The sequence below is a fragment of the Salinibacterium sp. G-O1 genome (genome assembly GCF_030063305.1).
GTDB lineage: Bacteria > Actinomycetota > Actinomycetes > Actinomycetales > Microbacteriaceae > Rhodoglobus.
Genome location: NZ_JASISV010000001.1, coordinates 57,672 through 114,410, shown reverse-complemented (window position 1 = coordinate 114,410; position 56,739 = coordinate 57,672). Strand labels below are relative to the sequence as shown.

The following is a 56,739-nucleotide window of genomic DNA, read 5'->3' as shown; positions in this document are numbered from 1 at the left end:
ATCGAGTCGCACGACTGGCAGGTCGACCTGTACCAGCAGATGAGCCACACAGCGCGAATTCTCCACAACCTCTGCACCGACGTCTGGTCGTACATCAGCACCGGGTACTTCCGTCAGATTCCGCAGGCGGGGGCGACAGGGTCATCCACCATGCCCCACAAGATCAACCCGATCCGGTTCGAGAACGCTGAGGCCAACCTCGAGATCTCGAGCGCACTTCTCGAGGCACTGGCCCAGACGCTGGTCACCTCGCGCCTGCAGCGAGACCTCACGGATTCGACCACCCAGCGCAACATCGGTGTGGCGTTCGGCCATTCTCTCGTCGCGTTCGAAAACATCGTGCGCGGCCTGAAGGAGATCGACCTGGACCGGGACAGGCTCGCCGCAGACCTCGATGGCAACTGGGAGATTCTGGGCGAGGCGATCCAGACCGTCATCCGCGTCGAGATCACCGCAGGCCGCAGTTCCATCACCGACCCGTACGCGATCCTCAAGGACCTGACGCGTGGAAAGCGCATCGGTCAGGCTGAACTCGTGGAGTTCATCGACGGGCTCGACATCGGGCAGGGCGCCAAGGATCAGCTTCGCCTGCTGACTCCGGCAACGTATGCGGGCCTCGCCTCACAACTGGTGGGGTACATCGAGCGCTGACGCTTCGCGGCGTCACTGCTCACCGGTGGCGCCGCTGTCAGTGACCGAGCGGTCGATTGCCCTGCTCGTCGTCCTGTTCGGCCAGGTCGATCTTCTCGTCGCCGGTGGGCTGCACGGCAAGCGCCAGCATCGCCAGCACCACCAGTGAGACGATGAACGCGACGCCCAGGAAGATCAGTGCAAGCACGATCTCGCGCGTCGACATGAAGACGACGAGACCCGCGAACAGTCCGAGCACCGCGGAGATGATCAGCAGTTCGAGCGGGCGGGTACGATCTTTGCGGGTTGGCGCGTTCATCGTGGCACAGCTTCCGTAACGGGGGTGTCGGCATCTTTCGGTGCCCACTTGAGTGAGAGTCCGGCGATCACGAGGTACACGCCGAGAATTGCCCAGTACGCGCCGAGAGCGCCGACGACGATAACGGATGCCGTGAGCTCACGTGCGACGTTGTCTGGACCGGTGAATGACTGCTGGAACTCCGGGGGCACGAGCAGCACCACGATCGCCAGGATGGCCGTGAGGGCGCCGACGAAGACCCAATCGCGGGCGGACCGATCACGACCGCGACCACGCAGGCCCAGGTAGAGCTCGAGGAACCCGGTGATCGCCGCAAACGCCGAGAGCAGGAACACGAAGAAAGGCAGGCCACCGGCGGGAAGCGACAGCGACACGATCCCCGCGAGAAGCGTCACGAGCCCCTGAGTGAGCGTGACGGTGCGGGTTACACCGCGTGCGCCGAGTCGAAGAGCCGATGCGGTGAGGATCGCACCAACGATGACGGCGAAAATCCCGAAGGTGAGGTAGCCGAGCGGCGCAGAATGATCTGCCGTGAACGTCACGACGACGGCAAGCGCCAGGGCGGGTATGGCTCGCGCCACAGGCACGTACCAGGGCGTTACAGCATCCACGCCGTCTAGTCTACGAGCCGGGCGGAAGGTCGACGAACCGCGAGAAGTGCCCGTGGAAGCCGACGGTGATCGTGCGCGTCGGCCCGTTTCGATGCTTGGCAATGATGAGGTCGGCCTCGCCTGCGCGAGCGTTGTCGGCCTCGTATGCGCTCTCACGATGAAGCAGGATCACCATGTCGGCATCCTGCTCGATCGAGCCCGACTCGCGAAGGTCGGAGAGCGCCGGCTTCTTGTCGGCTCGCTGCTCGGCGCCACGGTTCAGCTGGGAGATGGCGATGACGGGAACGCGAAGCTCCTTCGCGAGCAGCTTGAGGGCTCGCGAGAACTCGCTCACCTCCTGCTGGCGCGACTCGACCTTTTTTCCGCTGGTCATGAGCTGCAGGTAGTCGATGATGACCATTTTCAGGCCGACTTTCTGCTTGAGCCTGCGGCACTTCGCCCTGATCTCGACGAGGGTCATGTTGGGGCTGTCATCGATGTACAGCGGAGCGTCGTTGATTCGACCACGCGTCTGGGCGATGGTCGTCCAGTCGTTTGCGTGCACCGTACCTTTTCGCATGTGCTGAAGGGGAACCGATGCCTCGGCCGACAGCAGCCTCATCGCGATCTCGCTGCGACCCATTTCGAGCGAGAACACGATCGTCGCCAGATCGTGCTTGATCGCGGCCGCGCGGGCAATATCGAGGCCCAGCGTGGACTTACCGATTGCGGGCCGGGCAGCGATGATGATCAGCTGACCGGGGTGCAGGCCGTTGGTGAGCTCATCCAGCTCGGCGAATCCGGTCGGGACTCCGACCATCTGGCCGTCGCGCCCCCTGGCTGCCTCGATCTCGTCGATCGCGGTGGTGACGGCTTCGGTCAGCGGTATGTAGTCTTCGCTCTCGACCCCGCCGGTAACGCCGTAAATCTCGGCCTGGGCGTTGTTGACGAGATCGACGACCTCGCCTTCGCTGGCGTAGCCCATCTGAACGATGCGGGTGCCGGCTTCGACGAGCCTGCGGAGCACTGCCTTCTCGGCAACGATCGTCGAGTAGAAGCCCGCGTTGGCGGCCGTCGGCACGAGCGCGGTGAGCGTGTGGAGGTATTCCGCGCCGCCGGCCCTGCTGAGCTCCCCGGACTTGGTCAGCTCGTCGGTGACGGCGATGACATCGGTGGGCTCACCGTGGGAGTACAGCGACATGACCGCGTTGAAGATGGTCTCGTGCTTGGGGATGTAGAAGTCGACGCCGCGAACGGCCTCGATGACGTCGGCTACGGCGTCTTTGCTGAGCAGCATGCCGCCGATGGCGCTTTGCTCGGCGAGAAGATCATGCGGTGGAACCCGGTCGCCCCGGGACTCTGACCGAGTGTCACCTGAGGGTCGCTGATCACCCTTGCGCTGATCGCCCAGCCGCTGGTCACCAGCAAGCCCTAAATGCGCGATTGACATGCGATCCTCCGGTAAATGACGTCTCTGCCTCTGTTGTAGCCGCGTCCGCCGACACTGGCGTTTTCGCGGGCGCAGTCAGCCGAAAACAGCTGTACTGGGAGGGGCTGCCCCACCGTATTGACCGCGAGGATGCCCCCACAAACGGCCCTGTGGATGAGCCTGTGCACAAACCGCGAGAAACGCCGCAATGTGTGTGGGGAACCTGTGGAATAGCCTGTGGATGAATATTGATTTCCGTGCCAGAAAATGCGTCTGACCTGCTATTTAAATTCTCCACCGGTATGTGTAGAAACATGTCTAGACCCGAACTTGAGGGTTCGCTACATCCCCATACTCCTGTGTACAACCCTGTCGAAAGTAGACAGATGATTCTGCTTAAAGTAAAGACGGCGGCGGGATTTCTCCCGCCGCCGCCTACCCCCAGTGAGGGGGGTGGTTTTACTTAGCCGCGACAACCTGCAGCGTGATCGTGGCGATCAGATCGTCACGAAGACGAACTGAGGCCTCGTGCTCACCCGTTGCCTTGATGGGCGAGGTGATCTCGATCTTGCGCTTGTCAACGGTTCCCAGTCCGGCAGCAGCGACGGCGTCAGCGACATCCGACGTCTTGACCGAACCGAAGAGGCGTCCGCCCTCGCCTGCCTTGACAGTGAGCTTGACGGTGGTGGCCTGAAGGCGTGCCTTCAGGTCCTGTGCCTCTTCGAGGGTGGCGTGCTCGCGCGCAGCGCGACCGGCCTTGATGGATTCGATCTGCTTTTCGCCACCGCGAGTCCACGCCACGGCAAAGCCCTGGGGGATGAGGTAGTTACGGGCAAAACCGTTCTTGACGTCTACGACGTCGCCGGGGGCACCGAGACCGGTGACCTCATGCGTGAGGATCAACTTGGACATATCGGTGCTCCTTAACGGCCCGAGCCTGCGTACGGCAGCAGTGCCATCTCACGGGCGTTCTTGACGGCCGTGGCGATGAGGCGCTGCTCCTGTACGGAGACACCGGTGATGCGGCGGGCGCGGATCTTTCCACGCTCTGAGATGAATTTGCGAAGCGTCGCGACGTCTTTGTAGTCGATGACGCCCACGCGGATCGCTTTGGCGGGGGCGGCGTTCTTGCCGTCCTTGCCCTTGCGGATGGGCTTGCGGCGATCGCCGCTGCTCTTTCCAGCCATGAGTTTCTGTTTCCTTTAAGTGATGTGGTCGGCGCCTTAAAAAGGCGTCTCGTCCGAGTAGTTGCCTGGCGTGTTCCATACGTCGCCGCCCGAGGCGCTCGGGGCACTTGCTGCCCACGGCTCCTCCTGCGGCTGGCCTTGGCCAACCTGGTTACCGCCACCGCGCGGGGCGGAGTTGTTGCCACCCTCGCGTGATGATGCGGCGCGGGTGACCTGCGCGGTTGCATAACGAAGGCTGGGGCCGATTTCGTCGACCTCAAGCTCGAGGCTCGTGCGCTTCTCGCCTTCCTTCGTCTGGTAGTCACGCTGCTTCAGGCGACCGGTCGCGATGACACGGGTTCCCTTCGTCAGCGAACCAGCAACGTGCTCGGCAAACTCGCGCCATACGCTCGCGCGCAGGAAGAGAGTGTCGCCGTCTTTGAATTCGTTAGTCGCACGATCAAAGTTGCGCGGTGTTGAGGCGATGGTGAAGTTGGCGACCGCGAGCCCGTTCTGCGTGTAGCGCAGCTCGGGGTCACCCGTGAGATTTCCCACGACTGTGATGACGGTTTCGCCGGCCATGGCTTACTCCGAGTCCTTGGTCTCGGCCGGAGCCTCGACGTCGTCCTTGGCAGCGGCCGGCTTGGACGCTGCAGGAGCAGCAGCAGGCTTGGATGCGGAAGCCGGGGCGGCTGCTGCGGGAGCTGCAGCGGGAGCTGCAGCGGCAGGAGCGGCGGCGGCAGGAGCCTTGGCCGGAGCGGCTGCGGCCTTGCGGGCCGCCTTCGCGTCTGACAGGACCTTCGCTGCTGCGACCTGGGCAATGCCCTCCTCGGCGCGGAGCACCTTGGTTCGCATGACTGCTTCGCTGAGCTTGAGCTGGCGGTCGAGCTCAACAGTCGCCGACGAGTTAGCCGTCAGCTGCACGACGGCATAAATGCCCTCGGTCTTCTTGTTGATTTCGTAGGCCAGGCGACGACGTCCCCAGATGTCTACGTTGTCGATGGTTCCACCATCGGCGCGAATGACATTGAGGAATTTGTCTAGGCTGGGTGCCACGGTGCGCTCATCGATCTCTGGATCGAGGATCACCATGAGTTCGTACTGGTGCGTCACAAACCCACCTCCTTCGGACTTGAACGGTTGCAGACGATCTGCAACAGGAGGGTGTTGACGTTTGTCACAGCTCCGAATTCGGAACCAGACAACCTGCCCAGTGTAGTCATTTCTTGCAAGGAGCACCATCTTCATGGCCGTAAAGGTCGCAATAGCGGGCGTAGGCAACTGCGCTAATTCACTTATCCAGGGCGTTACTTTCTATGCGGATGCCGCAGAGGGCGACGTCATCCCCGGGCTGATGCACAACAGGTTCGGGCCGTATGCGGTGTCGGACATCGAGTTTGTCGCAGCTTTCGATGTCGACGCGCTCAAGGTCGGGGTCGATCTCGCTGACGCGATGTGGGCGAGCGAGAACGGCACATATCGCTTCGCCGAAGTCGCCCCCACCGGTGTGACTGTGCAGCGCGGGCCGACCCTCGACGGTCTCGGCTCCTACTATCGCGAGATGATCGACGAGTCGGATGCACCGGCCGTCGACGTCGCGCAGGCGCTCAGGGATAGCGGCGCCGATGTGCTCGTCTGCTACCTCCCTGTCGGGTCGGAGGAGGCCGCGAAGTTCTACGCGCAGGCCGCGATCGATGCGTCGGTGGGGTTCGTGAACGCGCTTCCCGTGTTCATCGCGAGCGACCCGGAGTGGGCCCAGAAGTTTACGGATGCTGGCGTACCGATCGTCGGAGACGACATCAAGAGCCAGCTGGGCGCCACGATCACGCACCGCGTGCTGGCCAGGCTGTTCGAGGAGCGCGGGCTCGTTCTCGACCGCACGTACCAGTTGAACGTGGGCGGGAACATGGACTTCAAGAACATGCTCGAGCGCACCCGGCTCGAGTCGAAGAAGATCTCTAAGACCCAGTCCGTGACCAGCAATGTGGAGGCCCAGCTCAATTCGCGGGACGTGCACATCGGCCCGAGCGACCACGTGCCGTGGCTCGAAGACCGCAAAATGGCCTTCGTGCGACTGGAGGGCCACGGCTTCGGCAACGCCCCGACCAGCCTCGAGTACAAGCTCGAGGTGTGGGATTCACCGAACTCGGCCGGCGTTGTCATCGACGCGGTTCGCGCGGTGAAGATTGCACTGGATGCCGGACTCGGCGGCCCCATCGAGGCGGTCTCGGCGTACCTGATGAAGTCGCCCCCCGTGCAACTGCCCGACCCGGTCGCGCGCAAGCAACTCGACGAGTGGATCGCCACGGTCTCCTAGGGGCGATCCCCTAGTGCCGGATTCCTAGCGGCTTGCCCACCAGGCCCGCAGGCGTTCGGTCGCAGCATCCTCGCCCAGCGGGCCCTCATCGAGCCGCAGTTCCAGCAGGAACCGGTACGCCTCGCCCACCTCGCGGCCGGGAGAGATCCCGAGGATGGCCATGATCTGCTCGCCGTCGAGGTCGGGGCGCACTGCAGCGATGCCCTCGGCCTCGGCGATGGCGGCGATCCGTTCCTCCAGATCGTCGTAGGCGAACGAGAGGCGATCGGCTTTGCGCACATTCCTGGTGGTCACGTCCGCGCGGGTGAGGATGTGCAGTCGCTCGAGCTGATCGCCGCCATCCCGCACGTACCGGCGCACCGCTGAGTCAGTCCACGCGGCATCCGTGTAGCCGAAAAATCGAAGGTGCAACTCGATCAGCCGTGATACCGCGGCGATGGTGTCGTTGTCGAAGTGCAGGGTCTTCAGGCGACGCCCGGCCAGCTTCGCCCCGACGACATCGTGATGGTGGAACGTCACGACGCCGCCGCCCTCGATGCGGCGGGTCGATGGCTTTCCGATGTCGTGCAGCAGGGCGGCGATCCTCAGCACCAGGTCCGGCTTGGAACCGGCGTCCGCGCGCGACTTCTCAAGCGAAATCGCCTGCTGCAACACGGTGAGACTGTGCTCGTACACGTCTTTATGGTGTGCGTGCTCGTCGACCTCAAGCCTCAGGGCGGGCACCTCAGGGAGCACCCGTTCGGCGATTCCCGTCTCGACGAGCAGCCGGATGCCCGGCACTGGGTCGTCCGTTTTCAACAGCTTCGACAGCTCGTCTGCCACCCGCTCCACGCTGATGTTGCCGATCCGGTCAGCCATGGCGGTCATCGCGGCCAATGTTTCGGGAGCGACGGTAAACCCCAGCTGCGACGTGAAGCGAGCGGCCCGCATCATCCGGAGCGGATCATCGCCGAACGACACTTCCGGTGCTCCCGGCGTGGTGATGCGGCGGGCAACAAGGTCTTCGACTCCGCCCCACGGGTCAACCAACACTCGCTCCGGCAGCCGCAGCGCCATGGCGTTGATGGTGAAGTCGCGCCGCACCAGGTCATCGTCGAGATTGTCACCGAATGCGACGATGGGTTTGCGGGATTCTCCGTCGTAGGAGTCGGCGCGATAGGTGGTGATCTCCACCGTCTGTCCGGCGATTCGGGCAGCAATGGTGCCGAACTCACGGCCGATGTCCCATTGGGCGCTGGAGATTGGGGTCACCAGCGCGAGTATTTCGTCCGGTGTCGCGTCTGTGGCGAAATCCAGATCGGTGACGGTGCGGCCCAGAAAGGCATCACGCACCGGGCCGCCGACCAGCGCTAGTTGCCGCCCTGCCTGCGAGAATGCGGCCGCGAGCGCGACGACGGGCTTTGAGTCGGCGAGTTCGCCGAGACTGATGATGGCCTTGGCGACGCTCTCCATGATCGAACCAGCATGACATAGGGCCGCCGCACCGAGGGCAGGTCCGGAACACTCAGGGTCTGGTGAATAGAATCATTCTCATGCTGGCCATGCCTTTTTGCGGGGCCAGCCCGTGTCTTTGAGAGTGCTCAGCGCTGCGCTGGCCGTCGGGATCGGGCTGGTCGGCGTCGTCGTCTCCGCTTCGCCAGCCGCTGCCGCAGACCCTGCCACACCGGTTCAGGTTGCCATCGCCGTGCCCATCACCGTGCCAGAGAGTGCCGGGGGGCTGATTTCTGGGGACGTACTGTCGCGATACACGGCACCGCTGGGAACCCTCAGCCTCCAGCTCGACGCCGTCGCTGGCAAGCCGGTCAGTCTGGGTATTGATCCGCGAATCATCGTGTCCATTCGGGTGTTGGGGAGCAACGCGCCGGAATCAGCGGTCGCGTGGCTGCAGCGGCTTTCGGCCGTTTCGAACGAGATTTTCCCTCTGACCTACGCGGATTCCGACATCACCCTGGCCACTCAGGCCGGCAACGGCACCGTCCTTGCGCCCGATGGATTCGACTTCGCCATCGACCCCACCCTCTTTTCCGCACCCAATTCAACGCCAACCCCCACCCCCACGCCAGCGGATTCGCCCACACCATCGGCAACACCGCCGGCAACTGCTGACCCCACCGTTCCCGTCGTTCCCGCGTTGCCTACCAGCGCAGACCTCGAGGCCTGGTCGTACTCCTTCAGCGGTGTGGCGTGGCCCCGCGACTCCACAGTCGTAGCGGCAGATCTGCCGCTGATCACCGGCAGTGGTTATGACACCACCGTTGTGTCGTCCGACAATCTCAACCGTGGCGCCGGCGCTGGCGCGGTCGCCGATGTGGATGGTGCTCGCATCCTGGTATCTGACGCCTCGGTCTCGGCCGCCCTGCGGTCGGCCGTACACACTTTCAGTTCGACCGACTGGCAGACCGATGTGGCGACGCTGAACGCCGCGGTCGCGTCGGCCGGCATCGTGCAGTCCGCCGCCACGGCGACGGTGTTCGCGACGCTCGACCGAACCTCGCTGAATAACGGCACCCGCCTCGCAGACACCATTTCGGCCGTTCAGGCGAATCCCGCGATCCAATTAGTGACGATGGCAGACCTTCAGGCATCCCCATCAGCGTCCGCCACCGTCATCGACAGGCCGCAGGACACCGAACGGGTGGTGTCGATGGGTCAGCTACTCGGCGCACAGGCCGCCGAAGAGCAGTTCGCCGAGATTGCCGACGATCCTCGCGCCATCACTTCTGAACGTCGCCTCGAACTTCTTGCCCTTCAGTCGAACGGATGGAGCAACAATCCGGCGGGCTGGCCCGCCGTGGTCTCGAAGAACCTGACCGAATCCGTCGAGCTGCTTCGATCCGTCCAGGTCGCCTCCACCGGAGATTTCAATTTTCTGGCCGCCGCGGCCCCGCTGCCGATCGCAATCTCCAACTCCCTCGACCAGGCCGTGACGGTGTACGTAACAGTCCGCCCTGATACCGGCCTGCTTGCCGTCGGCGATTCCAGGGTCGAGCTCGTGATCGAGCCGAATTCGCAGGCGAGCGCCATGATCCCCGCACAGGCGGTCTCCAATGGCGTCGTGGGTATCACCGTCACCCTGACCAGCAGCACCGGAGCGATCATCGGTGACGCCTCCCGGGCTCGAATCAACGTGCAGGCGGGGTGGGAGACCCCAGTGGTCGTCATCATCGCGGTGCTGGTCGTCGGCATCTTCGGCGGCGGACTCGTGCGCAACATTGTGCGCCTGCGACGTGCCGCAGCGGCGAGAGGTGCCGCCGAGTGACCGATCCAGGACGTGAGGGTTCCGACGCGGCATCCATCGCGGAAACCCCTGAGACGTCGCGACCCGCCTCGTCGATCGGGCGCTCCAGCGCTCTGCTCGCGTCAGGCACGCTCGTCTCCCGTGCCCTTGGGCTCGTTAGCATCATCGTTCTCGCTGCCGCCATTGGAATCAACAGTTCTGCCGGCGACACCTTCGCTCTCGCGAACCAGCTTCCGAACAACGTGTACTCGCTCATCGCCGGAGGACTGCTGAGCGCCGTCATCGTGCCGCAGATCGTCAAGTCGAGCCTGCACGACGACGGTGGTGCCGGATTCATCAACAAGCTGATCACCCTCGGCCTCGTCGTTGTCGCCGTCATTACCGTGATTGCCACCGTGAGCGCCCCGCTGCTCGTCCGGCTCTACGGCCAGGGTTTCAGCGAACCGAACGTTGCGTTGGCCACAGCATTGGCCTATTGGTGCCTTCCCCAGATCTTGTTCTACGCGCTCTACAGCCTCATCGGCGAGACGCTGAACGCCCGAGGAGTCTTCGGGCCGTTCACCTGGGCGCCGGTGCTCAACAATGTTGTCGCGATCAGCGGCATCGTCGCCTTCATCGCGCTCTTCGGTGGCGCAACAGATCACATCCGGCCCCAGGACTGGACGCTCCCGCAGATCGCCCTCCTGGCCGGCAGCGCCACGCTCGGAATCGCCTTCCAGGCGTTCTCGCTCTTCTTCTTCCTCGGCAAGGCGGGAGTTCGCTACCGGCCCGACTTCCGCTGGAAGGGAGTGGGGCTCGGCAATACGGGGCGGGCCGCATCCTGGGTGTTCGGTATCTTCCTGATCAGCCAAATTTCAGGCGTGGTCGAGGCCAGCGTCGCCTCGGGGGCCAGTAAAGGTGGCAACGCCTCCATCAACGCCATGAAGATCGGGTGGCTCATGTTCATGCTGCCGCACTCGATCGTGACGGTCTCCATCGTCACCGCCTATTTCACCAGGATGAGCGCTCACGTCCGCGATGGTCGACTCGGTGACCTGCGCGACGACATTTCGTCGGCAATCCGCTCCATCCTGCTCATCATGATCTTTGCTGCAGTCGGCCTTGCCGTTCTGTCACTCCCATTCAGTGCGGTATTCGGCACGAATTACGGTGAAATCAGTTCGCTGGCCGCGGTGTACCTCGGGTTCCTCACCGGTCTGGTGCCCTTCACCATCTTCTTTGTGCTGCTTCGCGTCTACTACGCCCTCGACAAGACCCGCTGGGCGTTCTTCATCCAGATCGCGCAGACGACGATCTACGTCACGCTCGCACTGCTCGTGGCAGCCTTTGCACCGAAAGAATGGACCGCGGTCGGCCTCACTCTCGCATTGGCCATAGCGGTGACCGTACAGGCGACGCTCTCCGCGATCGTCCTGCGTGGCCCTCTCGGTAGTCTCGACACCGCTCTGGTTGTGAAGCGGGCTCTGTGGTTCCTGGCCGCGGCCATCGTCGCGGGGGGTGTGGGGTGGGGCATCCTGCAACTGCTGGGTGGCGTCGGGCCCGGCGGTTACCCCGTCACCAACCGACTGCATGCCATCATTTCGATGGTGATTGTCGGCCTCGCGATGGCCCTCGTGTACTTCGGGTTGCTGTGGCTGACCCGCAATCCCGAACTGCGAACATTCGGACAACCCTTCATCAACAAGCTTCGGCGCGGTAGATAGCCGCTGTCCCGGTCTCGGGAATAGCAAGTAGCGTGAACATGTTGTGCCGGATAGTAAACCTCTGAAGGAGACAGTAACTGTGCGCCAAGTCATCATCGTCGGATCCGGTCCCGCCGGATACACAGCAGCAATCTATGCCGCGCGCGCCAACCTGCACCCCTTGCTCATTGCGAGCTCGGTCGAGGCCGGCGGCGAGCTCATGAAGACCACGGAGGTCGAGAATTATCCCGGATTCGCCGACGGCATCCAGGGTCCGGAACTCATGATGGCCATGCAGGCACAGGCTGAGCGTTTCGGCACCGAAATCGTGCTCGATGATGTCACCAACCTTGAACTCGACGGTGAGGTCAAGCGCGTCACCCTCGGCAACGGGGACGTTCACGAAGCACTGACGGTGATTTTCGCGACCGGATCTGCCTACCGCAAGCTCGGCCTCGCCGATGAAGAGCGCCTGAGCGGCCACGGCGTCTCCTGGTGTGCCACCTGCGACGGCTTTTTCTTCCGCCAGAAGACGATCGCGGTGGTGGGTGGAGGCGACTCCGCCATGGAGGAAGCAACCTTCCTGACGCGATTCGCCGAGAAGGTGTACGTCGTGCACCGCAAAGACTCGCTGCGAGCATCCAAAGCCATGCAGGATCGCGCGTTCAACGACCCCAAGATCGAATTCCTCTGGAACAAAGAGGTCGCCCATATCTACGGTGACGACCTGGTGACCGGTATCGGTGTTGTCGATACGGTGGATGGCACGGAATCGACGATCGACCTGTCCGGTTTGTTCATCGCCATCGGTGCAGACCCGCGTACGCATCTGGTTCACGGCCAGCTCGACCTGAACGCAGATGGAACCATCGCGGTCGACGGACGTTCCTCGCGCACCAACATCGCCGGAGTGTTCGCTGCCGGCGACGTCATCGACCCGACGTATCGGCAGGCTGTCACGGCTGCAGGATCCGGTACCGTCGCAGCACTCGACGCGGAGCACTACCTCGCCGCTCTCCCAAAAGAACTACTGGCCTCGGCTGAATCACAGCCGGCCACCGTCTGAAACAGTTAGGAAACACACAATGTCAACAGCACAGGACGTCACGGACGCCACCTTCGCCGATGTGGTGCTCAACTCGAGCGACACCATCATGGTCGACTTCTGGGCAGAGTGGTGCGGCCCGTGTCGCGCCGTCTCCCCCATCCTCGACGCGATCGCCGCTGAGCACTCCGACAAGATCAAGATCGTCAAGCTCAACGTCGACGACAACCCGCAGATGGCGATGAAGTACCAGATCACGTCGATCCCGGCGATGAAGGTATTCCGCGGCGGCGAGGTCGTCAAGACCGTCATCGGCGCCAAGCCGAAGCCCGCCATCGAGGCAGACCTGGCCGAGTTCCTGGCCTAAGCAATCGCGCATGAGTGGCCCCGTCCCCGTTGTGGGTCGGGGCTTTTCTCATTGCCGCAGTTATCCTTGAGACTTCGCGACTGAAAAGGAACAGCGCATGACGGCAGCACAGCGCCCCGCAACGGGCAACAATCTTGACCAGTGGTACGGCCACTACGCCGATCGCACAGCCGGTCTTGCCGCCTCAGAAGTGCGCGCCCTGTTTGCCGTGGCATCCCGCCCCGAAGTTGTGTCACTTGCCGGCGGAATGCCCTTCGTCTCCGCGCTTCCAAAAGAGCTGATCAGCGCGTCAATTGAGCGGGTGATGGCCCACAAGGGCTCCGTCGCCCTGCAGTACGGTTCCGGCCAGGGGATGCCCGCCCTCCGTGAACAGATCCTCGAGGTCATGGCGCTCGAGGGCATCCGCGCCGGCGTCGACGACCTCGTGGTCACCACGGGTTCGCAGCACGCGCTCGAGCTCGTCACCAAACTCTTCATCAACCCGGGAGACGTGGTTCTCGCCGAGGCGCCGAGCTACGTCACGGCCATCACCGTCTTCAAGTCATTCCAGGCCGACATCAACCATGTTGCGATGGACGAATTCGGGCTGATCCCGGAGGCGCTGCGCGAGGCCATCACCCGCGTCACGGCCGCCGGGAAGACCATCAAATTCCTCTACACGGTGCCCACGTTCAGCAACCCGGCCGGCGTTACGCTGACCTGGGAGCGCCGGCTCGAAGTGCTCGAGATTTGCCGCACCAACGGCATCCTCGTTCTCGAAGACAACCCGTACGGCCTGCTCTACTTTGACGGCCAGCCGCCGCACGCCATGCGTTCGGTCGAAGAAGATGGCGTCGTCTACCTCGGCACGTTCTCGAAGACGCTCGCCCCAGGCTTCAGGGTCGGCTGGGCTCTGGCCCCTCACGCCATCCGCGAGAAACTCATCCTCGCGAACGAGGCTGCCGTGCTCTCACCCAGCTCCTTCACACAGCACGTCATCAGCGAGTATTTGGACTCCTCAGACTGGAAGGGCCAGATTGAGACGTTCCGCGGCGTCTACCGCGAACGCCGTGATGCGATGCTCTCGGCCCTCACCGACTATCTTCCGGATCTGACCTGGACAAACCCCACCGGCGGCTTCTACGTCTGGGTGACCCTGCCCGACAACATCGACGCCAAATCGATGCTGCCGAGGGCGGTGAAAGAGCTGGTCGCGTACACCCCGGGTACCGCGTTCTATGCAGACGGCAGTGGTCGCAACAAGCTGCGCCTGGCGTTCTGCTATCCGACCCCCGATTTCATCCGCGAAGGAATCCGCCGACTCTCGACGGTCATCAACGGGGAGCGTGAACTGCTGACGACGTTCTCCCAGACCGCTCCCCTGCCCGTGGTGCGCCCCGCCACATCGATGAGCAACCCGCCTGCGAACCTCAGCTGATGGCATCCACCAGAGTCCTCGTCCTTGCCGGGGGAATCTCCCACGAACGGGACGTCTCGCTGCGCTCGGGCCGCAGAGTAGCCGACAGCCTCTCGTCGCACGGCCTTCACGTCGAATTGCGCGATCCGGATGCCACCTTGCTGTCGTATCTGCGGCAGAACCGTCCTGACGTGGTCTGGCCGGCTCTCCACGGCGCGAGCGGTGAGGATGGCGCCCTGCGCGGCCTCCTCGACTTCATGGGCGTGCCTTACGTTGGTTCCAGGGCGGATGCTTCGCGTCTCGCCTGGGACAAACCGACCGCGAAAACGATCGTGAGCCGCGTGGGGGTCTCCACGCCCGCCTCCATTGCGCTGCCTCGCGACGCGTTCCGTGAACTGGGCGCCAACAGCATCCTTGACGAAATTTCGGACGAGTTCTCCGGGCCCCTCGTCGTCAAACCCGCTCAGGGCGGTTCCTCACAGGGTGTCACCATTGTGGATGATCGCTCGCTGCTCCCCCGAGCCATGGTCGACGCGTACACCTACCGGGATGTAGCGCTCATCGAACAGAAGATCACGGGCACCGAGATCGCGATCGGCATCATCGACAACGGCGATGGCCCTGTCGCCCTGCCCGCCGTCGAGATCGAGCCGCTATCCGGTGTGTACAGCTTCGAGGCCCGCTATAACGCGGGAGAGACCCGTTTCTACGTGCCGGCACGCATCGAGGACGACGTGGCGGCTCGTGCTGCCGACGCGGCGCTGGCGGCTCACACAGCGCTCGGCCTGCGGCACCTATCGCGAATCGACATCATCATCGACGGTGCCGGAACCCCCTGGTTCCTCGAAGCCAACGTGATGCCAGGGCTCACCGAAACCTCGGTGCTTCCACAGGCTCTCGAAGCTGCCGGGCACGATCTTGGCTGGGTCTACGCAGCTCTCGCCGAGGCAGCCATCGCAGAATCTGCCTCCTGACCAGCACTTATCTGCGAACTTAGCGCGTGAAGCCTGGCTCCCCGAGCTCACCGAGAATGCGGTTCAGGTCTCCTACGGTCGCGAAATCGATCACGATCTGGCCCTTGCTCGCGCCGAGATTTACTTTCACGCGGGTGTTCAATCGGTCTCCGAGTCGTTCCGCGATCTCGTCGAGCTGACCCTGGCGCTTGCCGGCAGATGGCTTCGATTTGTTGGCCTTTGGCGACAGCTGACCCGCTGCCGCTTCTGCTGCACGCACCGAGAGGTCTTCGTTGACGATCTTGTCCGCAAGGCGTTCCATCGACGCATCATCGCCAGCGGCAAGGATCGCACGCGCATGTCCGGCACTGAGTACGCCCGAGGCAACCCTGTTCTGCACCGCGGTAGGCAGGCGCAGCAACCTCAAGGTGTTCGTGATCTGGGGACGGGACCGGCCAATCCGACCCGCGAGCTCCTCCTGCGTGATTCCAAAGTCGGCGAGCAGTTGCTGGTAGGCGGAAGCCTCTTCCAGCGCGTTCAGGTTTGCCCGGTGGAGGTTCTCGAGCAGCGCATCCCGAAGCATGTCTTCGTCGGCAGTGCTCTTGATGACCGCGGGGATTGTCGCAAGGCCTAGCTGCTTGGATGCCCGCAGCCGGCGCTCGCCCATGACGAGCTCGTATTGCGGCTCTCCCGCGGCCGCTCCCACGCGGGGACGCACCACGATCGGCTGCAGAACACCGATTTCACCGATGGAGATGACCAGTTCGCTGAGTTCCTCTTCGCGGAACTCGGTTCTAGGCTGCTTCGCGTTCGGAGCTATGTCGTCGGTCGAGAGATTCGCGAGCTTTGCGCCCGGTACGGCCAGCAGACCCTGTGGGCCGGCACTCCCAGCGGGAAAGAAGACGTCGACAGGACGCTGCGATGATTCGTCATTCGCGGGAATCAACGATCCGATTCCACGGCCGAGACCCGTCCGTTTAGGCGCGGCCATTACTGGGGAGCCCCGCGGTGAGCAATTTCGCCTGCCGCTTCGAGGTAGGAAAGTGATCCTGGGGAGTTTGGGTCGTAGCTGATCACGGTTTGTCCATAGCTTGGTGCCTCTGAAATTCGAACGGAACGGGGAATAAGGGTGTGAAGCACCTGGTCGGGGAAGTGATCACGCACATCCTTCACAACCTGGTTGGCGAGGTTGGTGCGGGAATCGTACATCGTCAGCAGGATCGTGGATACAGCCAGATCGGGATTCAGATGGCGCTCGATGAGCTGAATGTTGCTGAGGAGCTGACTCAGGCCCTCGAGCGCGTAGTACTCACACTGGATCGGGATCAGAACTTCCTTGGCTGCAACGAAAGCGTTGATGGTAAGTAGCCCGAGCGACGGGGGACAGTCGATGAATACGTAATGGAAATCGTCTTCCGTGCTGTCGAGGAAGGCGTCAAGGGCTGTGCGCAGTCGTTGTTCGCGAGCAACCAGCGAAACCAGCTCGATCTCTGCTCCGGCCAGGTGGATCGTGGCGGGCAAACAGTACAGCGCCTCGAATTCTGAGCTCTTCTGCACCACATCACTCATGGGAACGTCGTTAATGATGACGTCGTAGACACTCACCGTGTCCGCCCTGTGCTCAACCCCAAGGGCCGTCGAGGCGTTTCCCTGCGGATCCAGGTCGATGACCAGAACCCGGGCGCCCTCTCGAGCCAATGCTGCAGCAAGGTTCACCGTAGTGGTGGTCTTTCCGACACCCCCCTTTTGGTTCGCCACGGTAAAAACACGCGGTTCGGATGGCAAGGGAAGAGTCTGTGCAGCAATCGCGCGACGGCGGCGCGTATTCTCGGCGATCTCTCGTGCGAGTGGCGTCGTTTCATCGAAGCTCCTCGTCGAATTGGCGAGATTACCTTCGGGATGTTTCACGTGAAACCTTCTGCTGGCTTGAGCCTGTCTGGCCCGCGTGGTCGATCGTGGTCACACCACTGTAGCCCGGAATACCCGGGTCAACTCAGGCGTCAGGCCCTCGCCGAGAACGAGTACCTCGGCACCGGTGATGTGATGCTTACGAATGATGTGCTTTGCCGCGATGACCTCGTCGTCGATGCGGGAACCCTTCATGAAAACCATCTCGCCCCCATGACGCAAGAGCTTCACGGTGGCGGGGATCAGCTTCGACAGCGCGGTGACAGCGCGCGCCGTGACCTGATCGAGCGGGACATCGAGTTTTGCCTCTTCGGCACGCGCCCGCACGACGGTGACGTTAGTCAGGCCGAGGTCTGAAGCTTCCTGTTGGAGCCAATCCACCCGCCGTTCCATCGGCTCGATGAGCACGAGGTGACAGTCTGGGCGGGCAACAGCCAGAACCAGGCCCGGTAGGCCGGCGCCACTTCCCACATCACCGACGAGACCGGGTCGCAGCAACGGTGCAACCAGTGCGCAGTTGACGATATGCCTGGTCCACAGTCTGGGGAGCTCCAGCGGGCCGATAAGCCCGAGCTCTTCACCGCGCCGAGCCAGATCGTCCGTATAGCGGCGGGCAAGGTCTATACGCTCACCGAACATCGCCGCCGCGTAGCCGGGCTCATCCTCGACATGGTCGAGGTAACTCCCTGCGGGGGGAGCGGTGTTTGCCGCAGATTCAATCGGGACGTCATTCATCCGACTGTCCCCTTCCTGGGATTTTCAGTGCCCGTTCACGCAATGTTTCACGTGAAACTATGACCGTGTGATCACCGTGTGACGGTCGCGGCCTTCACCCTCGGACTGCGAGGTGAAGCCACGTTCGGCAACGACATCGTGGATCAGTTTGCGCTCGTACGATGACATTGGTGGCAGTGAGGCGGACTCAGCGCCAGCTTCGATGCGTTCGACCGCCTTGTCGACCAGGAGTGCGAGTTCGGCTTCGCGCGTCTCGCGAGATCCCCCAATATCGAGGATGAGACGCGAAAAAGCGCCGGTTTTCGTCTGGACCGCAATGCGTGTGAGTTCCTGCAGCGCGGTAACGGTATCGGGGCGGGAAAGCAGGCGAAGGTTACCCTGCTCGCTCGAGGTCACCGAGAGGTAGGCGCGGCCTCCGCGGGCATCGATCTCGATGTCACCGTCCAGGTCGGTGATGTCGAGCAGTTCCTCGATGTAGTCAGCGGCGATATCGCCCTCTTCTTCGAGCTGTCCGGGAGCGGCCACCGTGTCAACGCTGGGGGATTCAATCCCGTCCGGTGTTGCTGTGTCACTGTCCGAAGAAAGGTGCTCAGACTCATTGATCTCGGTGACATCACTCATCGCTTGTTGCTTCCGCTCTTTTTCTTGGCACGATTCTTTCCAACAGGCTGTTGCCGTTGTACGTTCTTGACTTCTTCGACCTGCTTCGGGCCGACTTCATCCTCGATGATGACGATTCCCTTGCGCTGCTGGCGCTTGGCAAGTCTGGCCTCCCGTGCGAGAGCGGCTTCGCTACCGGGGGTCGGCATGTTCCGGATGACGAGGAACTGCTGTCCCATCGTCCAGAAGTTGGAGACGAGCCAGTAGAACATGACTCCGAGGGGGAAGGTGAAGCCCGAGAAGGCGAAGACCAGGGGGAGCAGGTACAGCAGGATGCGCTGCTGCTTGTACATCGGGCTGGCCTTCATTTCGGCCGACTGGTTCTTCGACATGATCTGCAGCTGGGTGATGAACTGCGACCCAGTCATGAGGATCACCATGATGACCGCGATGATGATGACCGCGACATTTCCTTCAGCGGTGCTGATCGCGAGGTGAAGTGGTGCAATCCCGAACAGGGAGGACGTGCCGAATGACTCAGATAGCTCCGGAGTGAGCAGGCCCACGGCAGGATTGCGCGATCCGTCGGGGTTTACGTGCTGAGCGTTATTCAATACCGAGAACAGACCGAAGAAGATCGGCATCTGCAGCAACAGCGGCAGGCAGGAGCTCAGCGGGTTGGTTCCCGTCTTTTTGTACATCGCCATTGTCTCTCGCGACATTGCTTCGCGAGAGAATTGGTCTTTCTTTCCCTTGTACTTGTCCTGAATCTTCTTGATCTGAGGCGCAACTTCAAGCATCCGGCGCTGGCTCTTGATTTGCTTCACAAAGATCGGGATCAACGCGGCACGAACAACGAGCACCAGTCCTACGATCGACAGCACCCAGGTGAGACCGGCGTCTCCATCCAGTCCCGCGCCCTCGAGCACGGTGTGGAAGAGAACGAGAATTGCCTCGATAACCCATTTAATGGGCCAAAGTATGGTGTTGATAATGTCAGGCATGCTGTAGTTCAGCCCTTTCCATGGCTAGAAGCAAACGTTTTCGACGGGATCGAGTGCTCGATCGGAACAACGAACCCGAATCGATTGATAGCCACGTGCTCATGATCATGAGCCGGGATGTCGTCTATTCCACCCTCTGCCCACGGGTGGCAGCGGGCAAGACGCTTCGTTCCGAACCAGACACCACGAAAAACTCCGTGGTGCTGGATCGCCTGCAACGCGTAGTGCGAGCAGGAGGGGTAATACCGACACACATCGCCATAGAGCGGCGAGATGACAGCACGGTAGACCTTCAGAATGGCCACACACGCGTTGCGCGGAGCAAGAAACAGGAACGACACTGTGCGGTTCATCGCGTAGTCACACCCCTGTGGATAGTTTTGGTGATCTCTGCCTGAAGAGTATCCCAGTCAACCTCGGGGGAGCCTGGCAAGGCCCTGATCACGATGTCTTTGCCAGTCCCGATTTCGGTCAACAATTCTCGACCGACCGCTCGCAAACGACGACGAACGCGATTTCTCGTCACAGCGTTGCCCACCGCCTTGGTCACGATGAAGCCGAACCGGGTCGGATTCGTGCTGTGGTGGTCAACAATGTGCACAATTGCGCTGGTCGAACCCAGGCGACGCCCGCGACGTACTGCCGATCGAAAATCGGCCGGCAGCACCACGCGATTCTCCCGGGCAAGCACCGTGTTAGGCGAACAGCCGCTTTACGCGGAAAGTTCGGTACGGCCCTTGCGACGACGAGCTCCCAGGATGGCGCGGCCGGCACGGGTACGCATGCGCAAACGGAAGCCGTGCACCTTGGCGCGACGACGGTTGTTCGGCTGGAAAGTTCTCTTGCTCATAGTGATATCTCCAAAGCCCAGCTCTGAAGGCCGGAAAGATGTAGGCAGCCTCCACTGGTAACAGCGAGAGGCTGGAAGTCAACTGATTAAAAGTACGGTGTTAATCAGTGCTGGTCAAACTTTACAGGGGCAATCCTGCATTATCCACATGTGAGTAACTTGGGTTGGTAACGACATGCTGTGGACAACTAAGGTGAAAGCCAGCCTAAAACACGGGAACTTTACGGTACAAAAGGCCCAACAAAGACGACCAGGGCGGTGGATAACCCTGTGAGTAGATTACAAAAGAGGATGTGGCATTGATGTCGGAATCAGCGGACCCGACCCGGGAGATCTGGCGGTCGGTCTTATCGCGCCTCACATCAGACGACCGCATCACACCTCAGCTCTTTGGGTTCATCAACCTGATCGAACCCAAAGGTGTCATGGCGGGCACCCTCTATCTCGAGGTCCCGAACGAACTTACGCGCAGCATGCTCGAGCAGCGCATCCGGCTTCCGCTTCTGAATGCGATCGCTGGTCTCAGTGACGACGAAGAAGTGTCCAATTTCGCCATCGTCGTCAATCCCGACATCCAACAGGACATTCTGGAGCAGTCTGCCGACCCGGCTGAGCAGCTCTACATCGAGCCCACCACCGTCGCTCCGGTCGACCAGCCCCGCCGATCTGATTCCCGGTTGAACTCCAAGTACAGCTTCGACAATTTTGTCATCGGCGGTTCAAACCGATTCGCTCATGCTGCCGCGGTCGCCGTTGCTGAGGCGCCGGCGAAGGCATACAACCCACTCTTTATCTATGGCGAATCCGGCCTCGGTAAAACCCACCTTCTGCACGCCATCGGCCACTATGCCGAGAGCCTCTATCCGGGCATCCGCGTGCGCTACGTCAGTTCAGAAGAATTCACCAACGACTTCATCAACTCGATCGCCAACAACAGGGCGTCTGTCTTTCAATCCAGATACCGCGAGATCGATATCCTCCTGATCGATGACATCCAGTTCCTTCAGGGCAAGGATTCCACCCAGGAAGCGTTCTTCCACACCTTCAACACACTGCACGATCACAACAAGCAGCTGGTCATTACGAGCGACCTGCCCCCCAAACACCTCACGGGATTCGAAGACAGGATGCGCTCGCGCTTCGAGTGGGGCCTCATCACCGACGTCCAGGCTCCCGATCTCGAGACGCGCATCGCCATTCTTCGTAAGAAGGCCCAGAGCGAGAAGCTCCAGATCGGCAACGACATCCTCGAATACATGGCGACAAAGGTCTCGTCAAACATTCGCGAACTCGAGGGAACGCTGATCCGCGTCACCGCTTTCGCAAGCCTCAACAAACAATCCGTCGATCTGGCGCTTGTTCAGACAGTGCTGAAAGACCTGATCACACTCGACGAAGACAACGTCATTGCACCGGTCGACATCATTAACCACACTGCCGAGTACTTCAAACTGACCGTCGATGACCTGTATGGCTCATCCCGATCACAGGCGGTCGCCACCGCTCGTCAAATCGCTATGTATCTCTGCAGGGAGATGACCAACCTGTCTCTTCCGAAAATCGGCCAGCTCTTCGGCAATCGCGACCACACCACCGTGATGTACGCAAACAAGAAAATCACGGAGCTAATGAAGGAGCGTCGGTCGATTTACAACCAGGTCACCGAGCTCACCAGTCGCATCAAGCAGAATCATCGCTTCAAATCGTAGGTTTCCACACCGTGTGAAAGACCTGTGGATAACTACCTCGACTCGCCGCCCACCCTGTTGATACAAATTTTGATCCTGTGGAATGCGAGTCCAACTCAGATCACCAGGGCGAGGCAGTTCCATAGTTAAACCCGGCGCAAGTGCACAACTCACACCGTTGTAGTTTCCGCTGAATGATTGAAGATGACAAGGTTATGCACAGTCTCCACAGCGGTTAAGAATGTTGTTCTTAAAGAAGAAGATTTTGCTAGAGAGTCAACCTATGGTCCGAGCAAGGACCGCCTGTGCCAGTATTAACCGGCCAGCCCACAGAACGCGTAAGGAGTGAACTAGGTGAAGTTCCAGGTCAATCGCGACGTATTCAGTGAGGCTGTGTCATTTGCCGTCAAGCTGCTGCCGCAACGCACAACGTTGCCGATCCTCAGTGGTGTTCTCATCGAGACGACAGAAGACGGCCTCGTGTTGTCGTCATTCGACTACGAGGTATCGGCCAGAACCGAGATCAGCGCCACGGTCGAAGAACCAGGCAGAGTGCTCGTTTCCGGGCGACTTCTCGCGGATATTGCCAGCAGACTCCCCAACGTCCCCGTCACATTTTCTACTGATGAAGGCCGGATCACCGTGGCATGCGGAGCTGGCCACTTCACACTGCTCAGCATGCCCGTTGAGGAATATCCAACTCTTCCTCAGGTTTCCGACAAGGCGGGAGTGCTGCGAGCTGAAGATTTCGCCGCCGCCATCGCGCAGGTAGCGATCGCCGCGTCCCGCGACGACGTCACGCCGGTGATCACGGGCGTCCAACTCGAGGTTTCTGAAAACAGCCTCTCCCTCGTAGCGACCGATCGCTATCGGGTCGCCGTCAGGCAGATCGACTGGGACGCCGGCAATTCGGGCGTTGAGGTCGCTACAGCGCTCGTTCCGGCCCGAACCCTTGTGGAAATAGGAAAGACCTTCGGCCACAGTGGCAATATATCGGTGGCGATCACGAGCTCCGACGATCGCGAGCTGATCGCCTTCCAGGCCGACAAAAAGACCGTCACCTCGCTCCTAATCAAGGGAAACTTCCCACCCGTGCGTCGGCTTTTCCCCGACACTGTGGATAACTACGCGGTCATCAACACGGCGGAACTTATTGAAGCGGTTCGCCGCGTGTCGCTCGTTCTTGAACGGGAGGCCGCGCTCCGCTTCACCTTCTCCATCGAGGGGGTCACCCTGGAGGCCATCGGTTCGGAACAGGCACAGGCGTCAGAGTCGATCGATGCATTCCTCACCGGCGTCGACACTGTGGTTTCGCTCAAGCCTCAGTTTCTGCTGGATGGGCTGAGCTCGGTGCATTCGGAATTTGTCAGAATCTCATTCACGAAGACTGACAACCCGAACAAACCGGGACCGGTGCTCATCACCAGTCAGTCATCGAAGGACCAACCAGGGGCAGACAACTACAAGTACCTGTTGCAACCGAATCTGCTGCTGCGCTAAATCACAACTCCTAAGGAGTTCACGATGCACCTTGGCATCATTGGCCTGGGAAAAATGGGCAAGAACATGCGCGATCGCCTGCGCGCACAGGGCCTTGAGGTAACCGGGTACGACCCGAACCCCGAGGTCACCGACGTGCAGAGCCTCGCAGAGCTTGCCGCAGCGCTTCCCGAACCCAGAATCGTATGGATCATGGTGCCGTCCGGGAAGATCACCGACGAGGTGATCCATGATGTTGCCGGTGTGCTCAGCCCCGGAGATCTCGTAATTGATGGCGGAAATTCCCGTTACACCGACGATGCGATCCACGCCGAGTTTCTTTCCGCCAGCGACATCCACTTCCTCGACGTCGGGGTGTCGGGCGGGATCTGGGGGCGCGAGAACGGATATGGGCTCATGGCCGGCGGCGACGAAGCCGATATCGATGCGGCCATGCCGATATTCGATGCACTCCGCCCCGAAGGTCCCAGGGACGAGGGATTTGTTCACGTGGGCCCGGTGGGTGCTGGCCACTACGCAAAAATGGTACACAACGGGATTGAGTATGCGCTCATGCAGGCATGGGCCGAGGGCTACGAGCTGCTCGATAATCGCAAAGACCTCGTCACGAACGTGACCGGGACATTCAAGGCGTGGCAGCGTGGCACTGTCGTCCGATCCTGGCTACTCGAATTGCTCGTGAAGGCGCTCGAAGAAGATCCGGAATTCACAGACATCAGCGGCTATGTCGAGGATTCCGGCGAGGGTCGCTGGACAGTTCACGAAGCACTTGATCGTGCCGTTCCCGTGCCCACGATCAGCGCCGCGATTTTCGCCCGATTCGTGTCGCGCCAGGACGATTCACCGTCAATGAAGGCGGTCGCTGCGCTTCGCAACCAGTTTGGTGGCCACGCCGTTCGTAAGAGTTGATTGACCTGTCCACGTGATCGTCACTCAGCTCTCCCTTACCGATTTCCGGAACTACGAAAATCTTGACGTCGAACTACAACGCGGCGCGAACCTCTTTGTCGGCAGCAATGGCCAGGGGAAAACCAATCTGGTGGAATCGCTGGGGTATCTCAGCACCCTAGGGTCCCACCGGGTGTCTACCGATCACGCGATGATCCGCCAGGGCCAGGATTCCGCGATCGTTCGCGCCCGACTCGTTCATGGTGAACGCGAAATTTTGGCCGAGGTGCAGCTCAACCGAACGGGCGCTAACCGGGCACAAATCAACCGCTCAGCGATAAAGACTCGTGAGCTTCCGCGGTATTTCTCGAGCGTGTTGTTTGCACCAGAAGACCTCGCCCTCGTGCGCGGGGAACCATCGGGGCGGCGGCGTTTCATGGATGAGTTGCTCATTCTGCGATCGCCGCGCATGAGTGCCGTGATCGCGGACTACGAAAGAGTGCTGAGGCAACGAAATACCCTGCTCAAGTCGGCGCGCAATGCGCGCGGTGATTTGTCGACTCTCGATATCTGGGACGAGCGCCTGGTCGCCTTCGGGTCCGAAATCATCACCGCAAGAAGTTCGTTGCTCGACGAGCTGAGCCCCGAAGTCACGGAGGCATATTCGACAATCGCAGGCGCAGACCACTCAGCCAGGTTGTCGAGCTACCTCAGTATCTTCGCGAGCACACCTGATGACGAGAAAATGGATGCAACAGCCACCCGTTCCGGCACGCTTGACAGCTTCATGGTGGCCGAGGGCTTCCGCGCAAGTCTCGGGCGCCTCCGGCGCTCAGAGGTGGACCGTGGAATTACCCTCGCCGGTCCTCACCGCGATGATGTGGTGTTCGAGCTCAACGGCATGCCGGCCCGCGGGTACGCCAGTCATGGCGAATCGTGGTCGTTTGCCCTCTCGCTGAAGCTGGCCTCGGCCGCCGTGCTCCGCCGCGAATCGTCATCCGGCGACCCCGTGCTGATTCTTGACGATGTATTCGCTGAACTCGATGAATCGCGACGAGTGAGACTGGCTGACGCCGTCGGCGATTTTGAGCAGGTGCTGATCACGGCGGCAGTCTTCGACGATGTGCCCACACAATTGGTCGGCACGGTCGTGCGGATACGATCGGGGCAGGTGATTGAAAATGACGAGTGACGACGACGATGAGGATCTCGCGACGGAGGCCGGTCGTGACGAGCACGTCGCCGTGTACCTCAGGTTCCGGAAAGTCTTTGGCGACGCGAGTACGAGGTCGGCGACGGCTCGCAAGCGCAAAAAGAACAAGAAAGAGGGAGCCAGCGTTCCCTTCGCCGATGGCAGAGATCCCCACGGTCTCGGAGATGTCATCGACAGTCTTGCCTCGCGAATGGGCTGGACATCACCCTTGGCGCGGTCTGGCCTGCTCAACTCGTGGCCAGAGATCGTGGGTTTCGAAACGGCGGAACACTCGACTCCCGAAGGAATCGAGGAGGGAATGCTCACCATTTCCTGTGACTCGACGGCGTGGGCGACCCAACTGCGGCTCATGCGTTCACAGATCACCACAACAATCGCCCAGCGGTTCCCGGATGCCGGCATCGAGTCTGTGCGGTTTGTAGGACCCAACGCCCCCTCGTGGAAACGGGGGCCCAGATCAATTCCAGGCCGTGGTCCACGCGACACGTACGGGTAACTAGTCAAATCTGGTCACCCCGCACTTCAAAACTCGTGAGAGGGCGGAATTGCGCCATCGGTGATGCGCAATTTGGTAGACTTGCCGAGGTCGTCGGGTGCCCCTCCCCTTAGGGAGATTTCTGCCCCGAATGGCGAGTACCGAATCGGCAGGAGCCTCATTCCATATGACAGACAGCGCGCGCGGCGATAGCGAAAACAAAGCCCTCCCCGACACCCCTGATGACTCGAGTGCTCACGCAGCTATCTCCAACGGACACGTTGCCGCTGACAGTTACGGTGCTGACCAGATTCAGATTCTCGAGGGACTCGAGGCGGTTCGCAAGCGACCGGGCATGTACATCGGATCGACAGGTCCCCGCGGTCTTCACCACCTGGTTTACGAAGTTGTCGACAACTCTGTAGACGAAGCCCTCGCTGGATACTGCGACACCATTGACGTCTGGATTCGAGCGGACGGCTCGGTCAGGGTTCGCGATAACGGCCGTGGCATTCCGGTCGATATCAACCAGCAGGAACAAAAATCAACCGTCGAGGTCGTCATGACGATCCTGCACGCCGGTGGAAAGTTCGGCGGTGGCGGCTATGCGGTGTCCGGTGGACTTCATGGCGTCGGAATTTCGGTCGTCAACGCCCTGTCGAGCGAGGTAGACACCGAGGTTCGCCGTCAGGGCGCTGTGTGGCGCATGAGCTTCAACAATGGTGTGCCCACCGGTCCGCTGCAAAAGGGCGAGTCGTCGACCGAAACCGGTACCCAGCAAACATTCTGGCCGAGCAAAGAAACGTTCGAGACCGTCGAGTTCGACTACGAAACCCTGCGGGCCCGATTCCAGCAAATGGCCTTCCTCAACAAGGGCCTGCGCATCACGATCACGGATGAGCGGGGTGAGGAGGAAGTCTCCGAGAGCTACATGTATGAGCGTGGCCTCGTCGACTACGTCGAGTACCTCAACAAGACCAAGAAGAACGATCTCATCCACCCCGATGTGATTGCGTTCGAATCTGAGGACTCCGACAAGAAGATCTCGCTCGAAGTCGCCATGCAGTGGACTACCGGTTACACCGAGAGCGTCCATACCTACGCAAACACGATCAACACCCACGAGGGCGGCACCCACGAAGAGGGCTTCCGGGCCGCCCTGACCACTCTCGTCAACAAGTACGCGCGCGAGAAGAACATCATCAAGGAGAAAGACGAGAACCTTTCCGGTGACGATGTTCGTGAGGGCCTCACGGCCGTCATCTCGGTGAAGCTCGCCGAACCACAGTTCGAGGGCCAGACCAAGACGAAGCTCGGCAACACCGAGGCGAAGGCATTCGTGCAGCGTCTCGCCGGCCAGCAACTCGGCGACTGGTTCGACCGCAACCCCACCCAGGCTCGCGACGTGATTCGCAAGGCAATCCAGGCATCCCAGGCACGCATCGCCGCGCGTAAGGCGCGCGAGCAGACTCGCCGCAAGGGGCTCCTCGAATCCAGTGGCATGCCCGGCAAGCTTCGCGACTGCTCGAGCAAAGACCCCAGTCTCTCTGAGATTTTCATGGTCGAGGGTGACTCGGCAGGCGGATCGGCCGTTCAGGGCCGAAACCCCGAGTTCCAGGCGATTCTCCCGCTGCGCGGCAAGATCCTGAATGTCGAGAAGGCACGACTGGATCGCGCTCTCGGTAACGCCGAAGTGCAGGCGATGATCACCGCGTTCGGTGCCGGGGTCGGCGAGGACTTCGACCCCACCAAGGCCAGGTACCACAAGATCGTGCTGATGGCCGATGCCGACGTCGACGGACAACACATCACCACCCTGCTGCTGACCCTGCTGTTCCGCTACATGCGGCCACTCATCGACCTCGGGTACGTGTACCTCGCGCAGCCGCCGCTCTACAGGTTGAAGTGGAGCAACGCGCAGCACGAGTACGTCTACAGCGACCGGGAGCGTGACGCGCTCACCGAGCTGGGGCTCGCCTCGGGCAAGCGCATGCCGAAAGACAACGGCATCCAGCGCTACAAGGGTCTTGGCGAGATGGACTACAAGGAACTGTGGGAAACCACCATGGACCCGGCGACCCGCACATTGCTGCAGGTGACACTGGATGACGCTGCCGCTGCCGACGAGATCTTCTCGACCCTCATGGGCGAAGACGTCGAATCGCGGCGCAACTTCATCCAGCGCAACGCCAAAGACGTCCGCTTCCTCGATATCTGATTTCGATAATTTTTAGGGCACACCATGGCTGACGTAACAGGACCACAGGAACCGACCTTCACCGACAAGGTGGTCGACACCGCGCACGACAAAATCACGCAGGTCGACCTGCAGCTCGAGATGCAGCGGTCGTACCTCGACTACGCGATGAGCGTCATCGTGGGTCGCGCGCTGCCGGAGGTCCGAGACGGCCTGAAGCCCGTGCACCGCCGCGTGATCTACGCGATGTACGACGGCGGATACCGACCAGACAAGGGTTTCTCGAAGTGCACCCGCGTCATCGGCGACGTGATGGGCCAGTTCCATCCGCACGGTGACTCATCCGTCTACGACGCCCTCGTGCGACTGGTTCAGCCGTGGAGCCTCAGGTACCCGCTGGCGCTGGGACAGGGCAACTTCGGTTCCCCCGGAAACGATGGGGCCGCCGCTCATCGTTACACGGAGACCAAGATGGCTCCCCTGGCCATGGAGATGGTCCGTGACATCGAAGAAGACACGGTCGACTTCCAGGACAACTACGACGGTCGCACCCAGGAGCCAACGGTTCTGCCGAGCCGGTTCCCGAACCTGCTGGTCAACGGGTCGGTGGGTATCGCGGTCGGCATGGCCACCAACATCCCTCCGCACAACCTGCGCGAGGTGGGCGAGGGCGCACTCTGGCACCTCGCCAACCCCGACGCCAGTAAAGAGGAGCTGATCGAGGCGCTGATCCAGCGCGTGAAAGGCCCTGATTTCCCCACGGGAGCCCAGATCCTCGGAATCAAGGGCATTCAGGATGCGTACCGCACCGGCCGTGGTTCCATCACGATGCGCGCGGTCGTCAACGTCGAAGAACTGCAGGGTCGCACGTGCCTGGTTGTTACCGAGCTGCCGTACCAGGTCAACCCTGACAACCTCGCCCTGAAGATCGCCGACCTGGTCAAGGATGGCAAGCTCGCCGGAATCGCCGACATCAGGGACGAGACCTCGGGCCGCACCGGCCAGCGACTCGTCATCGTGCTCAAGCGCGATGCGGTTGCCAAGGTCGTGCTCAACAACCTCTACAAGCACACGCAGCTTCAGGAGAACTTCGGCGCGAACATGCTCGCGATCGTCGACGGAATCCCACGGACTCTGTCTATCGACGGGTTTATTACGGCGTGGGCAGCCCACCAGATCGAGGTCATCGTCCGGCGCACGGCATATCGCCTGCGCAAGGCCGAGGAACGTGCCCACATCCTGCGGGGATACGTCAAGGCGCTCGACGCGCTGGACGAGGTCATCGCCCTCATCCGTCGATCGCCCACTGTCGAAGAGGCCCGCGACGGTCTGATCGCGCTTCTCACGGTCGACGAGCTTCAGGCCCGGGCCATCCTCGATCTTCAGCTTCGTCGCCTCGCGGCTCTCGAACGACAGAAGATCATGGAAGATCTGGCCGCGATCGAACTCGAAATCGCAGAGTTCAAGGTCATCCTGGCCAGCCCGGATCTGCAGCGGAATATCGTCAGCGAAGAGCTCACCGACCTCATCGCGAAGTATGGCGACGACCGCCGCACCGAGATCATGTTCGGCTTCGACGGTGACATGAGCGTCGAAGACCTCATCCCCGAGGAAGAGATGGTCGTCACCGTCACGCGGGGCGGCTACATCAAGCGCACTCGCAGCGACAACTATCGCAGCCAGCACCGCGGCGGACGCGGAGTCAAGGGCGCACAGCTCAGGGCTGACGACGTGGTCGACCACTTCTTCGTGACCACAACGCACCATTGGCTGTTGTTCTTCACCAACACCGGTCGCGTGTACCGGGCGAAGACCTACGAACTTCAGGAGGCCGGGCGAGACGCCAAGGGCCAGCATGTCGCCAATCTTCTGGCGATGCAGCCCGGGGAAGAGATCGCGCAAATCCTCGACATCCGCGACTACGCGGCGGCCGAGTACCTCGTTCTCGCCACGCGTGGCGGCCTTGTCAAGAAGACCGGCCTCACCGAGTACGACACCAATCGCACCGGCGGCATCATCGCGATCAACCTTCGCGAAGGCGACGAAGTGGTCTCGGCGATGCTCGTCGAGGAGGATGTTGACGTTCTCCTGGTCTCGCGTAAGGGAATGTCAATCCGGTTCACCGCGACCGACGCCGCCATGCGCCCCATGGGTCGTTCCACCTCTGGTGTCATCGGAATGCACTTCCGAAACGAAGACCAGTTGCTCTCGGCCAGCGTCGTCAGTGACAGCGGATATGTCTTCGTGGTGACCGAGGGCGGATACGCCAAGCGCACCTCGGTAGACCAGTACCGGGTGCAGAACAGAGGCGGACTGGGTATCAAAGTCGCGAAACTCGCGGAGGCCAGAGGCGACCTCGCCGGTGCCCTCATCGTCGGAGACGAAGACGAAGTTCTTGTGGTTCTTGCCAGTGGCAAGGTGGTACGCTCATCTGTCGCTGAGGTTCCGGCCAAGGGTCGTGACACCATGGGAGTCGTCTTTGCTCGTTTTGCGGACGACGACCGGATCATCGCGATTGCTCGCAACAGTGAACGAAATCTAGAAAACCAGGAACCCGACGAGCCCGTCGAAACCGATCAGGGCGCGGCGGAATCCTCTGGGAAGGACGCGTCGATAGATGAGTAGTGTCGCCGAGAAGCTGCAGCGAAAGTCGCAGCGACAGGTAGCCACCAAGCAGGTTCGCCTCAAGCTGGTGTACATCGACTTCTGGTCTGCAGTGAAGTTCTCCTTCCTGATCGCGGTATCGCTGGGGATCATCCTGGTCGTCGCCGTGACGCTGGTCTGGATCGTGCTGAACTCCACGGGAATCTTCGGAGACCTCGATTCGATCCTGAAGGACATCCTGGGCGACCCGACCTTCAGTGTGACGACGAACTTCTCGCTCGCGCAGGTCTCGTTGTTCGCCGTGGTCATCGCAATTCTCAACGTCGTGGTCGGAACCGCGCTCGGTGCAATCGCCAGCATGCTGTACAACTTCAGCGTCAGAATCACCGGTGGCCTGCTCGTGGGCTTCACCAACAACTGACCGATTACGAGAAACCGGCTGGATAAGATAGGTTCTTATCTGGTCTGGGGGATATAGCTCAGGCGGTTAGAGCGCTTCGCTGATAACGAAGAGGTCCGAGGTTCAAGTCCTCGTATCCCCACTAAAAATTTCATAAGGGCAGTCTCCACAAGGGACCACCCGACCTGAGTGTCACAGCTCCCCAGGGATCAGTGATGCACGGGGCCTTAGCTCAATTGGTAGAGCGCCTGCTTTGCAAGCAGGAGGTCAGGGGTTCGATTCCCCTAGGCTCCACGATTCAATACAGCGCCGCCAGCAATGGCGGCGCTTTTGCGTTGCCCTAAACTCCTGACATGGATATCCGGGTTGCCGCGTACGGCGTCATAATCGTCGATGGGTCAATCCTCCTCACTCACTGGCACGAGGGCCGCAAGTGGTCGCTACCGGGCGGAGGAGTTCAGGATCGCGAGCAGCCGGCGGATGCTGCGATCCGCGAGATTCGGGAAGAGTCAGGGTTCACGGCCACCCTGGGCCCGTTGCTCAGCGCTGACTCGATCATCATCTCGCGCCATGCGCCGCCAGGCGTTGCTCCTTCCCCCATGCACTCCTTCAGGATCGTGTACGAGGCGACTATCGCATCCGGGACTCTCACCCACGAACGAGACGGTTCGAGCGACGAAGCTCGCTGGTTCGCCCTCGACGAAGTGCAATCCCTTCCCCGGGTGAGCCTCGTGGACATCGGTATCTCGGCCTGGCAGGAAAGCCGGTCCAGGGAACAGGGCGCGCTGCCGGGTTAAATACGAAAAGGCCGGTGCCGAAGCACCGACCTTTCCGTTTGACCGGGTTCTAGCTCTCGGTAGCCAGGGGCGCCTCTACGGCGTCTTCCTCGACCCAGAGCTCGTCGTCTGCACGCAGCGTCTGCCAGGCGGCGTAGGCCACGAACGCGAAGGCCACCACACCGGCACCGATGAGGATGTACTTGCCGGGGCCGGCAGCCGGCGTCGGCTTGGGCTGCACGATGCCAACCCGGGTGCCGACATCGGTGCCGAACTTCGAGGCACGAGCGATGGCATCCTGCAACTGGTGGTGCTTGGCGACCTCAATAGCCGCGAGGGCAGCGCCAACAGCCGAGGTCACGCCGGGGATGACGTCGTCGGTGAGGCGGTGACGAGTGTGGCTTGCTGCTGAACGGGCGCTGGCAATGCCGCTCCCGGCCGCAGAACGTGCATTCTCGACGACGGGACGGAGCGTGTCGTCGTACTTGTCGCGAAGACGCGGTGAAACCTCTTCACGTGCGTAGTGGGACGCCTGGCGACGAGCCTCACGAACGACGAGGTTCGCGTGGTCAAGCAGCTCCTTTTGATCGTCCCAAAGATTTCCGGCCTGGCTCTTTAGCTTCTTGAGCTCTTTTCGGCGCTTGCGTGATAGTGCCATGAGGAAAACCTCCAGTGGGGAATCGAAACGTCCCACAATACTGTCATGCCCGGTGGCTGGGATGTAATGAGTTGCCTGTGAGCCCTCTGGGTGATATCGGGGATTCTTGCAGGGCCACTATGCAAGAATTGTCCCTATGCATACAGCGGTTGCGACCATGACGACTTCACTCGGCACCATCAAACTGAACCTTTTCGGCAATCATGCCGTCAAGACGGTTGCGAACTTCTCGGGGCTCGCCTCGGGCACGATCGAGTGGACCCACCCCGCGACCGGCAAGGTCTCCACCGACAAGCTGTACGACGGCATCGTCTTCCACCGCATCATCAAGCAGTTCATGCTGCAGGGTGGCGACCCCCTGGGCCAGGGCACCGGCGGCCCCGGATTCGAGTTTGACGACGAGATCCACCCCGACCTCAACTTCTCGCAGCCGTACGTGCTGGCGATGGCCAACGCGGGCACCCGTGGTGGCAAAGGTACGAACGGATCGCAGTTCTTCATCACCACCGTGCCGACTCCGTGGCTTCAGGGCAAGCACACCATCTTCGGCGTGGTTGCTGATGACGAGTCCAAGCGTGTTGTGGATGCGATCGAGGCAGTCGACACCGACGGCCGCGACAAGCCCCTCAAGGATGTCGTCATCGAGAGCGTCACCATCGAAGAGGTCTGAACCTAGGTGACAAGTACGCCGAACAATTCGGCTCACTACTGTTACCGGCATCCGGATCGCCAGAGCTACATCCTGTGTCAACGGTGCGGACGAACGATCTGCGCCGAGTGCCAGACGCAGGCCGCCGTCGGGGTGCATTGCCCTGAGTGCATCAAGGAAGCGAAGGCGGGCGCGCCGCGACAGAAGTCGGCCATTCTCACCTCGCTGCGTCGGTCGCGTGGGGCTCCCGTCGTCACGTACAGCCTGATTGGCGTCACAGCGCTGATCTATCTGCTCCAGATTCTGCCCGGCAGCCCCGTGACTAATGCGCTCGTGTACTTCGGACCGTTCACACCGAGCGAGCCATGGCGCATGATCACTGCCCTCTTCGTGCATTCGCAGGGGTCGCTACTGCACATTCTTTTCAACATGTTCTCGCTCTTCATCTTCGGCCCGCTGCTCGAAGGCATGGTGGGACGCGCGAGATTCCTTGCCCTCTATTTTGTGAGCGGTCTGGGCGGCTCCGTGGCGGTGTTGCTCCTGGCACCGGTCACTCCGGTGGTGGGAGCGTCGGGTGCCATCTTTGGACTGCTCGGCGCCTACTTCGTCATTCAGCGCAAGCTGGGCGGCACTAATGTGCAGATCCTGATCGTAATCGTGCTGAACCTGGTGATTGGCTTTGTGCCAGGGACGAACATTGCGTGGCAGGCGCACCTCGGTGGTCTGGTGGTGGGCTCGGCTGTCGCGCTCGTCTACCTGCGCACGAGGCGCCGTGACCAGAAGTCGTTGCAGATCGGCCTCATTGCCGGAATCGTGGCGGTGCTCATCGCCGTTACTGTGGCCGCGATCCAGCTTTACGGATTCTGATCCGAGGGGATCTGGGAGTTATCCACAGGCTATCCACAATGGGTATAACTACACGCGTGTAGTTATCGGGGCGTGCCAGCGAAGTTGCTGGTCAGCAGCTGCAGGAAAGAGCTGGTCAGCGCCAGCGGGTCGTCATCAGGAAGCCGATGAACATGATCCCAAAGCCGATGAGGATGTTGCCCGCACCGATGCCCGGGACCGGCAGCGTGTTGTTGCTCACGTAGAAGACGATGATCCACACCAGGCCGAGCAGCATAAAGCCGAACATAACGGGCTTGAACCAGACCGCGTTCGGAGCCTGCTCGCCCGTGCGGGCTTCGGCGGGACGGTCGGACTTGGTGCGTGCTGTCGTACGGGCCATGCGCAAGATTCTAGCCTGATACGGGCGAGCGGGGCTGGCTACCCAGCATTCCCGGGGGTTTGAGGTCGTCGGAGCAGCTTAGAATCGACATCATGGCCACTGAGCAGGGGCGTCGCAAAACCCGCGGCCGCGAGAAGCGAGTGATGAAGCAACGCCGTCGCGTCAGCGTAGTCGGCGTGATCGGCGAATTGCTCATCACGGCTGGCGTCGTTGTGCTGTTGTTTCTGGGATGGCAGGTCTGGCTTGGCAACCTCATCAGCGGTAACGCGCAGGCGGAGGAAGCCCAGGCTCTCAGTCAGGCGTGGGACAGAGAGGCGCCCGCGGAACCGGCGGAACCGGCGGAACCGGCAGCTCCGGTTGGTCCGGGAGACCCCATCGTGCAGCCCGCGCCAGAGAACGCCGTGGCCTTTGCCAACCTCATCGTGCCCCGTCTGGGCGCGGATTACACGCGACCGGTGGCAGAGGGTGTCAACGCCGACGTCCTGAGAACCAAGATCGGGCACTATCCGGGCACTCAGACTCCCGGTGGGGTGGGGAATGCCGCCTTTGCCGCACACCGGACCGGCAATGGTTCGCCCTTCTACGACATTGAGAAGATGCAGATTGGCGACTCCATTTACTTCGAGATGGAGGCGGGATGGTACAAATACGTCGTGCGCAGCCTCGAGTACGTCCACGCGTCGGGTGTCGGGGTGCTTGACCCGGTCCCCCAGTCCCCTGGCATCGCTGCCACCGACCGTGTGCTGACGCTCACCAGCTGTAACCCTGTGTTCACGGCCGATGAGCGCATCATCGTGTACTCGCTGTACGACACCTGGTTCCCGCGCAGTGGCGGAGCCCCTCCCGAAATCGCGGCCCTCGCCCAGGCAAGCGCGGCCAGCTGATGTACGGCGCACTCTGGCGGGCACTGCCCGGACCGTGGTGGTTGCGGCTATTGCTCGTCCTTATTCTTGTAGCAGCCGTGTTGGCCGCCCTCGTGCTCTGGGTTTTTCCCTGGGCCGACCATTTCGTCACACCGCAGGAGGTCACGGTGGAACAACAATGACGCGCGTTCTCGTCATCGACAACTACGACAGCTTCGTCTACACGCTGAACGGCTACCTGATTCAGCTCGGTGCCGAAACCGAGGTGCTTCGCAACGACGCGTTCTCAGAGGATGCCGCGGCCGCGGTGATTCGTGAGTACGACGCCGTGCTGCTGTCGCCCGGGCCCGGAAACCCGGCGCAGGCCGGCGTGAGCATCCCGATCGTCACCGCTGCCCTCGCGTCGGGACAACCGTTGCTCGGCGTGTGTCTGGGCCATCAGGCCATTGCCGAGGCGATGGGGGCGACCGTCACCCACGCCGATGAACTGATGCACGGTAAGACCTCGATGATCGACCATGATGGCAGCGATTTTTACGACGGCGTTCCCCACCCCTTCCGGGCGACGAGGTACCACTCGCTCGCGGTCGTTGACTCGACTGTGCCCGACGATCTCGTTGTCACCTCCCGCACCGAAGGCGGAGTGATCATGGGTGTGAGGCACGAAAGCCAGCCCATCTTCGGAGTGCAGTTTCACCCGGAGTCTGTGCTCACGGAGGGCGGGTACCGCATGCTCGGCAACTGGCTTGCCGTGGCGGGCCTCCCCGAAGCCGCCGAGACCGCTCGAGGCCTCAACCCCCTCGTGAAGCTGTAGGGATCCGCGGCGCAGGTGCCGCCGACAGAGGGGTGTACTAGCCGCTGCAGACCCGCAGCGTGACTGCCGTCTTTTGCGCCTGCTCACCAATCACTGACTGCCCAGACACTGTGCCGCCGGAGCAACCGAAGTCGAGCGTGACGTTGACGGGCAGCTGGAGGGCGCCGAGGGCGTCGTTGGCGTCCTTGAGGGCGCGGCCAGCGACGTCTGGCACGAAAACCATGCCATTGGAGACGATCAGGTTGACGGTGTCTCCCTCCCGGATGTTCTTGCCATCGACGACAGTGGCGCCGGCGGCCGGATCGGACCGGATGACGATGCCGTCCGCGAGATCCGGGGAGTAGTCGCGGGTGGTCGCGCCGTAAACCAGATTTCTCGCCTCGAGCCTGGTAATCGCGTCGGCTTCGGGCATTTGGGACACGTCAGGAACTGACACGGTCGGCTCGCCCGACGAGACGTACACCTTGATCGTCGTGCCGGGTGACACGGGAACGCCGGAGACGGGATCGGTGCGCACGATCACGTTCTCAGGAATGTCCGAGCTCGATTCGGTGAATTTCTGGGCTACAAGTTTGCTGCCCTCAAGGGTGGCCAGGCCGTCTTCATAGCTCTGACCGACCACACTCGGCACATCCGTCGACAGGTTGGGGGCGAGATTGGCAGGAGAAAGATTGAAGGTCCAGAAGATAACGGCCACGATGACAACAACCATGGTGGCGATACCGGCCCAGATCCACGCGACGGGCGGACGATTCTGGGTGCGGACAACCCGATCGTCCCGGTCTACTGTGAGCTGGCGGATTGCCGCCTCGGAGCCCGCAGTGGAGGTCGGGTTTACGCCGAAGAGCGTGCTGTTGAAGTCAGTGGTCGCCACCTGCTTGCGAGCGGGGACCGATCCGGCGGCGGCAGTGTCGACGTCATCCCGGAAGTCGCCGGCACTCTGGTAGCGATCGAATCGATCCTTGGCGAGTGAGCGAATAACGACGGCGTCGAGCGCCGGAGACACTCCCGGATTCAGGGAACTCGGGGGAACAGCATCTGAATTGACGTGCTGGTATGCGACAGCGACGGGGTTCGCGCCCAGGAAAGGGGGGCGACCGGTGAGCAACTCGAACAACACCACGCCGGTCGAATAAAGGTCCGTCCTGGCGTCGACCACCTCGCCGCGAGCCTGCTCCGGAGAGAAATAGGCGGCGGTGCCCACGATGGCGCTGGTTTCAGCGATCGTGGCCGATGAATCTGAGATAGCCCTGGCGATGCCGAAATCCATCACCTTGACCTGACCGGCTTTGGTGATCATGATGTTGCCGGGCTTGATGTCGCGATGCACGACGCCTGCCCGGTGGGAGTACTCCAGGGCGGTCAGGATCTGACCGACAATGCGGCATGCTTCGGCGGGGTCGAGGGCACCCTCGGCAACGATGTCTTTCAGCAGGCGACCGTCGACGTACTCCATGACGATGTAGGGCACGAGGGTTTCGCCGCCGCTGCCGTCTTTGACCGACTCTTCGCCCGCGTCGAAAATTCGGACGATGGTGGGGTGCGCCATTTTCGCTGCATCCTGCGCCTCGCGCCGGAAGCGGGTCCTGAATGCCGGGTCGTGAGCCAGGGAAGGCTTGAGGAGCTTGATCGCAACACGGCGACCGAGGCGACTGTCGATGCCGACGTGCACATCGGCCATACCACCGTGGCCCAGAAGCTCACCGACCTGATAGCGTCCGGCGAGTTCACGCACGTCCTGTGCCACGCCATCGATCACGAGCTATCTCCCGGTTGTGACTGGACTATTACTCCCGCCAGTGTAACCGCTGCGTCGCTGGGAGCTTCGAACCGCAAAGCGACCGTTACGGAGTCGCCGCCACGACGGTGACCGACGTTGGGTCTGACGTTGGGGATTCGAAGTCGGTGCAAACCGCGGTGTAGGTCACGGTGGTGGTGTCGCCCACGGTGTTCGAGATCTTGATGTCGACCGAGGTGTCAGTGGCGAGCCTCATCGAGTTGCCGGAGACGAACGATCCATTTTGCGGCTGAACGTTGAAGCCGCTCAAAGGATGATCGGCCGGGCAGCCGCTGTAGGTCGCCCACGAGAACGTGACGGTCGAACCCGGAGTGTACGGCCCAGAGGAGGCCGTCATCGCCGCTGGCTTGGTCGCGCTCGGCGGCGCCGGAATCGGCGAGTAGAACGAGACCGTGATGGTTTCACCGAGACGAACATTGCCTGAGGGCGTGACGCTGTAGGCAAGACCTTCCTGCTCCGCGCTGGGGGCGACAGTGCCGTCCTTGGCGTTGAGAACCAGACCGAGCTCGGTCAGGCGCGCCTGAACGACATCTCTCGTGCGGCCTTCGAGCTCCGTGGGGTCGAGAGTAACCTTGTCGCTCGCGGTCGCGGTCGGGGTCGGCGCTGCTGAGGATGGGGTGGTCGCCGACGTTGACGGCGGCGCGCTGGTCGGCGTCGACGGCTCTCCCGGCGGATTCGCGATCAGCGCGATGATCGTGCCCAGCAGCACAAGCGCCAGAAGTGAGATCAGGATGATGAGAGGCCAGGTCCACGGGTTGCGTCGCGCAGTCTCGATAGGCGTCGTTTGGGTGTCTGTGGCACTCTGTGTCGTGAGAATCCGGGTTGCCTGGGTGTTCTGCCCGTAGTTGGGGCCAACGGTCGCCGCGAGGGTACCGTCGCCGAGCACACCGGGAACGGCCGCGGCTGCTGCCGCGACATCCCCTCTTCTCAGCGCCTGTGCCGCACGGGCGAGGTGTGCCGCCGATGCCGGCCGGTCTGCCGGATTCTTGGCCAGACAGGCGTAAACGAGGTTACGAACGGGGTCGGCAACAGTGGAAGGAAGTTCGGGAGGAGTCTCGTTGATCTGCGCCATGGCGATGGCGACCTGCGACTCACCCGTGAACGGGCGGCGGCCGGCGAGCGACTCGTAGGCGACAATTCCGAGCGAGTATGTGTCGGTGCTCGGAGATGCCGGATGACCGCTGGCCTGCTCGGGCGAGAGGTACTGCACGGTGCCCATGACCTGCCCGGTGGCGGTGAGCGGAACCTGATCGGCGATACGCGCGATGCCGAAGTCGGTGATCTTGACGCGACCGTCGGGAGTGATGAGCAGGTTACCCGGCTTGATGTCGCGGTGGACAAGACCTGCCGCGTGTGCGGCCTGCAGAGCGGCGGCGGTTTGCGCGACGATGTCGAGCACGCGATCGCTGGACAGCACGCGCTCACGCTCGATGATCGCACTGAGTGCTTCACCGGGAACGAGTTCCATCACCAGGTAGGCGCTGCCGTCTTCCTCGCCATAGTCGAACACGTTGGCGATGCCCTCGTGGTTGACGAGCGCAGCGTGGCGCGCTTCAGCACGGAAACGTTCGAGGAACCCGGGATCGCCGAGGTACTCGTCTTTCAGGATCTTGATGGCGACAGTGCGCCCGATGACCAGGTCGGTGGCTTGCCAGACTTCGCCCATGCCGCCAATGGCGACACGGCTTGAAAGCTGGTAACGGCCACCAAAGGTGAGCCCACTTGAGGGTCTCATCTGTTCAACACCGCCTCTAGTACCTGCTTGCCAATCGGGGCCGAGATTTTGCTGGACAGACCATCCTGTCCCAGCCCACCGCCGTTTTGTACGACGACAGCTACAACAACCTCAGGGTCGTTTGCCGGCGCAAACCCGGTGAACCACAGGGTGTATGGATCCCCCGCGCCATTCTCCGCTGTACCGGTCTTACCCGCGACATCGACCCCATCTATTGTGGCAGTATTCGCGGCCCCGTTGGCGACAGACGCGACCATCATCTGTGTCATCGCCGCTGCCGTCTGCTGGCTCATGGCATCCCGGAAGAGCGAGGGCGAGAACGTCTCGATGGAGTTCAGGTTGGATGACATGATGCTCTCGACCAGATTCGGTTTCATGATCTTTCCTCCATTGGCAATCGCCATCGACACCATCGCCATTTGCAGCGGCGATGCCCGGACCTCGCTCTGGCCGAAGGCAGAGAGCATCGTGCTTGGCTCGTCGAGCACGCGCGGGTAAACGCTGGCGGTGGAGGAAAGCGGAACGTCGATGCTCTCGTTGAACCCGAACTTGTTGGCCTGTTCCAGGATCGCGCGATAACCCAGCTGCTGGCCGAGTTCGGCCATAGGAATGTTGCACGACAGGCGGATCGCGGTGGCGATGGTCGCGGTGTCGCCAGAGCCGCAGGTCGTCTCGTCCGAGTTGCTGATGACGAAGGTCGACTGTGGCAGGGTCAGCGTCGCGGGGTTGGGGAACTCGCTATCGGCGGTGAAGGTTCCGCCTTCGAGTGCGGCGGAGGCCACCACAAGTTTGAACGTAGAACCAGGAGGGTCGAGGGCGCCGGCGAGCGTGCGGTTGAACAGAGGCCCCGACGGGTCATCCAGCAGCTGGTTGTAGGTATCGATGACCTGCTTGGAGTCATGGATGGCGAACAGGTTGGGGTCGAAGGTGGGCTTCGAGACCATCGCAAGGATCTCACCGGTCTTGGGGCGAATCGCGATGACTGCGCCCTGGTAGTCACCGAGCGCGTCCCATGCGGCCTGCTGCACGACGGGATCGATCGTGAGTTCGACCGAAGCGCCCTTGGGGCTCTGCCCGGTGACGATGGCGTTCAGCTGTTCGAAGAACTGGTCGTTGGAGGTGCCGCTGAGATACTCGTTCAGCGCATCTTCCAGTCCGGTATTCCCCTGATTGAGCGTGAGGTAGCCCGTGACGGGGGCGTACAGGGGGCCGTTCGTGTAAACCCGCTGGAACTTGAATTCATCGTTACTCGGTTGCGAGAGCGCGATTGCCTGCCCGTCGACGAGAATGGGCCCGCGTTCGGCTGAGTAGCTCGCGTAGAGGGTGCGCGAGTTGCGTCCGTCCGACTTGAGGTTGTCAACGGCGAGGACCTGGATGATCGAGCTTGAGATGAATAGCGCGACGAACATCAGCAGCACGACGGTGCTGACGCGCTTGAGTTCCTTGTTCACTTGACCACCGCCTGACGGCTGTCTGCGACGGGGTCAACCACGAGAAGCGGCTGATTTCTGACGGTGTCTGACAGCCTGAGCAGCAGAGCGGCGATGATCCAGTTGGCCACAAGTGATGAGCCGCCCGCCGCGAGGAAAGGGGTCGTAAGTCCGGTCAGTGGGATCACTCTGGTGACGCCTCCAATGACGACGAAGACCTGCAGCGCGATGACGAATGAAAGCCCGACGCCGAGCAGGCGACCGAAGTCATCGTGGCCCGCAAAACCGATGCGGAACCCCCGAGAGACGAAGAGCAGATACAGGGCAAGGATGGCGAAGACGCCGATGAGGCCCAGCTCTTCACCCAGCGCCGAAATGATGTAGTCGCTCTCCGCCAGTGGCGTGATCTCGGGACTGCCCAGTCCGAGGCCAGTGCCGATGATGCCACCGTCGGCCAGGCCGAACATGCCCTGGACAAGCTGGTAGCTGCCACCAACAGCGTCGTAGATCTCCGGGTTGAACGCGTCGAGCCAGGCATCGACACGGCCGCCGACGTAGCCGAGTGTTTGGCTCGCCACGAATGCGCCCACCAAGAACAGTCCGAGACCGAGAATGATCCAGCTCGAACGTCCCGTCGCCACGTACAGCATGACGAGGAAGAGGCCGAAGTACAGAAGAGCCGTTCCGAGGTCTCGCTGCACAACAAGCACGAGCATGGAGGCCGCGAACACGACCAGCACCGGGCCAAGGTCCCGGGCTCGCGGAAACTGCATCCCAAGGAATTTGCGGCCGACCATCGAAAGTGAGTCGCGCGCGGTCACGAGATAGCCCGCGAAGAAGATTGCCAGTGCTACCTTGCCGAGCTCGCCGGGCTGGAACGAGAACGGTCCGACCTTGACCCACAACCGCGCGCTGGTGCCGAGGTCGCTGCCGATGAGCGGCAGCATCGGAAGAAGCAGCAACAGGATTCCGGTTGCCATCGCAACGTAGGTGTAGCGCTGGAGCACGCGGTGGTTGCGCACGATCAACAGCACTGCGATGGCGATCACGATCGACAGCACGGTCCAGGCGACCTGGCGCACGCCACCGTTATCCCAACCCTGAAGTTCATAGGCCAGGTCGACGCGGTAAATCATCGCGATGCCGAGGCCGTTGAGCACGGTTGCCACGGGCAGCACCAGTGCGTCGGCGTCACGGGCGACCACCCGCAGCACGATGTGCAGCACGAGAACCAGCACCCCGAGCATCCCGATCAGGATGAGCATGCCGGGTTCGATCGCGCCGAGCGCTCCCAGCTGCACAAGCGCGATAGCACCCAGATCGATGCCGATGGCGAGAATGAGCAGCGCGAGTTCGAGGTTTCGGAACTTTGCGGGGACCTTCAGGCGCAGTCGAATGGACGACGTCAAGGTCGACAGGGGGCCGGTTTCGTGTGTCGTAGCGATGTCAGGGGATCCGAACACTCAGGAGTTGATCGACGATCCGCTCGGCGTCAGCGATGCTGTCGGCGTTGATGGTCGCCTTGACGCTCTCGCGTTGGTAGGTGGGTAGGTCGTCCAGTTGCAGCGTCGTGCTTCTGTACACGTGGGAGAGGGAGATGGGTCCGAGGTCCTGCTGCACGCCCTGGTAGATCGTGACCCTGCCATTTTCGGCGCCCACGAAGTAGTGGCGCTGCGTGAACTCGTAGCCGATCACGCAGGCCCCAGCGATCAGCGCTGCGACAATCACCACGAAGGCGATCCAGCCGACCCGGCGACGAATCTCGCGTCGCCGGTCCTCCTGGATCAACGCGGTCAGATAGTCGTCTGATTCGGGTTCGAAATGGCTGTCCTCGGGCGGCGCAGCCTTGAGTGGGTGCAGCAGCAGGCTCGGCAGCCGGAGGGGCCTCCGAACCACGTCATTCTCGAAGACCAGCGGGACCGCCGCCGAACCGACGGTGATCGGGGGGATGTGCGACGAGTCATCCGATTCGTCGACGTCGACAATGACGACGGTGACATTGTCGGGAGCGCCCTGGTCGAGACTGTCTTTCACCAGCTTCTCGGCAGCCGATTGCGCCGACCGGATCGTCGACAGCGCAACATGCATCTTGTCGTCGCTGACGTAACTGCTCAGTCCGTCGGAGCACAGCAGCCAGCGATCTCCGGGTCGTGTGTCGAGCACCGCGGTGTCGATCTCGGGAGACGCGTCGACGTCCCCGAGCACGCGCATGAGCACCGACCGTCTGGGATGCACTGCGGCTTCTTCGGCGGTGATGCGGCCGCTGTCAACGAGACGTTGCACGAAGGTGTGGTCTGCGGTGACCTGACTCAGCACGTTGTCGCGCAGCAGGTAGACGCGTGAATCACCGATGTGCGCAATGGCCACCTGGTTTTCCACGCGCACCATGGCGCTGACCGTCGTTCCCATCCCGGTGAGCTCGGAGTGTTCGAAAACTGTCTCGGCGAGAAGCGAATTGGCGGCCAGTAACGCCGTGCGGAGAGCGAATTCGGCGTCCCGGGGAGAGGAATAGAGTCGGTCGGTCTCGGCTATTCGCTTGACGGCGATGGCGGAGGCGACATCGCCACCAGCGTGGCCGCCCATGCCGTCTGCGACGACGAACAGGTACTGTCCGGCATATCCGCTGTCCTGGTTGTTGCTGCGGACTTTGCCGACGTGCGAAACGGCCGCACTCTTCCCCGTGGTCGACATGCGCTTACCGCCGAAGCTCGAAGCTCGTCGTGCCGATCTTGACCGGTGTGTTTAGCGGAACGTGGGTCGGGACCAGAACGCGAGTTCCATTGAGGAACGTGCCGTTGGTCGAGTCCAGATCCTGGATGACCCAGCCATCGGCCCACAGCAGCAGGCGCGCGTGGTGGGTGGAGGTGTAGTCGTCGCGGATTACCAGCCCCGACTCGTTTGAGCGGCCGATGGTCATCGCCTCGGGTGGCAGATCCATCTCGAGCCCGGCTTTCGCACCGGACGTGATGACGAGTCGTCGGGCTTCGAGCGATCCCGGCCCGCCCGATGCGGCGGGCTGCTGCCGCGAAAGCTGTTCGGTTGCCGGAGCCGGGGCGGTGGGATGCTGGGCCACGGGTGCTGCTGGTGCTGCGGTCTGGGCGGCTGGCGCGGGCAGGCGACGCACCTTCTGGCCGAACAGGTCAGACCTCAGCGCGTAGACGATCGCGAAGATGAAGCCCCACAACACTACGAGGAAGGCGATCCTCAGGATGAGGAGGGTCAGTTCGCCCATCAGCGAGCGCCGTCCCGCAGCGGGGAAGACTGATCGGAGTCAGCCGACTGCGCGATCACCCTGAAAATGATTCTGGTTCTGCCGATGTCAATGACGGAGTCGGGGGGAAGGGGCGCCCGCGAGACCTTATTGCCGTTCAGGAGAGAGCCATTCGTTGAACCGAGATCATTCACCTCTGCTTTCGCGCCATCCCACAAGATCTCGACGTGTTTGCGGGAAATGCCAGTGTCGTCGACGGTGATGGTCGCATCGCTTCCACGCCCGACGATGGTGCGCGAATGGGTGATGGTGTGGCGCGTGCCGTTGATCTCAAGCACCGGGGTCCACGAGACGGTGCCCTGGACATTCACGGACTTGATCTCGATCATGCCCTGGCTCAGCGTGGACTTCTCCGCCAGGGTGATGGAGATTCCTCCGGCGAACGAATAGTGCTGTGCGGCAGCATGCTGTTGCACGAGCCCGATGAGCTCGTCGATGAGGGTCTGGCCGAGGCCGATCATCCGGTCGTAGTCGACCTGGTTGAGCTGCACAGTGAACTTGTTCGGGACGAGAATGCGGTCGCGTGACACGACCGCAGCCTTCGTGTCGAGCTCCCGGCGCAGGGCGCTGGTGATCTCGACGGGCTGGAGTCCACTCTTGAAGGTCTTGGCGAACGCCCCGTTTACGGCGCGCTCGAGACCCTTCTCGAAGCTGTCCAGAAGACCCAAAACACTCCTTGTCATTGCCCGTACTGCATACCGATGTTAGCCGCTACGACATGCAGCTATCGATTCGCCACCATAAATGCGACGCATTGAGGCCGGAGACGGGAGATGCCGGCCCGGATTGGCTGTGATGCGACGCATCCGCAGCAGGTCAGGACTGTGATAATCTCGCTCAGTCGGCGGCTCGCTGCTGACAGGTGAGCGCGAGTGGCGAAATTGGCAGACGCGCACGGTTCAGGTCCGTGTGCCCGAAAGGGCATGGGGGTTCAAGTCCCCCCTCGCGCACCGTAATTGATAAAGGCGTCCCCATGTTTTTTGGGGGCGCCTTTATCAATTAAGGCGCAAGGGGTGTGTCTCTTGAGCGCTCGGGGCCCCGAACCCCGCAGTCCAGACCAGCTTGCTGGGCTGGCGGCTGGGTTTGGGCGTCAAGTCCCCCCTCGCGCGGTCGTCGAAGGCGGTCGTCGCTACGCTCGAGGGATGAGTGGATACGAGGCTGGCTTTCTGGACGTCGAGGTCGAGCTGCCGGTGGCGCAGCAGCCGGTCATCCACCTCGATTACACCCACTTTTCGGTGCTGCTTGATCCCGCGCGGAGGCTCGCCGCCGTCACAGCAGTGAACATCGCGGGAGCCGAACTCGTCGAGGTCAAGCGAGGGAGCACCTGGCGGCTCGACACAAGAGCGGCACAGGAAGAGCAGGCCGGCGCCGAACTCTATGCCCGAAATGATCTCGACCGTGGGCATCTGGTACGTCGCCGGGATCCGGTGTGGGGGGATGACGCGAAGCAGGCGAACTCCGACACATTTGTGTACACGAACGCTGCGCCGCAGGCGGCGAAGTTCAACCAGAGCAAGGAGCTCTGGGTGGGGCTCGAGGACCACGTTCTCGCCTTCGCTGGCGCGAATCGGCTCAGGCTGAGCGTGTTCACCGGGCCCGTCTTCAGGCCGGACGATGCGCTGTACCGGGGCGTGCGCATCCCGAGGATGTTCTGGAAGATTGCCGCCTGGACCGTGCTGGTTGATGGCACAGCACAGCTCAGAAGCGCAGGTTTCGTGGTCGACCAGTCGCCGCTTCTGGAAGACATCGACCTGCGCGAACTGCTCAGCGGCAATCCGCCGCCCCTCGGCCCGTTCCGCACTTTCCAGGTTCCGGTCGAGCGGATCGCCGAACTCACGGCGCTCAGCATCGACCAGCTGGTGGATGCCGACCGCTACCAGCCAGCACCGGCAGCACAGGCGGGCGGCACCCAGGGAGACTGGCACGAGCTCGCCGCGAGCGACGACATCGAACTCTGACGCCCATGAACCGGCAAGCGCCGCGTGTTAGGTTCAGGAAATGACGCGCATCGCGGCGGTCGCCCCTGTTCTTCCCGCCTATGAGTACACGCAGGCCGAGATCACGGCCGAGCTTGCGCCGCTGATCACCTCGGCGCCCGGGCCGCGTGCGGTGCTGGAACGGATGCACGCGGCATCCGGGATCGGAACACGCTTCACCGCCCTTCCGATCGAGCGGTACCGCAGTCTCGGATCGTTCAGGGAAACCAACGACATCTTCATCGAGGTGGCGACGGAGCTGGCAGAGAGGGCGCTGCGCGCGGCGCTCGCCGGGTGCGGGCTGGAGGCGCAGGATGTCGACTTTGTGATGTTCACGTCGGTCACCGGAATATCCGCGCCATCGATCGACGCACTGCTCGTTCAACGTCTCGGGCTTCGCCGGGACGTGAAACGGCTACCCTCGTTCGGCCTCGGATGTGTCGCGGGGGCCGCGGGGCTTGCCCGCGTCAATGACTACCTGGTCGGGCATCCGGATCAGGTAGGCGTGCTGCTGAGCGTGGAACTGTGCTCGCTCACCCTGCAGCCCGACGACGGATCGATGGGCAATTTCGTGGCAACCGGGCTCTTCGGAGACGGCGCCAGCGCAGTCGTTCTCGTCGGTGACAACCGGCCAGAATCCGGTCCACGTATTGTCGGCACCCGCAGCTCGTTCTACCCGGACACGAAGGACGTCATCGGCTGGAACGTCGGTGGAACCGGATTCGAGATTGTGCTCACCGCCGGCGTTGCCGAGGTGATCACGCAGCACTTCCCCGCCGAAACCGATGCGTTTCTTGCCGACAACGGGCTCGGAATTGCGGATGTCACGACCTGGGTCGCGCATCCGGGCGGCCCGCGCGTGCTTGAGGCTTTCGCCGCCGCACTTGAGGTGCCGGCATCCGCGTTCGAGAAGTCGTGGGCGTCGCTGGACCGGGTCGGAAACCTGTCGTCTTCCGCGGTGCTTCATGTGCTCGCAGACACCATCGACGCGGGGGTCGCGCCCGGATCGACGGGCCTGCTGTTCGCGCTCGGGCCGGGCGTGAGCGCCGAGTTTGTGCTGCTGGAGTGGCCGTGAGCGTCATCCTCTATGTCGCCCTGATCCTGGCCACAGGCGGCGAGCGGATTTTCGAGCTGATCGTGTCGCGGCGCAATGCGGCCGCGGCATTCGCGCGCGGTGGCACGGAATATGGGCAGAGGCATTTTCCGTGGATGGTCGCCCTGCACACCGGGCTGCTGCTCGCGAGCGTTGCCGAGGTCGTGCTGCTGCAGCGGCCGTTCATCCCAGCGCTGGGATGGCCCATGCTGGCCATCGCCCTGCTCTGCCAGGTCGGCCGGTACTGGATCATCCGCTCGCTCGGCAGCCAGTGGAATACGCGCGTGATTGTGGTGCCGGGGGCCGGTCGGGTTGCCCGCGGGCCATACCGATGGGCGTGGCTGCCGCATCCGAACTACCTGCTCGTGGCTGTGGAAGGCATCGCATTGCCACTCGTGCACACCGCATGGGTGACCGCCCTGGCATTCACGGTGCTGAATGCTGTGTTGCTGCTCGGCTTCCGCATCCCGACTGAAAACAGGGCGCTGCGGCAGCTCGCATGAGTGCCGATGTCGATGTGGTCGTGGTCGGCGGCGGACCCGTGGGGCTTGCTGCGGCGATCGAGGCGAGGCTGGCCGGGCTGACGGCGCTCGTCATCGAGCCGCGAGAGAACACGGTCGACAAGGCGTGCGGTGAAGGGCTCATGCCGGGCGCACTGCCGCTGCTGGCGCGACTCGGCATCGATCCGCCCGGGATGCCGCTGCGCGGGGTGAGCTATCTGACGCCGACTCGGCGAGCCGACCACCTCTTCAGCACGGGCGCCGGCCGAGGGGTTCGCCGCACCGCGCTGCACGACGCGCTCTCGTCGCGCGCGGCGGAATTGGGAGTTGAGCGCACCGCCGGCCGCATCGATGCGTTCACGCAGGATTCCGACGGAGTCACGGTGGACGGACTGCGTGCCGGTTGGTTGTTCGGTGCTGATGGCCTGCACTCGACGGTGCGGAGGGTGGCCGGGCTTGAACATCCGCGTGCGGGCGCCCGCCGCTACGGGTTGCGCCAGCACTTCGCCGTTGCCCCGTGGAGCGACATGATCGAGGTGCACTGGGCCGCGACCGCAGAGATTTACGTGACCCCGGTCGCGGCCGACACCGTCGGGATCGCCGTGTTGGGTCGGAAATCCACGGACTTTCACTCGACGATCAGTGGAATCCCGGCCCTCGCCGCGCACCTCGATGGCGCGGCCGCGGCAAGCAGCCTGCGCGGGGCCGGGCCGTTCCGGCAACGAGCGCTGCGTCCCTCGGCCGGGCGGGTGCTGCTTGTTGGCGACGCATCCGGCTATGTTGATGCGGTTACAGGCGAGGGGTTGCGACTCGGGTTCGAGCAGGCGCGGCTGGCCGTGGAGCACGTGACGGACGGCATCGACTACGACAGGGCGTGGGCGCGCTCGACCCGCGACTTCCGTCGGCTCACGGCGGCGCTGGTGCAGGCCGCGACGAGTCCACTTCGGCCCGCGATAGTGCCGGCGGCGGTGGCGTTGCCCGGCGTCTTTGGCGCGGTGGTGGAGCGGCTGGCGCGGTAGCTGCTTCGGGCCGTCGACCGCGCCCGTTCGGCGCGAGGGCGCGCGTGCGCGCGGGCGCACCCGTGCCAGACGGGCGCGGTGGAGCGGGCCGCGGCGCGGTGCAGGCCGCGACCGTCAGCCGCGGGGACCGTGGTAGCCGAATCCGGAGCTGATTCGATCCCCGGCCTCGACGACGATTCGCCCCAGCTCGCCGGCGCGGTGCTCGAGGTCGATGGCGCTGCGTGGACCGGAAATCGAGATTGCCGCGATGATCTTCCCGAAGCGGTCAAAGATTGGAGCCGCAACGGATGCGCGGCCGAGCACGAATTCCTCGACCTCAGTCGCAAAACCTCGCTTCGAGATGATCGCGATCTCTCGCTCCAACTCGGCCGGGTCGGTGATGGTGTTTTCGGTGTAGCGCGTCAGCGTGAGCGCACGTCGGGTCGCGATGCTGGCCGACGCGAGCGTCGATTTTCCGATGCTCGTGGCGTGAACCGGGACACGCTGGCCCGTGAGCGTGTGCGATTTCGGCGAAAGTCGTCCCTCGAAATTGCACAAGTACACGAGCTCCGCGCCACGCAGGATGGCGATATTGACACCGAGCCCGAGCTCAGCGGCAAGGTTTTGCGCAATCTGGCGGCCGATCCGGTGAACCGGGTTTTGGTTGATCGCTACCCCGGCCAGCGTGAGGAGCTCATCCCCGAGGAAGTAGAGCGAACTCATGGGGTCGCGTTCGACCAGGCCCGACGACTCCAAAGTCGAAAGAAGTCTCGACGCGGTCGACTGTGTGATGCCAGCCGCCTTCGCAACATCTCCGACCCGCCTCGGCATTCCGTCGGAAAACACCTTGAGCACCGCAACCGCTTTTTCGACACTTTGATTCGTCGACCTGTCGTTCGTCACGCGCCATCCTTTCCCGCGAGGAATTGGCGCGATTGGCTCCACAATGAGCGCAACGTCACCCTCTCCATCCACATAGTGCATGACAGTTGCACAACAGCGCAACCTCGTGCACCATTAGCGCGATGACGCCGGGTGAAATTGCCCTCCTTCCGAGTTCGATCTCGAGGTGTGACGCGTCACGCCGGACAGTCAAAGGACAACGATGACCTTGTTAACACCCGAGGAAGAAGTCACGCGGACGCGTCGACGAGGGACCCCCCTCTCGGAGCACGCATTCCTCGTCTTCCTGCTCGCACCCGGCCTCCTCCTCCTGTGCGCGGTCGTTCTCTATCCCCTGCTTCGCTCGCTGAGTACGGCCTTCTTTGACGAAAGCCTGCTTTACCCAGGTTCTGTCTTCGTCGGGTTCGAGAACGTCATGGACGTTCTGCGAGAAGACTTCGTCCGTCTCTCCTACCAAACGATGATCTTCACGGTCGGAGCGACGGTCCTTCCGTTCGTCGTCGGGCTCGCCCTCGCGCTGGTGCTTAATCAGCGGTTCCGTGGGCAGGCCTTCCTGAGGGGCGCATTCCTCGTGCCGTGGCTCATCCCGGGCGTGGTCGTGTCGTTCTTGTGGATGTGGATCTTCGACGCTAACTACGGCGTGCTTAACGGCGCCCTCATCGGAATGGGGCTCATCGACTCGCCGATCGCCTGGCTTTTCGAGACCGACACGGCGCGGGCGGCACTCATTCTCGCCAAGACCTGGAACTCATTTCCCTGGATCATGGTCATGTTGCTTGCCGGACTCCAGACCGTGCCGGGCGAACTTCACGAAGCCGCCTCCATGGATGGCGCAGGCGCCGTGCGACGCTTCTTCGCAGTGACCTGGCCGCACATCGGGGGAATCGCGGGATTGGTGATCCTGCTGGAGTTCATCTGGAACTTCCAGCACTTCGACACCATTTTCGTCCTCACCGGCGGAGGTCCGGCGGGCACGACTTCGACGTTTGCCACCGCCGTGTATGACACCGCGTTCAAGGGTTACGACCTGGGGCACGCCGGAGCGCTTGGTCTGATCTGGATGCTCATGCTGACCGTCCTCGTCGTCATCTATGTCTGGATGTCGGAACGCGGCGACAAGGAAAGCAAATCGCGCGAGACGACGGGAGAAACACGATGACCATGATCGATGTCCAAAGGCCCGTGAATGACGGGTCGGATATGGCCCCGTTGCGCCGGGCGACTCCGCGTCGTCGCAGGCGGCCCATCCGATGGGCAATGTGGATTGCTCTCGTCATCGTGTCGTTGTTTGCGTTCGGACCCATCTACTGGCTTGTCGTCACGTCGCTGACCCCGAGCGCCGACGTGTTCAAATTTCCGCCCACGCTGTGGCCGACCACGATCACCTTCGATCACTATGCCGACGTGATCGGGAATCCGATGATCTTCGGGTATCTACGCAACAGCATCATCGTTTCGGTGACTACAGCCGTGCTGTCGGTCATCGTGTCGATGTACATGGGCTTCGCATTCTCGAAGTATCGGTTCAAGGGCCGCAAGTCGCTCATGTACTTCGTGTTGTCGAGCCAGATGTTCCCGCAGGCACTACTGCTGGTCACGTTGTACCTCGTGTTCGCGCAGTTCGGGTTGCTCAACACGTACCTGGCGCTCATAATCTCGTTCACGACGTTCACGCTCCCGTTGTGTGTGTGGATGATGAAGGGGTTCTTCGACGCATTGCCCGATGAGCTCATCGAGGCTGCACGCATTGATGGGGCCGGCCCGTGGCGCGTCTTCCATTCGGTGATGCTGCCGCTCGCGGCACCCGGGCTCGTTGCTGCGGGGCTCTTCGCATTCGTGCGGGGGTGGAACGACTTCATCTTTGCCCTCACCCTCGCGGGACCGGACAAGCAGACGGTACCGCCCGGCCTCGTCAACACGTTCATCTTTGAAGCAAGCGCGGCGTGGCCAGCACTGATGGCGGCATCGCTGCTGGTGTCGATTCCCGTCGTGGTTGCCTTCATCTTTCTTCAGCGCTTCCTCGTCGGCGGAATCACCGCGGGCGCCGTGAAGGGCTGACCCGGATTCATTTCGCTCGCACCACCTGAAGTACCCGCACCACTACCTGTCCCACCCATGTTCGAAGGAGAATCATGAATACCCAACTTTCCCGGCGCGACCTGCTGCGCTACTCGGCGATCGGCGTCGGCACCGCGGCCATATTCGGCCTTGCCGGATGCGCGCCCACCTCGACCGGCGTCGTTGCCGCCCCTGGTGATGGGCCAACCGATTTCACCTTCGGTTCATGGAGTCTTTCCGAGGACGCGGCCAAAGCACCGTTGCAGGGCGCGATCGATGCGTTTGCAGGGACAAAGAACGTTTCGGCCTCCACCGTGAGCTACCCGTACAACGACTACCTCAACCAGCTCACCCTTCAGGTACGTGGCGGCCAATTCGCAGGCGCAGCGCAACTCGACGTTGCGTGGCTGTCGGCGATGGTCGCTCTCGGAAAGCTCTCCGACCTGTCCGAATTCTCGACGGGACGTGGCTACACGAGTGCAGCGCTCGGTGCCGGGCAATTCGATGGTGTGCAGTACGGCCTTCCGTGGACGATCGGCGCGATCGGCCCCGTGCTGAACCAGGAGCTCTTCGAGAAGGCGGGCGCATCCGTGTCGCCCGCCACGATCGAGGAGTTCGAGGAGGGACTGCGCGCCCTCAAGGGCATCAACGTCATCCCCTACGCGGCCGCGACGAAGGCTGCCGGCCTCAAGGACATCCTTGTCTGGATGCAGACGTTCGGGTCGCCGATCATCAAGGATGGCAAGTCGACCCTCGGTGACGCCGAGTCGGTCGCCGCCGTCAAGTGGTACAAGAAGCTCTTCGACGACGGCCTGATCGCTCCCGACGTTGACCGCTCGGCCGCCCGCACCCTGTTCGCGCAGGGGACCACGGCCATGTACGACGACGCACCGGTAGGCAAGTCGGCCGTGACCGGCCAGTCCTCCGACAGCGGACTCGGCGACAAAATGACGTCGATGGCGCGACCCGTTCTCGCGAGTGGCGACACGCCACAGCACGTTCTGTGGGGCCACCTCATCGTGGTAGCGGAGGGCGAGGGGTCGGCGACGGCGGCCGAGTTCGCCCAGTGGATTACGAGCGATGACGACCAGACGGTCGCCTACTTCGAGTCCCTCGGCCTGCCGCCGACCACCCAGACGGCCCTCAAGGCCGACGCTGTTGCGGCCAACACCTATGTCGCAGACTTCACGTCGCGTGTTACCTCGACGGCAACGTCGAGCCCGCTGTGGATCTACCCCGGCTACTCGCAAATGGAGACGGCGATTGCCGAGCAGGTGCAAGCCGTGCTGATCGGTCAGTCGTCGGCCGCCGACGCCATGGCCACTGCCGGCGCGAAGGTCAACAGCCTGATCCGCTGAATTCGCTGACGCCTCGACCGCCCGCCCTCACCTCATCTGGAAATCATGCAAACTCAGACCATCCATTCGGACATCACCGTCGTCGGCGGAGGACTCGCTGGAGTGTGCGCCGCGATTAGCGCAGCGCGACTCGGCAAGTCCGTCGCACTGATCGGAAACCGACCGGTTCTGGGAGGCAACTCTTCCTCGGAGGTGCGGGTGTGGGTGGTCGGGGCCACCGCGCACGGCATTCAGCGCTACGCCCGGGAGAGTGGCGTGATTGGCGAGCTCTATCTGGAAAATCAGTACCGCAATCCCGAAGGCAATCCGGTCATTTGGGATGAAGTTGTCTTCGATGCGGTTCGCGCCGAACCGAACATCCGCCTGTTCCTGAACACGGACGTCCGCGAGGTCGACACGATCGACGTGGACGGGGAGCGCCTCGTGCGATCCGTGCACGGATGGACGATGGGCTCCGAGATGCTCACGGAGTTCACGGGCAGCTATTTCCTGGATTGCACCGGGGATGGGCTTGTCGGCTATCTCGCCGGAGCCGACTTCCGGCTCGGTCGGGAAGCCCGGTCGGAATTCGGGGAGACCTGGGCGCCGGACGAAGCCGACAACGAGTTTCTGGGCTCGACAATCCTCTTCTACACGAAGGACCTAGGGCGCCCCGTAAAGTTCATCGCGCCCGACTCGGCAAAGAACATCGAGGAAACTCCCATCCCGACATCCCGCATCCTGCGAAGCGGCGACAAGGGAGCGCACTACTGGTGGATTGAGTGGGGCGGCGAGCTCGACATCGTGCACGATAACGATCGAATCCGGGAAGAGCTACGGTCGGTCATTTTCGGCATTTGGGACTACATCAAGAACTCCGGGAAGTTCGAGGCGGACAACCTCGACCTTGAATGGGTCGGCTCCATGCCGGGCAAGCGCGAGTACCGCCGGTTCCTGGGTGACCACGTGCTCACCCAGAACGACATTCTCGATCAGGTCGAGTTCGATGATGCCGTCGGCTTCGGCGGGTGGTCGATCGACCTCCACCCGGTAGAAGGCATGTACGCGACGGAGGCGGGTGCCCACCAGCGGTACTCCAAAGGCATCTACGCGATTCCGTTCCGGAACTATTTTTCGCGCAACGTCGCCAATCTGCTGTTTGCCGGGCGCAATATTTCCGCGAGTCACGTCGCGTTCGGGTCAACTCGCGTCATGGCAACGTGCGGCGTCGGCGGCGAGGCGGCGGGAACCGGCGCATCCCTCGCCATCGATCTCAAGGTGCGACCGCGAGATTTGGCGATCTCGCACTCGACCGAACTCAAACAGCTGCTCCTGCGCCAGGATGCGGCGATTTTCGGCGTCCGAAATGAAGACCCGGCGGATCTCGCGCGCACCGCCCGCGCTTCCGCCTCGTCAACGGCAATCTCGATCGACCCCGCCGACTTTTCGAGCACCGGAACTGAGCACACGCTGCCTCTCGCGCAGGACGTGGGGGTGTTGGTGCCGGTGGACCCGCGGCTCGACGGCATCGACATCCTGATCGCTGTCAACGCCGACACGACACTCTGGGCCGCGCTGTGGACGACCGAGCTGCGCCAGAACGCGGTTCCGGTCGTCGAGCAAGCGCGCACGTCGGTCGAGGTCTCCGCGAGTCCAAACCCGCAGTGGGTGCGAATCCCGCTCGCCTGGCACCCGAACACGCCGGAAAGCGTGGTCGTCGTGATCGACGCGAACGAACAACTGGGCGTCGTCTATCGCGACACCCAGGTTCCGGGCGTAATGACCCTCGTTCATGCGGCGCAGGCCGACGGTGACCTGAACGTTCAGGTCGACATGTCCGAGCCCGTCATCGCATGGCCCGCGATCCCCATGCGCGGGAAAGTCGTTCGCACGCGGCTCGACCCGCCGACCGCAGCATTCGCCGCGGAGCGGGCGGTGGGCGGCTTTCAACGGTTCTACGGTGGGCCGAACATGTGGGCGTCCGCGCCGTTGGCTCAGGATGCCGAGCCGGTGCTGCGGCTCGACTGGGATCAACCAACCACGGTGCACCAGGTTCGCATCGTTTTCGACGACGATCAGGATGTCGAACTCAACACGCTGCATCACCACCGCACGCCGGATGAGGTCTTTCCGGAACTCGTGCGCGACTACGTGATTGAGGCGCGATCCGACAGCGATTGGGTCGAAGTCGCTCGCGTCGACAACAACCGTAAGCGGCAGCGAGTGCATCACTTTCCCGCCGTCGAGACGGACGCCCTGCGGCTGCGCATCCTCGCCACCAACGGCGCCGATCAGGCGCGGGTTGTCTCGATTAGGGCGTACTAGGCCTCGCGGCAGCGCCACCGCGCCCGTTCGGCGCGAGGGCGCGCGTGCGCGCGGGCGCACCCGCGCCAGACGGGCGCGGTGGAGCGGGCCGCGACGCGGGGCAGGCCGCGACGCGCGCTAGCCGTCGCTCGCGGCGAGCAGCTGAGTCAGCGAGTCACGGATGCGCTCGAGTTCCGCGACATCCATGCCGAGTCGTTCGACGATCTGCGCGGGAACGAGCTCGGCTTTCGTACGCAGCGACCTGCCGGCGGCGGTCAGCTCTACGTCGAGCGAGCGTTCGTCCTCCCGGTTGCGCTGCCGCGTCAGCAGACCAGCGCTCTCCAGCCGCTTGAGCAGCGGCGACAGCGTTGCCGGCTCGAGCCGCAGTGCCTGACCGATGTCTCGCACGGTGCGCGGGCTCCTCTCCCACAGCGACAACATCACCAAGTATTGCGGGTGGGTCAGCCCCAGCGGTGCCAGGACGGGCCGATACATTCCGATGACACTTCGGGATGCCGCGGCGAGTGCGAAACAGACCTGACGGTCGAGCGCCAGTGGGTCATCCTGCATCTGCGTCATTTAGTTAGTATACTAATCATTTGTGCGCAAAGAAACGAAAGAGCCATGGTGGGATCGCCTGAACAGGCGGCTTTTCCCGTACATTGGCCCGCCTCCACTCGGCCCGTATAACGAGGAGCCGTTACCCCCGACGTCGGAGAAGGCCTGCCCTCTCTGTGGGCAGGAGATGAGCGTGCACACCTTTGTGCGCACTCAGGATCATTCGTCGACCCGGATGCACTGCCCGCCCGCGGCATCCAAATGAAGGAGATTTGGCGCGAAGTGCCCTAGGAGCGCCAAGATTCGACCCCAGCCGGAGAAATCTCCTTCATTTGGACGGAGGGAACGGGCGAGACATCCGGTGCCGCAGGGCGCCAGACGGGGCAACCAGGGACTCAGTGGGCGATCGTGAAACCGGTCTCGCCGAGCAGCGGACGATCCGACACGTCGAGGGAGACGACCACCGCCGACGCCGGCCCGTGCTTGAGCCAGCTGAGCATCCGGTCGACGGCCGCTTCCTGACCCTCGACTTCGAGTTCGACGGCGCCGTCCGTGCGGTTGCGCACATAGCCGGCGAGCCCCAGCTGGGTCGCCTC

At 62.4% G+C, this 56,739-nt stretch carries 56 protein-coding genes, 3 tRNA genes and 1 pseudogene (2 of these 60 running past the window's edge); 32 read left to right on the top strand and 28 right to left on the bottom strand.

Annotated features, from left to right (window positions below; genetic code table 11):
* On the top strand, positions 1 to 651 hold the 3' portion of the coding sequence (purB, locus tag QMG83_RS00570; protein ID WP_283503424.1) for an adenylosuccinate lyase. 732 nt of this gene lie to the left of the window's left edge; the window shows 651 of its 1,383 coding nt (coding positions 733–1,383); its start codon lies off the left edge, out of view; the stop codon is at positions 649 to 651.
* A 37-nt stretch (positions 652 to 688) separates the two neighbouring features.
* Here the strand turns inward: purB and QMG83_RS00565 are convergent, their stop codons facing one another.
* The 7 genes and pseudogenes from QMG83_RS00565 to rpsF form a co-directional block, all read right to left on the bottom strand.
* A complete protein-coding gene (locus tag QMG83_RS00565) occupies positions 689 to 949 on the bottom strand; it encodes a hypothetical protein (protein ID WP_283503423.1) in 261 nt (86 codons plus the stop codon).
* A complete protein-coding gene (locus tag QMG83_RS00560; RefSeq protein WP_283503422.1) occupies positions 946 to 1,560 on the bottom strand; it encodes a DUF308 domain-containing protein in 615 nt (204 codons plus the stop codon). The genes QMG83_RS00565 and QMG83_RS00560 overlap by 4 nt, the downstream gene beginning before the upstream one ends.
* Positions 1,561 to 1,570: 10 nt before the next feature.
* Positions 1,571 to 2,989: a replicative DNA helicase gene (dnaB, locus tag QMG83_RS00555; protein WP_283503421.1), complete on the bottom strand. Its 1,419-nt coding sequence runs from the start codon at positions 2,987 to 2,989 to the stop codon at positions 1,571 to 1,573.
* A gap of 438 nt (positions 2,990 to 3,427) precedes the next feature.
* Positions 3,428 to 3,880, bottom strand: a complete 453-nt coding sequence (gene rplI / locus QMG83_RS00550; protein ID WP_283503420.1) for a 50S ribosomal protein L9 — start codon at positions 3,878 to 3,880, stop codon at positions 3,428 to 3,430.
* An 11-nt stretch (positions 3,881 to 3,891) separates the two neighbouring features.
* Positions 3,892 to 4,155, bottom strand: a complete 264-nt coding sequence (rpsR, locus tag QMG83_RS00545) for a 30S ribosomal protein S18 (protein ID WP_097061567.1) — start codon at positions 4,153 to 4,155, stop codon at positions 3,892 to 3,894.
* Positions 4,156 to 4,191: 36 nt separating this feature from the next.
* Positions 4,192 to 4,716 carry a single-stranded DNA-binding protein gene (locus tag QMG83_RS00540; RefSeq protein ID WP_283503419.1) on the bottom strand — a complete coding sequence of 175 codons (525 nt, stop codon included), beginning with the start codon at positions 4,714 to 4,716 and terminating at the stop codon, positions 4,192 to 4,194.
* 174 nt (positions 4,717 to 4,890) lie between these two features.
* A pseudogene (gene rpsF / locus QMG83_RS00535) lies at positions 4,891 to 5,226 on the bottom strand (30S ribosomal protein S6); the annotation flags it as partial.
* 154 nt (positions 5,227 to 5,380) lie between these two features.
* On the opposite strand from rpsF, the gene QMG83_RS00530 reads away from it, so the two are divergent.
* Positions 5,381 to 6,451, top strand: coding sequence for an inositol-3-phosphate synthase (locus QMG83_RS00530; RefSeq protein ID WP_283503417.1), 1,071 nt, complete (start codon positions 5,381 to 5,383; stop codon positions 6,449 to 6,451).
* 24 nt (positions 6,452 to 6,475) lie between these two features.
* Here QMG83_RS00530 and QMG83_RS00525 read toward each other — a convergent pair whose 3' ends face one another.
* Positions 6,476 to 7,903, bottom strand: coding sequence for a CCA tRNA nucleotidyltransferase (locus tag QMG83_RS00525; RefSeq protein WP_283503416.1), 1,428 nt, complete (start codon positions 7,901 to 7,903; stop codon positions 6,476 to 6,478).
* A gap of 112 nt (positions 7,904 to 8,015) precedes the next feature.
* On the opposite strand from QMG83_RS00525, the gene QMG83_RS00520 reads away from it, so the two are divergent.
* The 6 genes from QMG83_RS00520 (at position 8,016) to QMG83_RS00495 (ending at position 15,153) form a co-directional block, all read left to right on the top strand.
* A complete protein-coding gene (locus QMG83_RS00520) occupies positions 8,016 to 9,710 on the top strand; it encodes a DUF6049 family protein (protein ID WP_283503415.1) in 1,695 nt (564 codons plus the stop codon).
* A complete protein-coding gene (murJ, locus tag QMG83_RS00515) occupies positions 9,707 to 11,392 on the top strand; it encodes a murein biosynthesis integral membrane protein MurJ (RefSeq protein WP_283503414.1) in 1,686 nt (561 codons plus the stop codon). The genes QMG83_RS00520 and murJ overlap by 4 nt, the downstream gene beginning before the upstream one ends.
* Positions 11,393 to 11,471: 79 nt before the next feature.
* Positions 11,472 to 12,437, top strand: coding sequence for a thioredoxin-disulfide reductase (gene trxB, locus QMG83_RS00510; RefSeq protein WP_283503413.1), 966 nt, complete (start codon positions 11,472 to 11,474; stop codon positions 12,435 to 12,437).
* 19 nt (positions 12,438 to 12,456) lie between these two features.
* Positions 12,457 to 12,783, top strand: coding sequence for a thioredoxin (gene trxA / locus QMG83_RS00505; protein ID WP_283503412.1), 327 nt, complete (start codon positions 12,457 to 12,459; stop codon positions 12,781 to 12,783).
* A gap of 97 nt (positions 12,784 to 12,880) precedes the next feature.
* Entirely contained in the window at positions 12,881 to 14,200 is a 1,320-nt protein-coding gene (locus tag QMG83_RS00500; protein WP_283503411.1) for an aminotransferase-like domain-containing protein, read from the top strand.
* Positions 14,200 to 15,153: a D-alanine--D-alanine ligase family protein gene (locus tag QMG83_RS00495; RefSeq protein WP_283503410.1), complete on the top strand. Its 954-nt coding sequence runs from the start codon at positions 14,200 to 14,202 to the stop codon at positions 15,151 to 15,153. The genes QMG83_RS00500 and QMG83_RS00495 overlap by 1 nt, the downstream gene beginning before the upstream one ends.
* 19 nt (positions 15,154 to 15,172) lie before the next feature.
* On the opposite strand, the gene QMG83_RS00490 is transcribed toward QMG83_RS00495, so the two are convergent.
* From QMG83_RS00490 to rpmH, 8 genes are all read right to left on the bottom strand, one after another.
* A complete protein-coding gene (locus QMG83_RS00490; protein WP_283503409.1) occupies positions 15,173 to 16,123 on the bottom strand; it encodes a ParB/RepB/Spo0J family partition protein in 951 nt (316 codons plus the stop codon).
* Positions 16,123 to 17,040: a ParA family protein gene (locus tag QMG83_RS00485; protein WP_283503408.1), complete on the bottom strand. Its 918-nt coding sequence runs from the start codon at positions 17,038 to 17,040 to the stop codon at positions 16,123 to 16,125. Before QMG83_RS00485 ends, QMG83_RS00490 begins: the two co-directional genes overlap by 1 nt.
* 51 nt (positions 17,041 to 17,091) lie before the next feature.
* Entirely contained in the window at positions 17,092 to 17,679 is a 588-nt protein-coding gene (rsmG, locus tag QMG83_RS00480; RefSeq protein WP_502949000.1) for a 16S rRNA (guanine(527)-N(7))-methyltransferase RsmG, read from the bottom strand.
* A 153-nt stretch (positions 17,680 to 17,832) separates the two neighbouring features.
* Positions 17,833 to 18,396 carry a Jag family protein gene (locus QMG83_RS00475; protein ID WP_283503406.1) on the bottom strand — a complete coding sequence of 188 codons (564 nt, stop codon included), beginning with the start codon at positions 18,394 to 18,396 and terminating at the stop codon, positions 17,833 to 17,835.
* On the bottom strand, positions 18,393 to 19,379 hold the full coding sequence (gene yidC, locus QMG83_RS00470; protein WP_283503405.1) for a membrane protein insertase YidC: 987 nt from the start codon (positions 19,377 to 19,379) through the stop codon (positions 18,393 to 18,395). Before yidC ends, QMG83_RS00475 begins: the two co-directional genes overlap by 4 nt.
* 8 nt (positions 19,380 to 19,387) lie before the next feature.
* Positions 19,388 to 19,732 carry a membrane protein insertion efficiency factor YidD gene (gene yidD, locus QMG83_RS00465; RefSeq protein ID WP_283503404.1) on the bottom strand — a complete coding sequence of 115 codons (345 nt, stop codon included), beginning with the start codon at positions 19,730 to 19,732 and terminating at the stop codon, positions 19,388 to 19,390.
* Positions 19,729 to 20,070, bottom strand: a complete 342-nt coding sequence (rnpA, locus tag QMG83_RS00460) for a ribonuclease P protein component (RefSeq protein ID WP_283503403.1) — start codon at positions 20,068 to 20,070, stop codon at positions 19,729 to 19,731. Before rnpA ends, yidD begins: the two co-directional genes overlap by 4 nt.
* A gap of 21 nt (positions 20,071 to 20,091) precedes the next feature.
* Positions 20,092 to 20,229: a 50S ribosomal protein L34 gene (rpmH, locus tag QMG83_RS00455; RefSeq protein ID WP_010204566.1), complete on the bottom strand. Its 138-nt coding sequence runs from the start codon at positions 20,227 to 20,229 to the stop codon at positions 20,092 to 20,094.
* A 302-nt stretch (positions 20,230 to 20,531) separates the two neighbouring features.
* On the opposite strand from rpmH, the gene dnaA reads away from it, so the two are divergent.
* The 11 genes from dnaA to QMG83_RS00400 all read left to right on the top strand — a co-directional run bounded on the left by dnaA (position 20,532) and on the right by QMG83_RS00400 (position 31,991).
* Positions 20,532 to 21,938, top strand: coding sequence for a chromosomal replication initiator protein DnaA (gene dnaA / locus QMG83_RS00450; RefSeq protein WP_283503402.1), 1,407 nt, complete (start codon positions 20,532 to 20,534; stop codon positions 21,936 to 21,938).
* Between the two features lie 333 nt (positions 21,939 to 22,271).
* A complete protein-coding gene (dnaN, locus tag QMG83_RS00445; protein WP_283503401.1) occupies positions 22,272 to 23,417 on the top strand; it encodes a DNA polymerase III subunit beta in 1,146 nt (381 codons plus the stop codon).
* A 24-nt stretch (positions 23,418 to 23,441) separates the two neighbouring features.
* On the top strand, positions 23,442 to 24,326 hold the full coding sequence (gene gnd, locus QMG83_RS00440; RefSeq protein ID WP_283503400.1) for a phosphogluconate dehydrogenase (NAD(+)-dependent, decarboxylating): 885 nt from the start codon (positions 23,442 to 23,444) through the stop codon (positions 24,324 to 24,326).
* A gap of 13 nt (positions 24,327 to 24,339) precedes the next feature.
* Positions 24,340 to 25,497: a DNA replication/repair protein RecF gene (recF, locus tag QMG83_RS00435; protein WP_283503399.1), complete on the top strand. Its 1,158-nt coding sequence runs from the start codon at positions 24,340 to 24,342 to the stop codon at positions 25,495 to 25,497.
* On the top strand, positions 25,487 to 26,014 hold the full coding sequence (locus tag QMG83_RS00430; protein WP_283503398.1) for a DciA family protein: 528 nt from the start codon (positions 25,487 to 25,489) through the stop codon (positions 26,012 to 26,014). Before recF ends, QMG83_RS00430 begins: the two co-directional genes overlap by 11 nt.
* Positions 26,015 to 26,180: 166 nt before the next feature.
* Entirely contained in the window at positions 26,181 to 28,211 is a 2,031-nt protein-coding gene (gyrB, locus tag QMG83_RS00425) for a DNA topoisomerase (ATP-hydrolyzing) subunit B (RefSeq protein ID WP_283503397.1), read from the top strand.
* Positions 28,212 to 28,235: 24 nt separating this feature from the next.
* A complete protein-coding gene (gyrA, locus tag QMG83_RS00420; protein WP_283503396.1) occupies positions 28,236 to 30,815 on the top strand; it encodes a DNA gyrase subunit A in 2,580 nt (859 codons plus the stop codon).
* On the top strand, positions 30,808 to 31,215 hold the full coding sequence (locus QMG83_RS00415) for a DUF3566 domain-containing protein (RefSeq protein WP_283503395.1): 408 nt from the start codon (positions 30,808 to 30,810) through the stop codon (positions 31,213 to 31,215). Before gyrA ends, QMG83_RS00415 begins: the two co-directional genes overlap by 8 nt.
* 47 nt (positions 31,216 to 31,262) lie before the next feature.
* Positions 31,263 to 31,336 (top strand) — tRNA-Ile (locus QMG83_RS00410).
* 79 nt (positions 31,337 to 31,415) lie between these two features.
* Positions 31,416 to 31,488, top strand: a tRNA-Ala gene (locus tag QMG83_RS00405).
* Positions 31,489 to 31,547: 59 nt separating this feature from the next.
* Positions 31,548 to 31,991, top strand: a complete 444-nt coding sequence (locus tag QMG83_RS00400; RefSeq protein ID WP_283503394.1) for an NUDIX hydrolase — start codon at positions 31,548 to 31,550, stop codon at positions 31,989 to 31,991.
* Positions 31,992 to 32,040: 49 nt separating this feature from the next.
* On the opposite strand, the gene QMG83_RS00395 is transcribed toward QMG83_RS00400, so the two are convergent.
* Positions 32,041 to 32,628 carry a hypothetical protein gene (locus QMG83_RS00395; protein WP_283503393.1) on the bottom strand — a complete coding sequence of 196 codons (588 nt, stop codon included), beginning with the start codon at positions 32,626 to 32,628 and terminating at the stop codon, positions 32,041 to 32,043.
* Positions 32,629 to 32,785: 157 nt separating this feature from the next.
* Between QMG83_RS00395 and QMG83_RS00390 the strand changes: the two genes are divergently transcribed.
* Both QMG83_RS00390 and QMG83_RS00385 read left to right on the top strand, forming a co-directional pair.
* A complete protein-coding gene (locus QMG83_RS00390; protein WP_283503392.1) occupies positions 32,786 to 33,298 on the top strand; it encodes a peptidylprolyl isomerase in 513 nt (170 codons plus the stop codon).
* A 6-nt stretch (positions 33,299 to 33,304) separates the two neighbouring features.
* Positions 33,305 to 34,144: a rhomboid family intramembrane serine protease gene (locus QMG83_RS00385; RefSeq protein ID WP_283503391.1), complete on the top strand. Its 840-nt coding sequence runs from the start codon at positions 33,305 to 33,307 to the stop codon at positions 34,142 to 34,144.
* Between the two features lie 115 nt (positions 34,145 to 34,259).
* On the opposite strand, the gene QMG83_RS00380 is transcribed toward QMG83_RS00385, so the two are convergent.
* A complete protein-coding gene (locus QMG83_RS00380) occupies positions 34,260 to 34,505 on the bottom strand; it encodes a cell division protein CrgA (protein ID WP_283503390.1) in 246 nt (81 codons plus the stop codon).
* 92 nt (positions 34,506 to 34,597) lie between these two features.
* Between QMG83_RS00380 and QMG83_RS00375 the strand changes: the two genes are divergently transcribed.
* Together QMG83_RS00375 and QMG83_RS00370 are read left to right on the top strand one after the other, a co-directional pair.
* Positions 34,598 to 35,389: a class E sortase gene (locus tag QMG83_RS00375; protein ID WP_283503389.1), complete on the top strand. Its 792-nt coding sequence runs from the start codon at positions 34,598 to 34,600 to the stop codon at positions 35,387 to 35,389.
* A gap of 157 nt (positions 35,390 to 35,546) precedes the next feature.
* A complete protein-coding gene (locus QMG83_RS00370; protein ID WP_283503388.1) occupies positions 35,547 to 36,182 on the top strand; it encodes an anthranilate synthase component II in 636 nt (211 codons plus the stop codon).
* Positions 36,183 to 36,219: 37 nt separating this feature from the next.
* On the opposite strand, the gene pknB is transcribed toward QMG83_RS00370, so the two are convergent.
* The 7 genes from pknB to QMG83_RS00335 form a co-directional block, all read right to left on the bottom strand.
* Entirely contained in the window at positions 36,220 to 37,941 is a 1,722-nt protein-coding gene (gene pknB, locus QMG83_RS00365) for a Stk1 family PASTA domain-containing Ser/Thr kinase (RefSeq protein ID WP_283503387.1), read from the bottom strand.
* A gap of 85 nt (positions 37,942 to 38,026) precedes the next feature.
* Entirely contained in the window at positions 38,027 to 39,715 is a 1,689-nt protein-coding gene (locus tag QMG83_RS00360) for a serine/threonine-protein kinase (protein ID WP_283503386.1), read from the bottom strand.
* Positions 39,712 to 41,166: a peptidoglycan D,D-transpeptidase FtsI family protein gene (locus tag QMG83_RS00355; RefSeq protein WP_283503385.1), complete on the bottom strand. Its 1,455-nt coding sequence runs from the start codon at positions 41,164 to 41,166 to the stop codon at positions 39,712 to 39,714. Before QMG83_RS00355 ends, QMG83_RS00360 begins: the two co-directional genes overlap by 4 nt.
* The gene (locus tag QMG83_RS00350) at positions 41,163 to 42,554 is read right to left on the bottom strand and encodes an FtsW/RodA/SpoVE family cell cycle protein (protein WP_283503384.1); all 1,392 of its coding nucleotides are present in this window, start codon (positions 42,552 to 42,554) and stop codon (positions 41,163 to 41,165) included. Before QMG83_RS00350 ends, QMG83_RS00355 begins: the two co-directional genes overlap by 4 nt.
* Before the next feature lie 37 nt (positions 42,555 to 42,591).
* A complete protein-coding gene (locus QMG83_RS00345) occupies positions 42,592 to 43,836 on the bottom strand; it encodes a Stp1/IreP family PP2C-type Ser/Thr phosphatase (protein ID WP_283503383.1) in 1,245 nt (414 codons plus the stop codon).
* 4 nt (positions 43,837 to 43,840) lie between these two features.
* On the bottom strand, positions 43,841 to 44,377 hold the full coding sequence (locus tag QMG83_RS00340) for an FHA domain-containing protein FhaB/FipA (RefSeq protein WP_283503382.1): 537 nt from the start codon (positions 44,375 to 44,377) through the stop codon (positions 43,841 to 43,843).
* The gene (locus QMG83_RS00335) at positions 44,377 to 45,084 is read right to left on the bottom strand and encodes an FHA domain-containing protein (protein WP_283504494.1); all 708 of its coding nucleotides are present in this window, start codon (positions 45,082 to 45,084) and stop codon (positions 44,377 to 44,379) included. The genes QMG83_RS00340 and QMG83_RS00335 overlap by 1 nt, the downstream gene beginning before the upstream one ends.
* Positions 45,085 to 45,282: 198 nt before the next feature.
* Here QMG83_RS00335 and QMG83_RS00330 point away from each other — a divergent pair.
* The 5 genes from QMG83_RS00330 to QMG83_RS00310 all read left to right on the top strand — a co-directional run bounded on the left by QMG83_RS00330 (position 45,283) and on the right by QMG83_RS00310 (position 49,004).
* Positions 45,283 to 45,366 (top strand) — tRNA-Leu (locus QMG83_RS00330).
* 192 nt (positions 45,367 to 45,558) lie between these two features.
* Positions 45,559 to 46,374, top strand: coding sequence for a DNA/RNA non-specific endonuclease (locus tag QMG83_RS00325; protein WP_283503381.1), 816 nt, complete (start codon positions 45,559 to 45,561; stop codon positions 46,372 to 46,374).
* A 40-nt stretch (positions 46,375 to 46,414) separates the two neighbouring features.
* Positions 46,415 to 47,467 carry a type III polyketide synthase gene (locus QMG83_RS00320; RefSeq protein ID WP_283503380.1) on the top strand — a complete coding sequence of 351 codons (1,053 nt, stop codon included), beginning with the start codon at positions 46,415 to 46,417 and terminating at the stop codon, positions 47,465 to 47,467.
* Positions 47,464 to 47,988 carry an isoprenylcysteine carboxyl methyltransferase family protein gene (locus QMG83_RS00315; protein ID WP_283503379.1) on the top strand — a complete coding sequence of 175 codons (525 nt, stop codon included), beginning with the start codon at positions 47,464 to 47,466 and terminating at the stop codon, positions 47,986 to 47,988. The genes QMG83_RS00320 and QMG83_RS00315 overlap by 4 nt, the downstream gene beginning before the upstream one ends.
* Positions 47,985 to 49,004, top strand: coding sequence for an NAD(P)/FAD-dependent oxidoreductase (locus tag QMG83_RS00310; RefSeq protein ID WP_283503378.1), 1,020 nt, complete (start codon positions 47,985 to 47,987; stop codon positions 49,002 to 49,004). The genes QMG83_RS00315 and QMG83_RS00310 overlap by 4 nt, the downstream gene beginning before the upstream one ends.
* A gap of 114 nt (positions 49,005 to 49,118) precedes the next feature.
* Here the strand turns inward: QMG83_RS00310 and QMG83_RS00305 are convergent, their stop codons facing one another.
* Positions 49,119 to 49,886 carry an IclR family transcriptional regulator gene (locus QMG83_RS00305; protein WP_283503377.1) on the bottom strand — a complete coding sequence of 256 codons (768 nt, stop codon included), beginning with the start codon at positions 49,884 to 49,886 and terminating at the stop codon, positions 49,119 to 49,121.
* Between the two features lie 202 nt (positions 49,887 to 50,088).
* Here QMG83_RS00305 and QMG83_RS00300 point away from each other — a divergent pair, with 202 nt between their 5' ends.
* The 4 genes from QMG83_RS00300 to QMG83_RS00285 all read left to right on the top strand — a co-directional run bounded on the left by QMG83_RS00300 (position 50,089) and on the right by QMG83_RS00285 (position 55,606).
* The gene (locus tag QMG83_RS00300) at positions 50,089 to 51,045 is read left to right on the top strand and encodes a carbohydrate ABC transporter permease (RefSeq protein ID WP_283503376.1); all 957 of its coding nucleotides are present in this window, start codon (positions 50,089 to 50,091) and stop codon (positions 51,043 to 51,045) included.
* Positions 51,042 to 51,944, top strand: coding sequence for a carbohydrate ABC transporter permease (locus tag QMG83_RS00295; protein ID WP_283503375.1), 903 nt, complete (start codon positions 51,042 to 51,044; stop codon positions 51,942 to 51,944). The genes QMG83_RS00300 and QMG83_RS00295 overlap by 4 nt, the downstream gene beginning before the upstream one ends.
* Positions 51,945 to 52,018: 74 nt before the next feature.
* Positions 52,019 to 53,302: an ABC transporter substrate-binding protein gene (locus tag QMG83_RS00290; RefSeq protein WP_283503374.1), complete on the top strand. Its 1,284-nt coding sequence runs from the start codon at positions 52,019 to 52,021 to the stop codon at positions 53,300 to 53,302.
* Positions 53,303 to 53,347: 45 nt separating this feature from the next.
* Positions 53,348 to 55,606 carry an FAD-dependent oxidoreductase gene (locus QMG83_RS00285; RefSeq protein ID WP_283503373.1) on the top strand — a complete coding sequence of 753 codons (2,259 nt, stop codon included), beginning with the start codon at positions 53,348 to 53,350 and terminating at the stop codon, positions 55,604 to 55,606.
* Positions 55,607 to 55,723: 117 nt separating this feature from the next.
* Here the strand turns inward: QMG83_RS00285 and QMG83_RS00280 are convergent, their stop codons facing one another.
* Together QMG83_RS00280 and QMG83_RS00275 are read right to left on the bottom strand one after the other, a co-directional pair.
* Positions 55,724 to 56,155 (bottom strand): MarR family winged helix-turn-helix transcriptional regulator, encoded by a 432-nt coding sequence (locus QMG83_RS00280; RefSeq protein ID WP_283504493.1) that lies wholly within the window; start codon positions 56,153 to 56,155, stop codon positions 55,724 to 55,726.
* Positions 56,156 to 56,538: 383 nt separating this feature from the next.
* Positions 56,539 to 56,739, bottom strand: the 3' portion of a protein-coding gene (locus QMG83_RS00275) for an acylphosphatase (RefSeq protein ID WP_283503372.1). It continues 69 nt past the right edge of the window; only the last 201 of its 270 coding nucleotides appear in the window; its start codon lies off the right edge, out of view; its stop codon occupies positions 56,539 to 56,541.

Coding starts and splice junctions, on each gene's coding strand:
- QMG83_RS00360 (WP_283503386.1), bottom strand. CDS start 39,715: ATGAGACCCTCAAGTGGGCTCACCTTTGGTGGCCGTTACCAGCTTTCA.
- QMG83_RS00415 (WP_283503395.1), top strand. CDS start 30,808: ATGAGTAGTGTCGCCGAGAAGCTGCAGCGAAAGTCGCAGCGACAGGTA.
- QMG83_RS00395 (WP_283503393.1), bottom strand. CDS start 32,628: ATGGCACTATCACGCAAGCGCCGAAAAGAGCTCAAGAAGCTAAAGAGC.
- QMG83_RS00390 (WP_283503392.1), top strand. CDS start 32,786: ATGACGACTTCACTCGGCACCATCAAACTGAACCTTTTCGGCAATCAT.
- gyrB (WP_283503397.1), top strand. CDS start 26,181: ATGACAGACAGCGCGCGCGGCGATAGCGAAAACAAAGCCCTCCCCGAC.
- dnaB (WP_283503421.1), bottom strand. CDS start 2,989: ATGTCAATCGCGCATTTAGGGCTTGCTGGTGACCAGCGGCTGGGCGAT.
- QMG83_RS00370 (WP_283503388.1), top strand. CDS start 35,547: ATGACGCGCGTTCTCGTCATCGACAACTACGACAGCTTCGTCTACACG.
- rsmG (WP_502949000.1), bottom strand. CDS start 17,679: ATGTTCGGTGAGCGTATAGACCTTGCCCGCCGCTATACGGACGATCTG.
- QMG83_RS00430 (WP_283503398.1), top strand. CDS start 25,487: ATGACGAGTGACGACGACGATGAGGATCTCGCGACGGAGGCCGGTCGT.
- QMG83_RS00400 (WP_283503394.1), top strand. CDS start 31,548: ATGGATATCCGGGTTGCCGCGTACGGCGTCATAATCGTCGATGGGTCA.
- QMG83_RS00345 (WP_283503383.1), bottom strand. CDS start 43,836: ATGTCGACCACGGGGAAGAGTGCGGCCGTTTCGCACGTCGGCAAAGTC.
- gnd (WP_283503400.1), top strand. CDS start 23,442: ATGCACCTTGGCATCATTGGCCTGGGAAAAATGGGCAAGAACATGCGC.
- QMG83_RS00375 (WP_283503389.1), top strand. CDS start 34,598: ATGGCCACTGAGCAGGGGCGTCGCAAAACCCGCGGCCGCGAGAAGCGA.
- QMG83_RS00325 (WP_283503381.1), top strand. CDS start 45,559: ATGAGTGGATACGAGGCTGGCTTTCTGGACGTCGAGGTCGAGCTGCCG.
- QMG83_RS00500 (WP_283503411.1), top strand. CDS start 12,881: ATGACGGCAGCACAGCGCCCCGCAACGGGCAACAATCTTGACCAGTGG.
- QMG83_RS00290 (WP_283503374.1), top strand. CDS start 52,019: ATGAATACCCAACTTTCCCGGCGCGACCTGCTGCGCTACTCGGCGATC.
- QMG83_RS00285 (WP_283503373.1), top strand. CDS start 53,348: ATGCAAACTCAGACCATCCATTCGGACATCACCGTCGTCGGCGGAGGA.
- QMG83_RS00295 (WP_283503375.1), top strand. CDS start 51,042: ATGACCATGATCGATGTCCAAAGGCCCGTGAATGACGGGTCGGATATG.
- QMG83_RS00525 (WP_283503416.1), bottom strand. CDS start 7,903: ATGGAGAGCGTCGCCAAGGCCATCATCAGTCTCGGCGAACTCGCCGAC.
- QMG83_RS00320 (WP_283503380.1), top strand. CDS start 46,415: ATGACGCGCATCGCGGCGGTCGCCCCTGTTCTTCCCGCCTATGAGTAC.
- QMG83_RS00475 (WP_283503406.1), bottom strand. CDS start 18,396: ATGAGTGATGTCACCGAGATCAATGAGTCTGAGCACCTTTCTTCGGAC.
- QMG83_RS00380 (WP_283503390.1), bottom strand. CDS start 34,505: ATGGCCCGTACGACAGCACGCACCAAGTCCGACCGTCCCGCCGAAGCC.
- dnaA (WP_283503402.1), top strand. CDS start 20,532: ATGTCGGAATCAGCGGACCCGACCCGGGAGATCTGGCGGTCGGTCTTA.
- rpsR (WP_097061567.1), bottom strand. CDS start 4,155: ATGGCTGGAAAGAGCAGCGGCGATCGCCGCAAGCCCATCCGCAAGGGC.
- QMG83_RS00530 (WP_283503417.1), top strand. CDS start 5,381: ATGGCCGTAAAGGTCGCAATAGCGGGCGTAGGCAACTGCGCTAATTCA.
- gyrA (WP_283503396.1), top strand. CDS start 28,236: ATGGCTGACGTAACAGGACCACAGGAACCGACCTTCACCGACAAGGTG.
- trxA (WP_283503412.1), top strand. CDS start 12,457: ATGTCAACAGCACAGGACGTCACGGACGCCACCTTCGCCGATGTGGTG.
- rpmH (WP_010204566.1), bottom strand. CDS start 20,229: ATGAGCAAGAGAACTTTCCAGCCGAACAACCGTCGTCGCGCCAAGGTG.
- QMG83_RS00540 (WP_283503419.1), bottom strand. CDS start 4,716: ATGGCCGGCGAAACCGTCATCACAGTCGTGGGAAATCTCACGGGTGAC.
- yidD (WP_283503404.1), bottom strand. CDS start 19,732: ATGAACCGCACAGTGTCGTTCCTGTTTCTTGCTCCGCGCAACGCGTGT.
- QMG83_RS00340 (WP_283503382.1), bottom strand. CDS start 44,377: ATGGGCGAACTGACCCTCCTCATCCTGAGGATCGCCTTCCTCGTAGTG.
- QMG83_RS00310 (WP_283503378.1), top strand. CDS start 47,985: ATGAGTGCCGATGTCGATGTGGTCGTGGTCGGCGGCGGACCCGTGGGG.
- QMG83_RS00565 (WP_283503423.1), bottom strand. CDS start 949: ATGAACGCGCCAACCCGCAAAGATCGTACCCGCCCGCTCGAACTGCTG.
- QMG83_RS00300 (WP_283503376.1), top strand. CDS start 50,089: ATGACCTTGTTAACACCCGAGGAAGAAGTCACGCGGACGCGTCGACGA.
- QMG83_RS00495 (WP_283503410.1), top strand. CDS start 14,200: ATGGCATCCACCAGAGTCCTCGTCCTTGCCGGGGGAATCTCCCACGAA.
- QMG83_RS00280 (WP_283504493.1), bottom strand. CDS start 56,155: ATGCAGGATGACCCACTGGCGCTCGACCGTCAGGTCTGTTTCGCACTC.
- yidC (WP_283503405.1), bottom strand. CDS start 19,379: ATGCCTGACATTATCAACACCATACTTTGGCCCATTAAATGGGTTATC.
- rplI (WP_283503420.1), bottom strand. CDS start 3,880: ATGTCCAAGTTGATCCTCACGCATGAGGTCACCGGTCTCGGTGCCCCC.
- QMG83_RS00490 (WP_283503409.1), bottom strand. CDS start 16,123: ATGGCCGCGCCTAAACGGACGGGTCTCGGCCGTGGAATCGGATCGTTG.